Raw genomic sequence first — 56273 nt, 5'->3', positions numbered from 1 at the left:
CCGCCCTGCCGATAACCCAATGTGGCCAGATGCTCGTCCAGCGACAGCGACTCGTTCCGCGCGGCCTGCTGGCTGCACGCCATAAGCAGCAACACACTCGCCAGCAGCAGAATCGAGACATTCGGTTTGCCCATGATCACCCTCCTGGCCAGCAGCACAGCTGACCTACAGAGCCTGGCGCCACGCGGAAACGCGCACCCGCACGCCCCGCGCGGCCACGCTCCGGCAAGGAAACACGGCAGCATCGGAAAAGCCGTACAGCCGATGTGCCGGAGCCTTTGTTAAGGTACGCCCTCGCCACCCTTCAGAGCCCGCGTGCGCCGAGCCAATGACTCGCGATGCGGCGATCCACCGAAACACACGAGGACCGCTATGAACCAGCACGTCAGCGCAACCCTGGAATGGCTCGAGCGCTACCCTGAATTTTACACCCTGATCAGCCTGTGTCTGCTGGCGCTTGCCGCCTGGATAGCCAACTGGGTCGTCAAACGCATCCTGCTGCGCGGCCTGTACCGCGCCCTCAAGGCCACGCCTATCGGCCAGGACGGCGCGCTATCCGACTCGCACATCATTGCCCGCCTGGCCAATATCGTGCCGGCGTTGATCATCTCCGCCGGCATCGCCCTGGTCCCGCACCTCCCGGAAGCCGCCATCACGGTGACACGCAACGTCTGCGGCGCCTTCATCGTGCTGACCATCGCCCTGGCGATCAGCGGCGCGCTGACCCTGATAAACACCGTCTACCAGCGCCGCCCAGACGCCAACCTGAAGCCGATCAAGGGCTACGTCCAGGTGGTGAAGATTCTGCTCTTCGCGATTGCCGCGATCCTCATGGTCGCCACCCTGATCGACCGCTCGCCGCTGATCCTACTGTCCGGCCTCGGTGCCATGGCCGCGGTCCTGCTGCTGATTTTTCAGGACACCCTGCTGTCGCTGGTGGCCAGCGTGCAGATTTCTTCCAGCGATATCGTGCGGGTCGGCGACTGGATCGAGATGCCGCAACTGAACGCCGACGGCGATGTGATCGACATCGCCCTGCATACCGTGAAAGTGCAGAACTGGGACAAGACCATCACCAGCATCCCGACCAAGCGCTTTATCAGCGATCCGTTCAAGAACTGGCGCGGCATGCAGGAATCGGGCGGACGGCGCATCAAACGCAGCCTGTATCTGGACCAGACCAGCATCGGCTTTCTCAACGGCGAAGAAATCGCCCGGCTGCAGCGCTTCAAACTGCTCGGCCAGTATCTGACGTCCAAGCAGAGCGAGCTGCTCAGCTGGAACAGCAGCCTGGCCGAAGACGGCCAGGAGCCGGCCAACACCCGCCGCGTCACCAACATCGGCACCTTCCGCGCCTATGTGGAGCACTACCTGCGCCAACACTCGGACATCCACCAGGACATGACCCAACTGGTGCGCCAACTCAGCCCCACCGCCGACGGCTTGCCGCTGGAGCTGTACTGCTTCACCAATACCACCGCCTGGGCGCGCTACGAGAGCATTCAATCGGACATCTTCGACCACCTGCTGGCGATCCTGCCGGAGTTCGGCCTGCGCGTGTTCCAGCACCCGAGCGGTGCCGACATGCGCGAACTGAAGGTCAGCCCCGCGGCTCTACCCGCGGTATAAGCGAGGATGGCCCTGGCCTGGGTGCCTGCGCCCAGCCAGGGCCGACTCACCGCGCAATCGACACACAGCCGCACAGATTTTCACGCAATAAAATTGCTCTTATTTGCCCATAGCGCGCTTTATCACCATTTTTTTTCAGATACTTGCCAGCTTTAACCTCACTGGTTACGGTTGACGCCATGAACGCTACCCACACCCTCATTCTGCTGCGCCAACACGCCAACCTCTGCCTGGTCAGCCAGCGACTGCATGGCCAATAGTTCACGCCAACGCCCCGCCCTATTTCAGACTCAGCCCGGCCCGCCGCTTGCAGCCGCCGCTAAAAGGACATCCCGATGAGCATGCTTAAAGACCCGTCCAGCAAATACCGCGCCTTCCCGGCCATCGACCTGCCTGACCGCAGCTGGCCGTCGAAGACCATCACTGAAGTGCCGATCTGGTGCAGTTCGGATTTGCGCGACGGCAACCAATCGCTGATCGAGCCGATGGATGCCGAGAAGAAGATGCGCTTCTTCAAGACCCTGGTGCAGGTCGGCATCAAGCAGATCGAAGTGGGCTTCCCCTCCGCCTCGCAGACCGATTTCGACTTCGTTCGCGAGCTGATCGAAGGCGGCCATATCCCGGACGACACCACCATTCAGGTGCTCACCCAGGCCCGCGAGGATTTGATCACCCGCACCTTCGAGTCGCTGGTCGGCGCGAAGAAGGCCATCGTCCACGTCTACAACGCCACCGCGCCGAGCTTCCGCCGGATCGTCTTCAATCAGGACAAGGCCGGCGTGGTGAACATCGCGGTCAATGCCGCGCGCATCATCAAGAACCTCGCCGAGCAGCAACCGGCCACCCAGTGGACCTTCCAGTATTCACCGGAGATCTTCACCTCCACCGAGCTGGCGTTCGCCGTGGAAGTCTGCGACGCGGTGCTCGACGTCTGGCAACCGACGCCGACCAACAAGGTCATCCTCAACCTGCCGGCCACCGTTGAAGTGGCGACGCCGAATATCTACGCCGACCAGATCGAATGGTTCGGCCGCCATATCAGCCGCCGCGACAGCGTGCTGATCAGCCTGCACACCCACAACGACCGCGGCACCGGCGTGGCCGCCAGCGAATTGGGCCTGATGGCTGGCGCCGACCGCGTCGAAGGCTGCCTGTTCGGCAACGGCGAGCGCACCGGCAACGTCGACCTGGTCAACCTGGCGCTGAACCTCTACACCCAGGGCATCCACCCGGGCCTGGACTTCTCCGACATCGACAACGTGCGCAAGGTGGTCGAGGAGTGCAACCAGATTCCCGTGCACCCACGCCATCCCTATGTCGGCGACCTGGTGCACACCGCGTTCTCCGGCTCGCACCAGGATGCGATCCGCAAAGGCTTCAGCCAGCAGGACCCGAACGGCATCTGGGAAGTACCCTACCTGCCGATCGACCCGGCCGATATCGGCCGCAGCTACGAGGCAGTGATCCGCGTCAACAGCCAGTCCGGCAAGGGCGGCATCACCTATTTGCTGGAGCAGGAATATGGCATCTGCTTGCCGCGACGCATGCAGATCGAGTTCAGCCAGGTGGTGCAAAAGGAAACCGACCGCCTCGGCCTGGAGATGAGTGCCGGGCAGATCTACCAACTGCTCGACCGTGAATACCTGCAAGCCACGGCGCCCTACGCCCTGAAAGGCCATCGCCTGCAGGAAGAAAACGGCACCAGCGCGGTCGACGTGGAAATTCTCAGCAACGGCGACAGCCAACACTGGCGCGGCATCGGCAAAGGCCCGCTGGAAGCCCTGGTCGCCGGCCTGCCGGTGGCCGTGGAGATCATGGACTACAGCGAGCACGCCATCGGCGCTGGCACCAACGCCAAGGCGGCTGCCTATATCGAACTGCGGGTCAACGGCGGACGGGCGCTGCACGGCGTCGGCATCGACGAAAACCTCACCACTGCGAGCTTCCGCGCGCTGTTCAGCGCGCTGAACCGCGCCCTCAGCCAGGCCGACGCGCAAGCAGCCTGACGGCTCACGCAACCGGAGCGCCAAAAAAACCCGCCGTGATGGCGGGTTTTTGTTGGCTATGTCCACGTTATGTGTTGAAACGTGCAGCCGGCTAGGCAATGCCTGGAGCGCAGTAATTCGTAGGGTGGGTTAGGCGCATGACCGTGGGCGTCTAGCCCTGCTGCTGCCAGTGGCTGCGACCCCAGGCACACATGGCTTCCAGCACCGGTTTGAGGGTCGCGCCGTGTTCGGTCACGCGGTACTCGACCCGTGGCGGTACTTCGGCGAATACCTTGCGGCTGACCACACCGGCACGCTCCAGCTCGCGCAGTTGCTGGGTCAACATCTTTTCGGTGATGTTCGGCACCAGACGCTTGAGCGCGGAGAAGCGCTGCGGGCCGCTCATCAAGTGGTAGGCCAGCAGGGATTTCCACTTGCCGCCGATCACCTCCAGAGTGACCTCGACCGGGGTGTTGTAGACCTTGTCGCCGGCAACCAAACGCTTGTCTTCGCTCGCCAGCAGGGTTGTTTCGCTCATTTAAGTTACCCAAAGGTAAGTGACTGCGCTTATCGTACGTACTTGCCGATTTGATTGCCACACTCATAATGTCGGTCATGACCTATTCCGGTCCCCCTCCTGGAGGTTTCATGCCCGCCCAACACCTGCTCTCCCCGTTCCAGCTTGGCAGCCTCAGCCTGCCGAATCGCCTGGTGATGGCGCCGCTGACTCGTCAGCGCAGCCTGCAACCGGGCAACATTCCCAGCGAACTGAACGCCACCTACTACGCCCAGCGCGCCAGTGCCGGCCTGCTGATCAGCGAAGCCACGCAGGTGTGCGCCGAGGGCCAGGGTTACGCCTGGACCCCAGGCATCCACAGCGCCGAACAGGTCGCCGGCTGGAAGCAAGTCACCCAAGCCGTGCATGCGCGGAACGGACGAATTTTCCTGCAACTCTGGCATGTCGGGCGGATTTCCCACCCGCTGCTGCAACCGAACGGTGCCGACCCGGTCGCGCCGTCGGCGATTCAGGCCAACGCCGAGTGCTACGTGCAGGAAGCCGACGGCAGCCACCACAAGGCCGCCACCGCCATGCCGCGCGCGCTGGCCCTGAATGAATTGCCCGGGGTGGTCGCCGCCTACGCCCACGGCACGGCCAATGCCCTGCTCGCTGGTTTCGATGGCGTGGAAGTACATGCCGCCAACGGTTACCTGCTCGACCAGTTCCTCTGCTCAAACAGCAACCAGCGCAGCGATGCCTACGGCGGCTCGGCGGAAAACCGCGCACGCCTGGTGTTGCAGGTGGTCGACGCGGTGGTCGCCACGCTCGGCGACAGCAGCCGTGTGGGCATTCGCATCTCGCCGATGGGCACCTTCGGCGATGTGCACGACGCCAACCCGCAGGAAACCTTCAGCTATCTGGTCGAGCAACTGAACAGCCGCAAGCTCGCCTACCTGCACGTCAATCGCCCGGACTGGCTGGGTGGCAGCTTCGACGGCTTCGACCAGCTGCTGCGCGCCCTGCGCGACCGCTACCAGGGCACCCTGATCCTGGCCGGCGGACAAACCGTCGAGAGCGGCGAGCAGGCACTTAGCGAAGGCCTGGCCGATCTGCTCGCCTATGGCCGGCCGTATATCGCCAACCCCGATCTGGTCGAGCGCTTCGCCGCGGGCGCCGCTCTCAACCAGGCGGACGCCAGCACCTTCTACGGCGGTGGCAAACAGGGTTATACCGATTACCCGACACTGGGCTGAACATGAAAACGCCGGGATCAACCCGGCGTTTTTCAGTGCGCTCCGTCATTACGCCAAGGTGAAGGGATCGGCATCCCGATACGCCGGAAAGCGTTCACGGTAAGCCGCCAGTTCGGTGGCACTCAGCGTGGCGCGGAACACACCATCCGCCGCGCCGGCACCCAGCAGCGGCTCACCCTGGAAATCCAGCACCTGGCTGTCGCCGCTGTAGGCATGGCCCTTGCCGTCCTCGCCGATGCGATTGACCGCCGCGACATAACAGAGGTTTTCAATCGCCCGTGCCGGCAGCAGCCGGTTCCAGTGATTGCGCCGCGCCGCCGGCCAGTTGGCGGTGTAGAGCAGCAAGTCGGTGTGCTGCGCATCGCGGCTCCAGACCGGGAAGCGCAGGTCGTAGCAGATCAGCGGCCGCACCTGCCAGCCCTTCACTTCCAGCAGCACCTGCTGCTCACCCGCCGCGTAGTACTTGTGCTCACCGGCCATGCGAAACAGATGGCGCTTGTCGTAATGCGCCAGGCTGCCGTCCGGGCGCGCCCAGAGCAGGCGATTACGGTAAGAGCCATCAGCGGCCCGGATAATCAGACTGCCGGTTATCACCGCTTGCAACGCCTGCGCCTGCTCGCGCAGCCACTGGCTGGTCGGGCCATCCTCGGGCTCGGCCAGGGCAGCGGAGTCCATGGAGAAGCCGGTGCTGAACATCTCCGGCAGCACGATCAGGTCGGCACCCTGAGCCTGCTGCAGCAGCGCCTGAAAATGCGCGCAATTGGCGGCCGGGTCATGCCAGGTCAGCTCGGTCTGGATCAGCGCCACATCGAGATTGGGCAACCGGCTCAGATCGCGCATAGTTTCTCCGCTGCTTGGCGCAGGGTGTCCTCGCGCTTGGCGAAGCAGAAACGCACCAGACGCAAATCCTTGGGTGGCTGCTGGTAGAACACCGATACCGGAATAGCGGCCACGCCATGTTCGCGGGTTAGCCACTCGGCCATTGCCACGTCGTCGAGGTCAGCGCGGATCGCCGAGTAATCGGCTAGCTGGAAATAGGTGCCGGCCGCACGGCTGAACTGAAAGCGCGACTCGCCGAGCAGATCGCAGAACAGGTCACGCTTGGCTTGATAGAACGCCGGCAGCTCTTCGACATGCTCGGGATGCTCGGTCATGTAGTCGGCCAGCGCCCATTGCAACGGCGTGACGCCGCAGAAACTGACGTACTGATGCACCTTGCGCAGCTCGGCGGACAGCGCCGGCGGTGCCACCACGTAGCCGGTTTTCCAGCCCGTGACGTGGTAGGTCTTGCCGAACGAGCTGACCACAAAGGCGCGCTGATACAGCTCTTCATGGGCCAGCACGCTGGCGTGTTTGAACCCATCGAACACCAGATGCTCGTACACCTCGTCACTGATCAGGTAAATGTCGCGCTCGCGGATCAGCGCCGCCAGCTGGTCCAGTTCGGCCCGCGAGATCAACGCACCACTGGGGTTATGCGGGCTATTGAGGATGATCAGGCGGGTTTTCGCCGTCAGCGCATCGGCCAGGCGCTGCCAGTCGATGGCGAAGTTCGGCAATGCCAGCGGCACATGCACACAACGCCCGCCAGCCAGCTCGACCGATGGCTCATAGCTGTCGTAGCACGGGTCGAAGACGATCACCTCGTCGCCCGGCTGGATTAACGCCTGGATCGCACAGAAGATCGCCTGGGTGGCACCTGGGGTGATGGTCACTTCACTGTCGGCGCTGACCACACGGCCATAGCTGCGGGCGATCTTCACCGCGACCTGCTCGCGCAGTGCCGGCAGGCCAGTCATCGGCGCGTACTGATTATGCCCGGCGGCAATATGCCGGCCGACCGCCTCACGCAAGGCTTGCGGGCCATCGAAATCGGGGAAACCCTGGGACAGGTTGAGCGCGCCGGTTTCCACGGCGAGCTGCGACATACGGGTGAAGATGGTGGTGCCGACATTCGGCAGTTTACTGACAATCATCGCTCTATTCCGTAGGGCGGGTGCAACCCGCCAAAAACCCCAAGCAGGCGGGTTTCCCCCGCCCTACACCCTGTTGATGGCGCAGGATAGCCCAACGCCCAGAAAGGCAAAAGGCACCCGCAGGTGCCTTTATAGAACGCGACTAGAGACTCAACGCTTGTCTTTGCGCTTCTTCTCGGCCTTCTTGTGGTGGCTCATCAGGCGGCGCTTCTTGTTCACCTGGCGGTCAGTCAGGGTGTTCTTGTTGCCCTCATAGGGGTTCTCGCCGCCTTTGAACTCGATGCGAATCGGCGTACCGACCAGCTTGAGCACCCGGCGGTAGGTGTTTTCCAAGTAACGCACATACGACTTGGGCACCGCGTCGACCTGATTGCCGTGGATCACGATCAGCGGCGGGTTGGCCCCACCCAGGTGGGCGTAGCGCAGCTTGATGCGGCGGTTGTTGACCATCGGCGGCGCATGATCGCCGACCGCGTCTTCGAGAATCTGGGTCAGACGGTTGGTCGGCCAGCGGGTGATCGCCGACTGGAACGAAGCCTGTACCGACTTGTACAGATTGCCCACGCCCGTGCCGTGCAGCGCGGAGATAAAGTGGATATCGGCAAAGTCGACGAAGAACAACCGGCGTTGCAGCTCGACCTTCACATAGTCGCGCTCGCTCGGCTCCATGCCGTCCCATTTGTTCAGGGCAATTACCAGCGCGCGGCCGCTTTCCAGGACGAAGCCGAGCAGGTTGAGGTCATGGTCGACCACGCCTTCGCGGGCGTCCATGACAAACACCACGACGTTGGAGTCCTGGATCGCTTGCAGGGTTTTCACCACCGAGAACTTTTCCACCGCCTCGAAGATCTTGCCGCGGCGACGCACGCCGGCGGTGTCGATCAGGGTGTACTTCTCGTCATCGCGTTCGAACGGGATATAGATGCTGTCGCGAGTGGTGCCGGGCTGGTCATAGACGATCACCCGGTCTTCACCGAGCATGCGGTTGACCAGGGTCGACTTGCCGACGTTGGGCCGGCCGATGATCGCCAGCTTGATGCCGTCTTTTTCGCTCGGGCCGGGAATCCGCTTGGCTTCCTGACCTTCGAGGACGACTTCCTCTTCCTCGCCCTCTTCCGGCTCGCTGGCATCCTTGGGGAAGGAACCGAGCACGGCTTCGAGCATCTGGGTAATGCCACGACCATGGGCACCGGCAATCGGCAGGGACTCGCCCATGCCCATGCTGGAAAACTCGGCGCGGGCCAGGTCGGTGTCGATGTTGTCGACCTTGTTGATCACCAGGAAGCTGCGCTTGTTACGCCGACGCAGGTGCTCGCCGATCATCTGATCGGAAGCGGACAAGCCGGCGCGTGCATCCACCAGAAACAATACGGCATCGGCTTCTTCGATGGCCTGCAGCGACTGCTCGGCCATCTTCGCGTCGATGCCTTCTTCGTCACCGGAAATACCACCGGTGTCGATGACGATATAGGTTCGCCCCTGCCACTTGGCCTCACCGTATTGGCGATCTCGGGTCAGACCGGACAGGTCGCCGACAATCGCGTCGCGGCTTTTGGTCAAGCGGTTAAACAGGGTGGACTTGCCGACGTTCGGGCGGCCCACCAGGGCAATTACGGGAACCATTAGGCTCTCCACTTCGTTATTTCAGAAAATACAAAAGCCGCTGCGGGGGCAGCGGCCGGAATCTTTTTTACTACTGCATTCGGGTTCAAGGCCTGATGCAGCATAGCCATTGAAGCGGTTCAGTATCTCGCGAGCTAGAGCGAGCCTGTTTTTAACGCAGTATCGCCGACGCGCAGCAGATACTGGGCCGCTTCTCAGCGCAGGGTTACTTGATGGTCAGCGCCACCAGCTTGCCACCATTGCCGAACGCATACAGCCAGTCGCCAACGACCAACGGACGAGCGCGCAGGCCATCGCTGTCGATACGCTCGCGACCGACGAAACGTCCATCCACCTGACTGATCAGGTGCAGGTAACCTTCCAAGTCACCGAACGCCACATAGCTGGAAAACACTTGCGGCGCCGACAGCTGGCGGCGGGCCAGGGCATCGTTGCTCCAGAGTGCCGATGCGGAACGCTCGTCGATACCTTCCACAGTGCCACTGGCCAGGCTCACGTAGACGCTACCAAAGCCTTGCGCGACGCCGACCGAACTGGAGGCTTCACGCTGCCAGAGTATCCGCCCGCTTTCCAGATCCAGCCCAGCAACGCGGCCTTGATAGCTGACCACGTAGAGGGTGCCGCCCGACAACAGCAGACCGCCGTCGATATCGACCACCCGGTCCAGCTCGGAGCGACCTTGTGGAATCGCCACACGTTGCTCCCACACGGGAATACCGCGCTGCGCATCGAGGGCGATGACCTTGCCGCTGGACAGACCGGCGACGGCCAAGCGGTTAGTCAGAATCGGGCTACCGGTGCCGCGCAGAGTCAGTACCGCCGGAGTGTTTTCAAAAATCCAGCGCTGGCTACCGGTTTCGGCATCCAGGGCAATCAAACGATCGTCCTGCGTCTGTACTAGCACGATGTCGCCGTTGATCGCCGGCGCAGCCAACACTTCACTGGTCACCCGCGAACGCCACTTTTCCTCACCGCTGCTGGCATCCAGGGCGATCACTTCGCCCTTCAGGGTACCCAGCAGGACCAGGCCATAACCGGCACCGACCGCACCGGAAACCGGCGCTTCGAGGTCTTCTTTCCAGATCACATCGCCGCTCATGCGGTCCAGCGCCATGACCAGGCCCTCGACGTCGGCGGCATAAATGCGCTCGCCATCGACCGCCGGCACCAGCATGTTGAAGGTCTCGCCCTGGCCTTCGCCAATCGAGCGGCTCCACTCCTTCTGCAACACGACTTCTTCTTCGAAGTCAGGCAGCTCGGCTGGCGGAAGTTCTTTCTTGCTATTGCTGCTGCAACCGACGACCAGAACGGCCAGGGCCAGCAGTGCGGCATTTTTCCAACGCATCACGTCACGCATCCCCTTTCGCCAGGTCGTCGAGCTTCATTTGCAAACCACCTACGGCAGCTTCTTCGGAAAGTGCTGCCTTGGCTTTTACATAGGCGGCATGCGCATCATCACTACGACCCAGTTGCACCAGCAGATCGCCTTTAAGCTCTTCACGGCTGGCCAGATACGCCTGATCGGCGTCACCTTCGAGCAGTTTCAGCGCTTCTTCGGCTTTGTCCTGCGCAGCCAGCACGCGAGCCAGACGCTGACGCGCCAACTCCGCCAGGGTGTCATCCGCCGGCTTGTCGACAATCGCCCGCAGCTCGCTGGCGGCATCGTCCAATTTGCCCGCTTCGACCGCTACTTTGGCCACGAACAAGCTGCCGTACTGGGCATAGTGCGTACCGCCAAAATCACTTTTCAGCGTATTGGCCAGTTCGGCAACCTTGGCCGCATCGGGCTGACCACTCGGGTTCAGCGCCGTTTCCAGCAATTGCTGATACACCATCGAGGCGCCCTGCGATTGGTTGGTCTGGTACTTCTGCCAGCCCTGCCAGCCGAATACCGCTACCAGCGCCAGTACGCTGCCGGTCAACAACGGCTTGCCGTTGCGCTGCCACCAGTCCTTGATTACCGCCAGCTCTTCATCATCGGTACGCGAAACCACCCCAATACTCCTATTCGCTAAATCGCTTAACAGCCTGTTAGGCCTGCGCGGTGCAGGTCTTCAAATACTCGGCTAGAGCAGCCCAGGCGATACTTTGTTGTTCACCCTGATCCCGCAGCGGCTTGCAACCTACCACTTGCTGGGCCAGTTCGTCTTCACCCAGCACCAGGGCATAGAGCGCGCCGCTCTTGTCGGCTTTCTTCAATTGGCTCTTGAAACTGCCGGCACCGGCATTCACTTGCAAACGCAAAGCCGGCAATTGATCACGCAAGCGCTCGGCCAGGGTCAGGGCCGCCAACTCTGCCGGCTCGCCGAAGGCGCACAGGTAGAGATCGACCTGACGGGCAATTTCCGCCGGCACTTTACCCAAGGTTTCGATCAGCAGCACCAGGCGTTCGATGCCCATGGCGAAACCTACGCCGGTGGTCGGCTTGCCGCCCATCTGCTCGACCAGGCCATCGTAGCGGCCACCCGCGCAGACCGTGCCTTGCGCGCCGAGCTGGTCGGTGACCCACTCGAATACGGTCTTGCTGTAGTAGTCCAGACCTCGCACCAGCTTGGGATTGATCACGTAAGGCACGCCGGCGGCATCCAGACGGGCTTTCAGACCGTCAAAGTGCGCACGCGACTCGTCGTCCAGGTAATCCGCCAGCTTCGGCGCATCGACCAGCAAGGCCTGGGTTTCCGGGGACTTGCTGTCGAGCACACGCAACGGGTTGCTGGTCATGCGGCGGCGGCTGTCTTCATCCAGCTGGTCGGCATGCGCGGTCAGGAACTCGACCAGCGCATCACGGTACACCGCGCGCGCGGCGCTAGTGCCAAGGCTGTTCAGCTCAAGCTTCACCGCATCGCGGATACCCAGCAGGCCCCACAGGCGCCAGGTCAGCACGATCAGCTCGGCGTCGATGTCCGGGCCGTCGATATTGAAGACTTCCACACCGATCTGGTGGAACTGGCGATAACGGCCTTTCTGCGGGCGCTCGTGGCGGAACATCGGGCCGATATACCAGAGCTTCTGGGTTTGCCCGCCGCCGGACAGACCATGCTCGAGCACCGCGCGCACGCAGGCTGCGGTGCCCTCGGGGCGCAGGGTCAAGGAGTCGCCGTTGCGATCCTCAAAGGTGTACATCTCTTTTTCGACGATATCGGTGACTTCACCGATGGAGCGCTTGAACAGCTCGGTGAACTCGACGATCGGCATGCGAATCTGCCGATAACCGTAGCCATCCAGCAGGCCAGCCACACGGCCTTCAAAGTAACGCCAAAGCGGGGTTTGCTCGGGCAGGATATCGTTCATGCCACGGATGGCTTGCAGGGACTTGCTCAATTCGGTTCCTTAGCTGTTCTTGGTTCGCAGAGGCTCAGCCACGTACGATGACGGCGGCATCTGCGGCGACTTTTTCGGCCGCTTTCTGGCGAATCAGCTTTTCCAGCTGATCCACCAGATTGTCGTTGTTCAGTTTGTGTGCCGGTTTGCCGTCGATATAGATCAGGTTGTTCGGCGAGCCACCGGTGAGGCCGATATGCGCCTCCTTGGCTTCGCCCGGGCCATTGACCACACAACCGATCACCGCCACGTCCAGCGGCACCAACAGGTCTTCGACGCGTTGCTCCAGCTCATTCATGGTTTTCACCACATCGAAGTTCTGCCGCGAGCAACTCGGGCAGGCAATGAAGTTGATGCCACGCGAACGCAGGCGTAACGACTTGAGAATATCGAAGCCAACCTTGACCTCTTCAACCGGGTCGGCAGCCAGGGAAATACGGATGGTATCGCCAATCCCGTCGGCCAGCAGCATGCCCAGCCCCACCGCTGATTTCACCGTACCGGAGCGCAGGCCGCCGGCTTCGGTAATGCCCAAGTGCAGGGGTTGTTCGATCTGTTTAGCCAACAAGCGGTAGGCCTCAACGGCCATGAACACATCGGAAGCCTTCACGCTGACCTTGAAATCCGGGAAGTTCAAACGGTCCAGGTGCTCGACATGCCGCAGAGCCGACTCGACCAGGGCTTCTGGGGTCGGCTCACCGTATTTTTTCTGCAGGTCTTTTTCCAACGAGCCCGCGTTAACGCCGATACGGATGGAAATGCCACGATCACGAGCCGCTTCTACCACAGCCTTGACCCGATCTTCGCGGCCGATATTGCCCGGATTGATGCGCAAGCAATCGACGCCCAACTCAGCCACGCGCAAGGCAATCTGATAGTCGAAATGAATATCGGCAACCAGAGGCAGGCTGACCTGCTGCTTGATCCGGCCAAACGCCTCGGCGGCGTCCATATCCGGCACCGAGATGCGCACGATATCGGCACCGGCATCTTGCAGGCGGCGAACCTGAGCGACGGTGGCAGCCACATCGTTGGTGTCGGTATTGGTCATGCTCTGCACGGCAATCGGTGCATCGCCGCCGACCGGCACCGAGCCAACCCAGATTTTACGCGACAGACGACGCTTGATCGGCGATTCGCAATGCATGACTTACAACCCCAACTTCAGACGTGCAGTTTCACCGGAGATAAACGGCGCAACATCCACCGTTTCGCCGTTGTAACTCACCTGTGCTCCGCGAGCGAAGCCCAAGCGCAACTCCAATGGCGCCTTACCAGCCAGCTCCAGATTATCCCCTTTGCGCTTCAGCGCGCTGAACAGGACTTTGCCGTTGGCATCCGTGAGCTGGGTCCAGCAATCGGCGATGAAGGTCACTCGCACCACTCCCTCACCAGCAGCGGCCGTCGGCACTGGTGTATCGGTTGCCGCTATGACGGGAGCCGGGCTGGCTGCTGGCGCGGGCTCGACAGCAGCATTCGCGACCAACGCAGGAGGCTCGCTGGGTGCCGTGATGGGTTGCTCAGCGGCAACCGGCGCTTGCTCGGGGTCAACGGCCACCTCTGGCTGCGCCGCCACTTCGGCCGAAACGCTTGGCAAGCTCAGCGCCGTGCCGTCCTGGGCCGCCAGAACGGCTTGATCCTCAGGCTCTTCCAGCGGATGAATCTGCGTGGTGCCATCGGCGCCATCCACTTCGACATGCTCAATGCTGGTGGCCGCCAATTCATCGGCGCGCCGTTCCGCTTGATCCTGCCACCAGTAGAAACCCGCCACCGCCAGCGCCACCAGCAGAATGAAGCTGACAAAACGCAGAACACTCTGCGAATAACGCACCGGTTCTTCGATACGCCCCAGGCTATGCACGCTGCTTCCTGCGGCATCGCTACCGGTGAACTGATCGAACTCCAGCACCAAACGGTCCTGGTCCATGTCGAGCAGTTTGGCGTAAGCACGAATGTAGCCCCGCGCAAACGTATGACCCGGTAACTTATCGAAAGCCCCGGCCTCAATCTGAGTCAGCCGCTGCGGCGTCAGATTGAGCTGGGTCGCGACCTCGGCGATCGTCCAGCTTTTACTCTCGCGGGCCTTGCGCAAGGACTCGCCGGGGTTGACACGGTGAGCTGCTACAACTTCAGGATGCGCCGCTTTCATCATTGCTCCGACAGGTATTGCTGATATTCCGGCGTACCGGGATAAAGACGTTTCAATTGCAGGCCAAGGCTGGCGGCTTTATCACGATCCTCGAAGATCGCTGCTAGGCGCGTGCCCAAGAGCAAGCTGCGGGCATTCTGCGTAGACAGCGCGCTATAGCTGTCGTAATAGTTGCGCGCCGGTACATATTGCTTGTCCTCGTAGGACATCACTGCCATTTCCAGCAACGCACGCGGCTGCCGACTGTTCAGGCGCAATGAGCGTTCAAAGTAACTTTGCGCCTGCTCACGCTGCTTGAGCATCATCGCAGTCATCCCCAGGTTCTCGAATACCCGCGAGCGTTCAGGATAGAGATTGTCTTGAGCAGCTTGCTGATAACGCTCAAAGGCGTCTTCGTAGCGCTTTTGCTCGAACAGAAAACTGCCGTAGTTATTCAGCAAGCGAGCATCGCTGGGGCGTTGCGAGAGGGCCTTGCGAAAATGCTCGTCGGCCAGCTTCGCCTCCATCTCGATCTGGAACACCAGCGCCAAGGCGGCATGCGCGTCGGCACTCGAGGGATCCAGTTCCAGGGCTTTCTTCAGCGGCACCTTGGCGCGCTCGCTGGCGCCTTGTTGCAAGTAACCGATGCCAAGCTGGACGTAGGCATCGCGTGCCTCGTTACGTCCTTTACCTGTTCTCATTGGGTCGACATCGCCGGTCGAAACACAACCGGCCAACAGGCTGGCGATTAACAAGAACAGCGCTGGGCGCAAGGTCATGGGTATCCTCCCTTCAAGTTCGATTGGCGGCGGAACGCGGCGTGTCTGCCTCGCTACTCAATTCACGCACGGCAATGTAGCGCTCGCTACGACGGGTACGATCCATCACCTGGCCGACCAACTGCCCACAGGCAGCGTCAATATCCTCACCGCGAGTAGTACGCACGGTGACATTGTGCCCGGCTTTGTGCAGCAGGTCCTGAAAACGGCGAATGGCATTGTTACTTGGCCGTTCGTAACCCGAGTGGGGGAAGGGATTAAACGGAATCAGATTGATCTTGCAAGGCACATCTTTGAGAAGTGCGATCATCTCCTCAGCGTGCTCGGTCTTATCGTTGACATCCTTGAGCAGGGTGTACTCGATGGTCAGCACACGCTTCTCGCCGAGGCGCGCGACATAACGCTTACAAGCCGCCAGAAGCATTTCCAGCGGATACTTCTTGTTGATTGGCACCAACTGATTGCGTAGCGCATCGTTCGGCGCATGCAGCGACAGCGCCAGCGATACGTCGATGACCTCGCCGAGCTTGTCGATCATTGGCACCACGCCGGAGGTGGACAGGGTCACCTTACGCTTGGAGATGCCATAGCCGAGGTCGTCCATCATGATTTTCATGGCGGCGACGACGTTGTCGAAATTCAGCAGCGGCTCGCCCATGCCCATCATCACCACATTGGTGATGGCACGGTCGATCTTCGCCGGCACGCTGCCGAACGACTTGTTGGCGATCCACACCTGGCCGATCACTTCGGCGGCGCTGAGATCGCTATTGAAACCTTGCTTGCCGGTCGAGCAGAAACTGCAATCCAGCGCACAGCCAGCCTGCGAGGACACACACAAAGTGCCACGCGAGCCCTGGGGGATATACACGGTTTCTACGCAACTGCCTGACGCCACCCGCACTACCCACTTGCGCGTGCCATCAGTAGAAATATCTTCGCTGACCACTTCCGGGCCGCGGATTTCAGCAGAGGCCTTGAGCTTTTCGCGCAAGACCTTGCTGACATTGCTCATGGCATCGAAATCATCGACGCCAAAGTGGTGAATCCATTTCATCATCTGACCGGCACGGAAACGCTTTTCCCCGATACTTTCGAAGAATTGTTCCATCTCTGCCTGGGTCAGACCCAGCAGATTGATTTTCCCGGTAGCGTCAGTCATGGCTTCACCCTCACTCAAATTCGCTTAGCGAATGCGAGCGCAAACTTCGGTCGAAGCGAAGAAGTAAGCGATTTCACGCGCAGCGGAGGCTTCGGAATCGGAACCGTGTACGGCGTTTTCGTCGATGGAAACCGCGAAATCAGCACGGATGGTGCCGGCAGCCGCTTCTTTCGGGTTGGTAGCGCCCATCAGATCACGGTTAGCCAGAACAGCGTTTTCGCCTTCCAGAACCTGGACGATAACCGGGCCGGAAGTCATGAAAGCAACCAGATCCTTGAAGAAGCCACGCTCGCTGTGCTCGGCGTAGAAGCCAGCAGCTTCGCGCTCGGACAGCTGAAGCATTTTCGAAGCAACGACGCGCAGGCCGGCTTTTTCGAAACGCGAGGTGATTTCGCCGATAACGTTTTTAGCGACGGCATCCGGCTTGATGATGGAGAAAGTGCGTTGAACAGCCATGTGAAACTCCAGAAACAGGGATTAAAGCGAAAAATTAAACCCGCGAATTATACGCGGGTTTAGGTTAAATGCGTAGGGTGCGCCAATTGGCGCGCCGATCAGTCGACCTCTTCGATCCAAGCCGCCTGAATGGCTTCGAGCACCTTCTCACCGCCGCGCTGCGGGTCGTCGGAGAATTCCGGCAAGGCCAAGACCCAGCGATGCAGATCGACGAAGTTGACGAAACGCGGATCGACATCCGGCTTGCTTTCGGCAAGTTCAATAGCGATTTCCAGTACATCAACCCATTTCAGGCTCATGATGGCTCCTTGAGTCAATGCGGCGCTTCGGCGGCATGGTTGAGCGAATATTTCGGTATTTCGACAGTCAGGTCTTCATCGCCCACAATCGCCTGGCAGGACAGCCGCGATTGCGCCTCGAGCCCCCAGGCCTTGTCCAGCATGTCCTCTTCCAATTCGTCGGCTTCGGCCAGCGAGTCGAAGCCCTCGCGCACGATGCAGTGGCACGTGGTGCAAGCGCAGACACCGCCGCAGGCGCTTTCCATTTCGATATGGTGGTCATGCGCCACCTCGAGGATAGAGACGCCGGGCTCGACCTCTACGACCAACCCATCCGGGCAGAACGCGGCGTGGGGCAGAAAAATAATCTGCGGCATGCTTATTCCTCAATCTCATTAAGACTACGACCAGCCAAAGCGGCTTTGACCGTGGCATCCAGGCGACGAGCAGCGAAGGCATCGGTCACCTGGGTCAACCGTTTGGTCTGCTGCTCAATGGCCGGCCCGTCGCTACCGGCCATCAAGTCGCGCAACTGCTGCATTTGCGCATCGATCGCCAGACGCTCTTCGGCGTCCAGCAAACGCTCGCCATCGGCATCCAGCGCCGCCTGCACCGCCTCCAGCAAACGCTGAGCATCGACCTGCTGCTCGCGCAGCACGCGGGCCACCTTGTCGTCGCCGGCATTCTTGAAGGAATCCTGCAGCATCCGCGCGATCTCGCCATCGGTTAGCCCGTAGGATGGCTTGACCTGAATGCTCGCCTCGACGCCAGACGCCAACTCACGCGCCGCGACACTGAGCAAGCCATCGGCATCGACCTGGAAGGTCACGCGAATTTTCGCGGCACCGGCGACCATCGGCGGAATACCACGCAGCTCGAAGCGCGCCAGGGAGCGACAATCGCTGATCAGCTCGCGCTCGCCCTGCAATACGTGAATCATCATGGCCGTCTGGCCATCTTTATAGGTGGTGAAATCCTGGGCGCGCGCCACCGGAATCGTGGTGTTACGCGGAATCACCTTCTCCATCAGCCCGCCCATGGTTTCCAGACCGAGCGACAGCGGAATCACATCCAGCAGCAGCAACTCTTCGCCGTCGCCACGCTTGTTACCTGCCAACGCATCGGCCTGAATGGCCGCACCGATGGCCACCACTTGATCCGGATCAATATCGGTCAGCGGCTCACGCCCAAACAGCTCAGCGACGGCCTGGCGCACACGTGGCACACGGGTCGAACCACCGACCATGACCACGGCCTCGACGGCATCCAACTCGATGCCAGCATCGCGCACGGCACGCCGACACGCCTTGAGGCTGCGCGCCAGCATCGGCTCGATCAGCGCCTCGAACTGCTCGCGCGTCAATTGCCCCTGCCAACCGGCATAGCCGAGCATCGCACTGGCGTTATCGGTCAGGGCCTCTTTGGCCGCGCAGGCGGCCTCAAGCAACAGACGCTGCGCACCCGGATCGAGATCGGCGGACAGACCAGCCTGCTCGACCATCCAGCCGGCAATTGCATGATCGAAGTCATCACCACCCAGGGCGCTGTCGCCCCCCGTGGCCAACACCTCGAACACGCCACCGGTCAGGCGCAGAATCGAAATATCGAAGGTGCCGCCGCCCAAGTCATAGATCGCCACCACACCTTCGGCATGCTGATCCAACCCATAGGCAACAGCGGCGGCGGTCGGCTCATTGAGCAGACGCAGTACATTCAGCCCGGCCAATCGCGCGGCATCTTTAGTTGCCTGGCGCTGCGCATCGTCGAAGTAGGCCGGCACGGTAATCACCGCCCCCACCAACTCACCACCCAAGGTGGTTTCGGCGCGCTGACGCAGCACCTTGAGAATATCGGCAGACACCTCAACCGGGCTTTTCGGCCCCTGCACAGTGTCGATAAATGGCATATGCGACTCGCCATCGACAAAGTGATACGGCAACTGCTCGCCGAGCTGCTTGACGTCGGCTAGACCACGACCCATCAGGCGCTTGACCGACAACACGGTATTCAACGGATCGCTGGACGCGGCCGCTTTTGCCGCCTCGCCCACTTCGACATGATCAGCGTAATAACGCACCGCCGACGGCAGGATCACCTGCCCCTGGGCATCCGCCAGCGGCTCGGAAAGACCACTGCGCACCGCAGCGACCAGCGAATTGGTGGTACCCAGATCAATACCCACAGCCAAACGACGCTGGTGTGGCTGGGGGCTCTGTCCGGGCTCAGCGATCTGCAGTAAGGCCATGATTAATAATGCTTATCTGAATATCAGGCGCGCCCTCTAGTAGCCTAGCAGCCGCGCGAGTGTTAATCGTCGAGGCGCTCTTCCAATTGGCGGACCTCGTGGGAAAGCTTGTCGAGAAACTGCATGCGGCGCATTAGGCGCTCGGCCTCTTCACGGCGCAGCGGATCGTCCCAACAAACGGCAAAGCTTTCGTTCAGCTCATCCTGAGCGATCTTCAAACGGCGCTTGAACGCGGCCACGCCGGGTAAATCGGCGCTGTCCTGCAGATCCTCGAGCTCTTCGCGCCACTGCATCTGCTGCATTAGGAAGCCCGGGTCTTGTACCGTGACTTCCAAAGGCAATTCAGGCCCACGCAATGCAAGTAGGTAGCGAGCCCGCTGCGGTGCATTCTTTAACGTCCGGTAGGCCTCATTGAGGCTCGCCGACTGTTCAAGCGCCAAGCGCTGTTCGCGCTCGGAAGCATCGGCAAAACGATCCGGATGGACATTGCGCGCCAGCTCGCGATAACGCACAGCCAACTGCTCAAGGTCCAAGCGAAAACCTGGCTGCAGATCAAACAGGGCAAAATGACAAGGAATACCCACACGCGCCTCAGATATTGAAGCTCTCGCCGCAGCCACATTCGCCGCGCACGTTCGGGTTGTTGAACTTGAACCCCTCGTTCAACCCCTCTTTGACGAAGTCCAGCTCGGTGCCATCGAGATACACCAGGCTTTTGGGATCGATGATCACCTTGACCCCGTGACTCTCGAACACCTGATCTTCGCCAGCGGCCTCGTCAACGAACTCCAGCACATAAGCCAGGCCAGAGCAGCCGGTGGTGCGAACACCCAGGCGGATACCCTCGCCCTTGCCACGCCCATCAAGGGAGCGACGCACGTGCTGAGCGGCAGCTTCGGTCATGCTGATAGCCATCGACAGATCTCCTTAGAGCAAGCCTTTCTTCTGCTTGTAGTCGCGCACGGCCGCCTTGATGGCGTCCTCGGCGAGAACCGAGCAGTGGATTTTCACGGGCGGCAGAGCGAGCTCTTCGGCCAACTGGGTATTCTTGATGGTTTCCGCTTCGGCCAGGGTCTTGCCCTTCATCCACTCGGTAGCAAGGGAGCTGGAGGCGATTGCCGAACCGCAACCATAGGTCTTGAACTTGGCGTCTTCGATGACCCCCTGCTCGTTGACCTTGATCTGCAGACGCATCACATCGCCACACGCCGGCGCGCCGACCATGCCGGTGCCCACGTCCGGGTCTTCCGCGTCCATCTTGCCGACGTTGCGCGGGTTTTCGTAATGGTCAATGACCTTTTCACTGTAAGCCATGCTGGTATTCCTTCCTCATCAGAGAGCCGCTCTTGCCCGGCGACTACTTAGTGCGCTGCCCACTCGATCTTGGAGATGTCGACGCCGTCTTTGTACATATCCCACAGCGGCGACAATTCGCGCAGCTTGGTGACCGCCTCGCGAACCTTCTGCGCGGCATAGTCGACTTCTTCTTCGGTGGTGAAGCGACCGAAGGTGAAACGAATGGAGCTGTGCGCCAACTCATCGTTGCGGCCCAGGGCACGCAGGACGTAAGACGGCTCAAGCGACGCCGAGGTACAAGCCGAGCCGGACGATACCGCCAGGTCCTTGAGCGCCATGATCAGCGACTCACCCTCAACGTAGTTGAAGCTGAGGTTGAGATTGTGCGGTACACGGGCAGTCATGCTGCCGTTGATGTACAGCTCTTCCAAACCATCGACCTGCTGGAAGAAGCGATCACGCAGGGCCAGGATGCGCTGGTTTTCCTGGACCATTTCTTCCTTGGCAATGCGAAAGGCTTCACCCATGCCGACGATCTGGTGGGTCGCCAGGGTACCGGAACGCATGCCGCGCTCATGACCGCCACCGTGGGTCTGGGCTTCCAGGCGCACACGCGGCTTACGCTGAACATAAAGCGCGCCAACCCCCTTGGGGCCATAGGTTTTATGCGCCGAAAACGACATCAGGTCGACCTTGAGGGCGTCCAGATCGATCGCCACCTTGCCGGTGGACTGTGCCGCATCGACATGCAAGAACACGCCGCGCGAACGGGTCAGCTCACCGATCGCCGCGATGTCGTTGATCGTGCCGATTTCATTATTGACGTGCATGATCGACACCAGAATGGTGTCCTCACGCATCGCCGCCTCGACCATCGCCGGAGTAATCAAGCCATCTTCGCCCGGCTCGATGTAGGTGACTTCGAAGCCCTCACGCTCAAGCTGACGCATGGTATCGAGCACCGCTTTGTGCTCGATCTTCGAGGTGATCAGGTGCTTACCTTTACTCTTGTAAAAGTCGGCAACGCCCTTAATGGCCAGGTTGTTCGACTCGGTAGCGCCAGACGTCCAGACGATTTCACGCGGGTCGGCATTGACCAGCTCGGCGACCTGACGACGGCCATTCTCGACAGCTTCTTCAGCCTTCCAGCCGAACACATGGGAGCGCGACGCCGGATTACCGAAGTTACCGTCGACCAGCAGGCATTCGCTCATCTTCTGTGCAACACGCGGATCGACCGGCGTAGTGGCGGAATAATCGAGATAAATCGGCAATTTCATTAATTTTCTCCTATCAGGTCTCAGGCCAGCAGGCCGGCGCCTTTCGTTCAATCGACGGTGGACGCTTCAATCTTATCCAGATACGGCATCCTGCCATTGCAGCGGCGCTGATCCTGGCGCTGAGCGACTTCCTGCACCTCGCGGCGCATAACCAGATCGGCCAAGCTGATGCCACTGAGGAATTCGTGAATCTGCTGACTGAGGTCGCACCATAAATGGTGGGTCAGACAGGTATCGCCCGCATGGCAATCGCCCTGCCCCTGGCAGCGCGTGGCATCGACGGATTCGTTGACCGCATCGATCACTTCCGCCACCTGAATGCCCTGCATGTCGCGCGACAGCTGATAACCGCCGCCGGGACCACGCACACTGGAAACCAGATTGCCGCGCCGCAGCTTGGCAAACAGTTGCTCCAGGTAAGACAGAGAAATGCCCTGACGCTCGGAAATATCGGCGAGGGACACCGGCCCATGCTGCGCATGCAGCGCCAAATCGAGCATGGCGGTGACGGCATAACGGCCTTTGGTGGTCAGTCGCATGGAGGGTTACCACGGAATCACAATGTGACGCGAGTATGCAATTCCCGAGTATTTAAGTCAACTATAAGACCTATTGATTCACTCGGGATTAGCTTGATCAGGAGGGCGCGCAGCATAGCAAAATACGCCGCGCCGCACATCATGCTGCCGGCTTGTCGCCCTGCTCCTTGCACACCCCGACGAAGTCTTCATCGCGCAATGCCGGCAGGTCTTTCGCGCAGTAATCGCTACCCAACTCTTTCAGCGCCGCGCACATCCCCTCCAAGCGCCCATCAACAGCCTGAAGGTGATCGAGCAGTTGGCCGATGGCCCGCGCGATCGGATCCGGCATGTCCTGACTAACGCCATAAGCATCGAAACCGAGCTTCTCGGCGATCGCCTGGCGCTTGGCCTCCTGCTCGTCATCCGACTTGACGATGATACGCCCCGGAATACCGACCGCCGTGGCACCCGCCGGCACGGCCTTGGTCACCACCGCATTGGAGCCAATCTTGGCACCCGCACCGACGGTAAACGGCCCCAACACCTTGGCGCCAGCACCGACCACCACACCGTCCTCGAGAGTCGGGTGGCGCTTGCCCTTGTTCCAGCTGGTACCACCTAGCGTCACGCCCTGATACAGGGTGACATCATTGCCAATCTCAGCCGTCTCGCCGATGACGATGCCCATACCGTGATCGATAAAGAAACGCCGGCCAATCTTCGCGCCTGGATGAATCTCGATCCCGGTCATCCAGCGCCCGAAATTCGACACCACCCGCGCCAACCACTTCCAACCGGACACCCACAACGCATGCGCCAGACGGTGCAGCCACACCGCATGTAAACCGGGATAGCAGGTAACCACCTCAAGCGTATTGCGCGCCGCCGGATCGCGATGAAATACGCTCTGGATATCTTCTCGCACGCGCTCAAACATCAGATTTCCCCTGCTTATGGTGCTCACCACGCGCAGCCTTGACGGTCTCCGTCAGAATGCCACGCAAGATATTCATTTCCAGCTTACTGATACCACTACGCCCGTAAAGACGCCGCAAGCGACTCATCAAATGTCGAGGCTTGGCCGGATCGAGAAAACCAATCTCGACCAAAGCGCCCTGCAAGTGCGTGTAGAAAGACTCCATCTCATCCGCAGTCACCGGCTGCGCATTGAGCATGGCCGTGGTTTCCAGCTTGGCCGTCTTGGTTGGCTGATTCTGCGCCATCAGCCATGCCATACGCACCTCATACGCCAACACTTGCACTGCAGCAGCCAGATTCAGCGAACTGAACTCAGGATCTGACGGAATATGCACATGAAACTGGCAGCGCTGCAGCTCCTCATTGGTCAAACCAGCGTATTCCCGCCCAAACACCAAGGCCACCTCGCCACCTTGTAGCGCCTGCTCGCAGGCCGTCACACCGCATTCGCGCGGGTCAAGCAAGGGCCAGGGAATCCGCCGATCTCGGGCGCTGGTGCCAAGCACTAGACTGCACCCCACCAACGCTTCCTCAAGCGTGCCAACCACCTGCGCCGCCTCGAGAATGTCGGTAGCCCCAGACGCTCGCGCCACGGCATCGCCACTGGGGAAATCCATTGGATCGACCAGCACCAAACGCGACAACCCCATGTTCTTCATGGCCCGCGCAGCGCCCCCGATATTGCCGGGATGACTGGTATTGACCAGAACCACTCGAATATTTTGCAGCAACGCAGACGCTCACACAGCCAGCCAGGGGGAACAAATCTTACAGAAGCCCCCTCACTTATGCCACGCAAGACACTGGCGACTCTTCATCCTTTGGGCTTTTCTGCTAGAATGGCCGGCTTTCTTTAACGACCCAGGTGAAACGTCCATGCAGCCCATGCTGAATATCGCTCTGCGCGCAGCCCGTAGCGCCGGTGAAATGATCTTCCGCTCTATCGAACGCTTGGACGTCATCTCGGTCGACGAGAAAGATGCCAAAGACTACGTGACCGAGATTGATCGCTCCGCCGAGCAACTGATCATCCAGGCACTGCGTAAGGCCTACCCGAATCACGGTTTCCTCGGTGAAGAAGGCGGTCTGATTCCAGGCACCGGCGAGGGCGCCGATTACCTGTGGATCATCGACCCGCTGGACGGTACCACCAACTTTGTCCGTGGCGTTCCGCACTTTGCCGTCAGCCTGGCATGCAAATACCGCGGCCGCCTCGAGCACGCCGTGATCATCGACCCGGTTCGCCAAGAAGAATTCACCGCCAGCCGTGGCCGTGGCGCCGCCTTGAACGGCCGCCGCCTGCGCGTCAGCGCACGTAAAAGCCTGGAAGGCGCCCTGCTCGGCACCGGTTTCCCGTTCCGCGACAGCCAACTCGACAACCTGGAAAACTACCTGGGCATGTTCCGCAGCCTGGTTGGCCAGACTGCTGGCGTCCGCCGGGCCGGCGCTGCCAGCCTGGACTTGGCCTATGTCGCCGCCGGTCGCTTCGACGCCTTCTGGGAGTTTGGCCTGTCCGAGTGGGACATGGCCGCTGGCGCCCTGCTGATCCAAGAAGCAGGCGGCCTGGTCAGCGATTTCAGCGGCGGTCACGACTTCCTCGAGAAGGGCCAGATCGTCGCCGGCAACACCAAATGCTTCAAAGCCGTTTTGACTGCGATCCAGCCACACCTGTCCGCCTCGCTAAAACGCTGATCACCCGCAGCAGACAAAAACCGGCCAAGCGCCGGTTTTTTATTGCCCATGAAAAAGCGCCCCGCAGGGCGCTTTTTTGACTTCAGCGAATTACTGGGCAGATTCTGCCAGCACCAACTGACCGTCTTTGACCGGAATCTTACTGCCCGGGTCACGCTCCATGCGCACCCGACCTTCCTTACCATCCAACTGATACTGCACATCGTAACCGACCACATTTTCACTGGTATCGGTCACGGTGCTGCAACGAGTCTCAGTGGTGGTATAGGTGTCACCGGCCTGCATGTTTTCCTGCACCTTATTGCCGGCATAACCACCGCCCACAGCACCGGCAACCGTGGCTATCTTCTTACCTGTGCCGCCGCCCACCTGATTGCCGAGCAAGCCACCGACCACTGCACCAATTGCGGTACCGGCAATCTGATGCTGATCCTTGACTGGCTTCTGACGCGTCACGGTGACGTCTTTGCAGACCTCACGCGGGGTTTTGATGGTTTCTTTTACCGGCGTTACGGCGAGAACTTCCGCGTACTCGGGCGCACTTACCAAATTGTAAGTTGCGACAGCACCGCCAGCAGTTACACCCACAGCACCCAGCACCGCACCAACGAGCATTGATTTGTTCATAACAACCTCCTGACCTTACGCTATCCGGCGCATTACGCCTCACTCCCAGCCTTGGAGTGAGGCGATGCGATGCAAGTTCCCCAGCCACTCATGTCGCGCCGGCATAACTGCGATAGAGCGCACAGAGTCAAGGACGCTCATCAACCTCTTCAGCCACCACCGGCGGGATCAGATCTTCGACACTCAGGTTGAGCCAGATCAGCACAACGTTGGCGATATAGATCGACGAATACGTACCGGCGAATACACCGATGAACAAGGCAATGGAAAAGCCGTGAAGGTTATCGCCCGCGAAAATCAACAAAGCCCCAATCGCCAGCAAGGTCGAAACCGAAGTAGCCATGGTCCGCAGCAGGGTTTGCGTGGTGGAGATGTTGATGTTTTCGATCAGACTGGCTTTGCGCAGTACGCGGAAGTTCTCGCGTACCCGGTCGAAGACCACAATGGTGTCGTTCAACGAATAACCGATGATCGCCAGCAATGCCGCCAGCACCGTCAGGTCGAAGGTGATCTGGAAGAACGACAGAATCCCCAGCGTCACCACCACGTCATGCACCAACGAAACGATGGCACCCAAGGCGAACTTCCACTGAAAGCGGAAGGCCAGGTAGAGCATGATGCCGCCCAACGCCAGAAGCATGCCCAGCCCGCCTTGATCGCGCAGCTCTTCACCCACCTGCGGACCGACAAACTCGACTTTCTTCACCTGCACCGCAGCGCCGGATTGCTGCAGTGCCGTGGCAACCTTACTCCCCAGATTCGGATCATCGCCCTGCATGCGCACCACCACATCGGTGGTCGCACCAAAGCTCTGTACCACGGCATCTTCAAAGCCGGCGGCAGCCAACTGCTCACGCACCTGGCCGAGATCGGCCGACTGCTCGTAACTCAACTCGATCTGCGTACCGCCGGTAAAATCCAGACCGAAATTCAAACCTTTGAAAAACCAGCTCCCCAACGCCAACAGGGTCAGGAGCAGCGTGAGGGCGAACGCAATATTGCGCACACCCATGAAGTCGATTGTACGAATCATCACAGCCCCTTAAATCCACAACTTCTTGAAGTCACGCCCGCCATAAATCAGGTTGACCATGGCACGCGTCACCAGAATGGCGGTAAACATCGAAGTCAGAATACCCAGCGACATGGTGACCGCGAAGCCTTTGACCGGCCCGGTGCCCATGGCGAAGAGAATACCGCCGACCAGCAAGGTGGTCAGGTTGGCATCGAGAATCGCCGTAAATGCACGATCGAACCCTTCATGGATGGCACGCTGCACCGACATACCATTGGCGATTTCCTCGCGAATCCGCGAGAAGATCAGCACGTTGGCATCCACCGCCATACCCATGGTCAGCACGATACCGGCGATACCCGGCAGGGTCAGCGTGGCACTTAGCAACGACATCAGCGCCAGCAACAGCACCATGTTGAAGCCCAGGGCAATGGTCGCCAACACGCCAAAGAAACGGTAGATGGCCATGATGAACAGCGAAACGAACAGCATCCCCCAGAGGGAGGCATCAATCCCCTTGGCGATGTTGTCGGCACCCAGGCTCGGGCCGATGGTGCGCTCTTCCGCGAAGTACATCGGTGCCGCCAGACCGCCGGCACGCAGCAACAGCGCCAACTCAGACGACTCGCCCTGACCGTCCAGGCCGGTGATGCGGAACTGACTACCGAGCGGCGACTGAATGGTCGCCAGGCTGATGATCTTTTTCTCTTCGACGAAGCTTGGGATCGCGACTTCTTTTTCAACGCCATCGACCATCTGACGCACATAACGCGTCGTCGGCTTCTGCTCGATAAAGATCACCGCCATGCTGCGCCCGACATTGCTGCGGGTCGCCCGGTTCATCAATTCGCCACCATGACCATCCAGGCGGATGTTGACCTGCGGACGGCCATTTTCATCGAAGCTGGCCTGAGCATCAGTGACCTGATCGCCCGTGATGATCAGTTCCCGCTCCAACTGCACCGGCGGGCGACCTTCTTCGCGGAAACCGAACGTCTCCGTGGAAGCCCTCGCTGCATCCAGATTCGCCGCCAGGCGGAACTCCAGGTTAGCGGTCTTGCCGAGAATACGTTTGGCTTCGGCAGTGTCCTGCACGCCCGGCAACTCGACCACGATGCGGTTGGCACCCTGGCGCTGTACCAGTGGCTCCGCCACACCCAACTCGTTGACGCGATTACGCACGGTGGTCAGGTTTTGCTTGATCGAGTATTCGCGAATTTCCGCGAGCTTGGCCGGAGTCAGCGCCAAACGCAGCACCTGTATGCCGTTGCGCTCGGAGGCGCTCAGCTCGAAATCGGTAAAGTCCTTACGGATCAGGCGCTGTGCCTTTTCCAGCGTTGCTTCATCGGTAAAGCCCAACTGAATAGCGCCGTCGAGCACCGGCAAGCTGCGGTAGCGCACGCGCTCCTTGCGCAGCACGCTCTTCACTTCCCCTTCATACACCTTGCGGCGCGCATCGAGAGCCTTCTCCATGTCCACTTCCAGCAGGAAGTGCACACCACCGGACAAGTCCAGACCCAGCTTCATCGGCCCCGCACCCAGGCTACGCAGCCAATCGGGCGTGGTTTGCGCCAGGTTCAGGGCGACCACGAAGTCTTCGCCCAGCGCTTTGCGCACAACATCCTTGGCTGGCAGCTGGTCTTCTTTCTTCATCAGGCGCAGCAAACCGCCCCTGCCCTGCTCAGCCAGACTCACCGCCTTGACCGCGATACCTGCCTCGCTCAGCGCCCGACTGGCACGCTCCAGGTCAGCCTGCTCGACCTGCATGGCCGTGCTGTTGCCGCTGATCTGAATGGCCGGATCGTCCGGATAGAGATTCGGCGCGGAATAGAGAAAGCCGATCGCCAATACAGCCACGATCAGCAGGTACTTCCAAAGGGGGAATTTATTGAGCATGACGCCGCCCGTTATGACGCGGGGCGCATTAAGCGCCCCGTCGAATGGTAAAAGTGTGGAGCTTAGATAGCTTTCAGCGTGCCCTTGGGCAGGGTGGCGGCGATGGCCACTTTCTGAATTTTCAGTTCAACGGTATCGGACACTTCGATCACTACGAAGTCATCGGTAACCTTGGAAACCTTGCCGGCGATACCGCCAGAGGTCACTACTTCATCGCCTTTCTGCAGGTTGCCGATCAGGCTTTTGTGCTCTTTCGCACGCTTGGCCTGCGGGCGCCAGATCATCAGATAGAAGATAACCAGAAAACCAACCAGAAATACCCACTCAAAACCGCTACCGGCAGGACCAGCAGCAGGTGCAGCGGCATCGGCGTATGCAGCAGGGATCAAAAAGCTCATGTAACACTCCTGTTGAAAAGGTCTTTGAAACGTTATTAATCAGTCCAGCGGCGGGGTTTGCAGACCGCGCCGGGCATAGAAGGCATCGACAAAGGCGGCCAATGTACCCTGTTGAATAGCCTCGCGCAAACCAGCCATCAGCCGCTGATAGTGACGTAAGTTGTGGATTGTATTGAGCATGCTACCCAGCATTTCGCCGCACTTATCCAAATGATGCAGATACGCGCGGGAGAACTGTTTACAGGTGTAACAGTCGCACGTCGGATCGAGCGGCGAGTCGTCATGCTTGTGCACCGCGTTACGGATCTTCAACACACCGCTTTCGACAAACAGGTGACCATTGCGCGCGTTACGCGTCGGCATCACACAATCGAACATATCCACACCGCGGCGCACGCCCTCGACCAGGTCTTCCGGCTTACCAACGCCCATCAGGTAACGCGGCTTGTCGGCAGGCATCTGGCCGGGCAGATAATCCAGCACGCGGATCATTTCATCTTTCGGCTCACCGACTGACAGTCCACCGATCGCCAAGCCGTCGAATCCGATATCACTCAAACCCTCCAGCGAACGCATGCGCAACTCTTCATGCATGCCCCCTTGGACGATGCCAAACAGTGCCGCAGTGTTTTCGCCGTGGGCATCTTTCGAACGTCTGGCCCAGCGCAGCGACAGCTCCATCGAGCGCTTGGCCACATCGAACTCCGCCGGGTACGGCGTGCATTCGTCGAAAATCATCACCACATCCGAGCCCAGGTCGCGCTGCACCTGCATCGACTCTTCCGGGCCCATGAATACCTTGGCGCCATCCACCGGCGAAGCGAAGGTCACCCCTTCCTCCTTGATCTTGCGCATGGCCCCCAGACTGAACACCTGGAAACCACCGGAGTCGGTGAGAATCGGCCCCTGCCATTGCATGAAATCATGCAGATCGCCGTGACGCTTGATCACCTCAGTACCCGGACGCAACCACAGATGGAAGGTATTGCCGAGAATCATCTGCGCGCCAATCGCTTCGATGTCGCGCGGCAACATACCCTTTACCGTACCGTAGGTGCCGACCGGCATGAACGCCGGGGTTTCGACCACGCCACGCGGAAAGGTCAGACGGCCACGGCGCGCTTTGCCATCGGTCGCCAACAGTTCGAAAGACATGCGACAAGTGCGCGTCATACTTGATCCTCGGGCCCGCGCGGCGCGGGGTTGCGGGTAATGAACATGGCATCGCCGTAGCTGAAGAAGCGATAACCTTCTGCGACTGCGCTTTTATAAGCGGCCATGGTTTCCGGGTAACCGGCAAATGCCGAAACCAACATCAACAACGTCGATTCCGGCAAATGGAAATTGGTCACCAAGGCATCAACCACATGCAGCGGCCGGCCAGGGTAAATGAAAATATCTGTCTCACCGCTGAACGGCTTGAGCACGCCATCGCGCGCAGCGCTCTCTAGCGAACGCACACTGGTGGTGCCGACGGCGATCACCCGCCCGCCACGCGCACGACACGCCGCCACGGCCGCCACCACATCGTCGCCGACCTCCAGCCACTCGCTGTGCATGTGGTGATCTTCGATGCGCTCGACCCGCACTGGCTGGAATGTACCCGCGCCGACATGCAAGGTCACAAAAGCCGTTTCCACGCCCATCTCGGCAATCGCCGCCAGCAAGGGCTGATCGAAATGCAACCCCGCCGTCGGCGCCGCCACCGCGCCGGAGCGCTTGGCATACACCGTTTGATAGCGCTCACGGTCGGCAGCGTCGTCCGCACGGTCGATATAAGGCGGCAACGGCATGTGACCGACCCGCTCAAGCAGCGGCAGGACTTCCTCGGCAAAACGCAACTCGAACAAGGCATCGTGGCGCGCCAGCATCTGCGCCTCGCCACCGCCGTCGATCAGAATCGTCGAGCCCGGCTTGGGCGACTTGCTCGAACGCACATGCGCCAGCACCCGATGGCTGTCCAGCACGCGCTCGACCAACACTTCAAGCTTGCCGCCCGACGCCTTCTGCCCAAACAGGCGCGCCGGAATCACCCGAGTATTATTGAACACCATCAAATCGCCGGCACGCAGGTACTCGAGCAGATCACTGAATTGACGGTGGGCGAGCTTACCGCTGGGCCCATCCAGCGTCAGCAAGCGACTGGCGCAGCGCTCGGCCAAGGGATGGCGGGCAATCAGAGAATCGGGAAGCTCGAAATGAAAGTCGGCAACGCGCATGGCGGGAAGAGGTCGTCTTGCAGGGCGGCAAAGCTTACCGGAAAACATGCATTTTGACCACGCAAGTGGATTGACCGGGCGCAAAGTGCTCCCTATACTGCGCCGCCATTGTGCCCCGGTGGCGGAACCGGTAGACGCGGCGGATTCAAAATCCGTTTTCGAAAGAAGTGGGAGTTCGAGTCTCCCCCGGGGCACCATTTAATTCTTGCTGTTGTTTCCATCTGCCGTGGATGCAACGCACTACACCCGCTTTAAGCTTGCACATATCCGCACGACTAAAGCAGCGCTTCAGCACCCTCTTGCACCCCCTTAAAATAGCCATTAATTCGGCCTAGGCTTCTGCTGAGCAGGGGTTGGCATTTGCCCAGAAGTTAGCTAGAGTCGGCCCACTGTGTTTGCATGGGTCGCCGCGAATCGTGACCTGGTGCAGTAGATCCTTAAGATCCGCTACATCCCGCTCGACTTCTATTACTCCTTGCAACCAGTCTCAGCCCTCTACTATTCAGAGGCTGTCATTAACTATAGTTTCAAGGAAATAGCACATGTCGAATCGTCAGAGCGGTACCGTCAAGTGGTTTAACGATGAGAAAGGTTTTGGTTTTATCACGCCAGAAAGCGGTCCGGATCTGTTCGTACATTTCCGCGCAATCGAAGGTAACGGCTTCAAGAGCCTGAAAGAAGGCCAGAAAGTTACTTTCGTGGCGGTACAAGGTCAAAAAGGCATGCAGGCCGACCAGGTTCAAGTCCTGGGCTGATTGCCACTGCCTTGAAAAACCCCTGATGGCGACATCAGGGGTTTTTTTATGCCACTGAACACAGCGACACGGACCATTCAGACTAAACACCCCACTGCATAACGAGCCCATCATGTCGAAACACCTACTGCGCCCGCAGGGTGACTTCCCCGCCGCGGGCTTGAGCCGCCGCCTTGCCGCCATGCTCTACGACATCCTACTGTGCATAGCCCTGCTGATTGTCGTGACCTTTATCTATAAGTTGATCCTTATGGGCTTTTACGGCGAGGCGCAACTTAAACAACTCTCCGACGCCGGTGCGCTGGATGGCGACCCGCTGCTATCGACGCTATTGGTACTAAGCCTGTTCGGCTTCTTCGGCAAGTTCTGGACGCACACCGGGCAAACACTGGGCATGCAGGTCTGGGGAGTGCGCATTCAAAACAGCGATGGAACTGCCATCACGTTGTGGCAGGCATTGTTGCGGTTTATCGTCGCTATCGGTTCTTGGTTATGCCTGGGCCTTGGCTTTCTGTGGATACTCTGGAACAAGGACAAGCGCAGCTGGCATGACATCTACTCGGACAGCTGCACAGTGCAACTACCCAAGAACATCCATAAAGATAAACAGTAACCAAGCCACATAAAAAAGCCGGCAGTTAGCCGGCTTTTTATTAGCGCGCAGCTAGCCCGCGCGGCGTAACAACCAGACACCGGCAAGAGCACAAATCGCCGCAGGGATCAGTACGGCGAACAGCGGCGAGAAACCGAACACCAGACTGGATGGCCCCAACAGATCCTGGGCGATACGGAACACGAAGCCCACCAACACACCGGTGAACACCCGCTGCCCCAGCGTGACCGAGCGCAGCGGCCCGAAGATGAAGGAAATCGCCATCAATACCAGCGCCGCGGTCACTATCGGCTGCAGCACCTTGGTCCAGAACGCCAACCAATACTGGCCATTATTCAGCCCCTGCTCCGCCAGGTACTGGATGTAGCGCCACAGCCCGGTGACCGACAACGCCTCGGGTTCCAACACCACGGTGCCCAGCAACTGCGGATTCAACTCGACATCCCAACGCTCGGTAGCGGTCTTGACGACTTCGGTGCTGCGCTCACGAAAATGCGTGGTCGCCACACTTTCCAACTGCCAATAGTCGCCCTGGTATTGCGCGCGCCGGGCAAAGCTGGAGGACAGCAAATGACGCTGATCGTCGAAGCGATAGCGCGTCACACCGAACAACACGCCATTAGGCTGCACCGCGTTGATATGCACGAACTCCTCGCCCTGGCGATGCCACAGGCCGCGCTTGGCGCTTTGCGCCTCACCGCCGCCCTGCGCCATGGCGCGATTGGCCTGGGCCTGGTTCTCGCTCCAGGGCGCCAGGTACTCACCAATCAGCACACCGACCAGCATCAGCACCAGCATCGGCTTCATCACCGCCCAAACGATGCGCCCGATCGACACACCGGCGGCGCGCATGATGGTTAACTCGCTGTTGCTGGCCAGGCTGCCCAAACCAATCAGGCAACCGATCAGCGCCGCCATCGGCAGCATCTCGTAGACCCGACGCGGCAGGGTCAAGAAAACGTACCAGGCCGCCTCCGGCAAACCGTAACCACCTTCGACATCGCCCAACTCGTCGATAAAGGCGAACAGCAACGCCAAGCCAACGATAATCCCCAGCACGGTGAGAATCGCAAAGAACACCTGGATGCCGATGTAACGATCCAACTTAACCACGAGCCACCCCCTGCGCAGCGCGACGACCTGCCCACTTCAAGCGCAGCGGCTCCCAATAGAGCAACGCAAAACCAATCAAGACGAATATCCCATGCACCCACCACAACCCCAGTGCCTGGGGAATTTGTCCCTTGTCCAGGGCGCCGCGCGCCGCGATCAGCAAGGCCAGGTAGGTCATGTACAAGAGAATTGCCGGCAACAGTTTGAGGAAGCGCCCCTGACGCGGATTGACGCGTGACAGCGGCACCGCCAGCAAGGTAACGACGAACACCAATACCGGGATCGACAGACGCCACTGCAACTCGGACTGAAAGCGTGGATTGTCGCTGCCTAGCAAGTCTCGGGTCGGCACGGCTTCGCGTTCGCTGATCTCGCCACTGACCGATGGCTTAGGCAGCAACACCCCATAGGTGTCGTATTGGATGGCCCGGTAGTCCGCCTGCCCGGGATTGCCGTCGTAGCGGTAGCCATTTTCCAGAATCAGGTAGCGACTGCCATCGGCCTGGATTTCCTGACGCCCGCTTTCGGCGACCAGCACGGTAATCCCGCGCTCCTTGTCACCCTCGCGGGACAAGCGTTTCTCGGAGATAAAAATACCGCCCAGCTCGGCGCGATCCGCTGACAGCTCTTTGGTGTAGGTGACCCGCGAACCGTCTTTCATCGCCTGAAAGCGTCCCGGCACCAGCGTGTCGAACTCGGTCAGGGCGTCCTGCTCGTTGAGAATCTGCGCCACCTGCGCCACACCCTGCGGCGCCAACCCCATGCTCAACCAGGCCACCAGCAGTGCCACCAGCAGCGCTGGCGCCAGGCTGTAGGTCAGCAAACGCTGCTGACTCATGCCGGTAGCCGAAAGCACAGTCATTTCACTGTCGAGATAAAGCCGTCCGTAAGCCAACAAAATGCCGAGGAACAAACCCAACGGCAGAATCAGTTGCAGGAAGCCGGGCAGACGAAAGCCCATGATCATGAACAGCACGCCCGGATCGAGCACTCCCTGCGCCGCCTGCGCCAGGTACTTGATGAAACGGCCACTCATAATGATCACCAGCAGCACGGCACTCACCGCACTCAAGGTCACCAGCACTTCACGAGACAAATAACGGAAGACGATCAAACCAGACACTCCAGGGTTGTCAGGCTCAGGCGGCTACGATCAAACTAGCCACACTGCTTGCCGGTTCGCACGATAGACGAACCACTGAAAAAATAGCCGGCATTATCCTGCAATACCGACTCGTTGTCTTGGGGACACCACGCCATGGAATTTATTGTCAAAAGCGCTCGTCCGGAAACACTGAAAACCGCCACCCTGGTTGTCCCCATCGGCGAAGGCCGCAAGCTCGGTGAAACGGCAAAAGCCATCGATCTTGCTAGCGCCGGAGCCGTCAGCGCATTGCTCAAGCGCGGCGACCTGGCCGGCAAACTCGGCCAGACCCTGCTGGTTCACAACTTGCCGAATCTGAAAGCCGAACGCGTATTACTGGTGGGTACTGGCAAGGACGGCGAACTGTCTGACCGCCAATTGCGCAAATTGATCGCTGCGGTTTACGCCACACTGAAATCGCTCGGCGGCAGCGATGCGGTATTGGCCCTCGACGAATTGCAAGTCAAAGGCCGTAACAGCTACGGCAAGACCCGCCTGATGGTGGAAAGCCTGGCCGATGCCGGCTACTGCTTCGACCGCTTCAAGAGTCAGAAGGCCGAAGCCGGCGCGCTGAAGAAACTCACCCTGCTCAGCGATAAAGCCAGCCAAGCCGATGCCCAGCGCGCCAGCACGCATGCTCAGGCGATCGCCATCGGCATGGCTTTCACCAAAGACCTCGGCAACCTGCCGCCAAACCTCTGCCACCCCAGTTTCCTCGCTGACGAAGCCAAGACGCTGGGCAAGGCCTACAAAAACCTCAAGGTCGAGATTCTCGATGAGAAGAAGCTCAAGGAACTGGGCATGGGCGCTTTCCTGGCCGTGGCCCAAGGCAGCGACCAGCCGCCGCGGCTGATTGTGCTCACCTACCAAGGCGGCAAGAAAACCGAGAAACCCTATGCCCTGGTCGGCAAGGGCATTACCTTCGACACCGGCGGCATCAGCATCAAGCCCGCCGCCGGCATGGACGAGATGAAGTACGACATGTGCGGTGCCGCCAGCGTGTTCGGCACCCTCAAGGCCGTGCTCGAACTGCAACTGCCGATCAACCTGGTGTGCCTGCTGGCCTGCGCCGAGAACATGCCCAGCGGCCGCGCCACCCGTCCCGGCGACATCGTCAGCACCATGAGCGGGCAGACCGTGGAAATCCTCAACACCGACGCTGAAGGCCGCCTGGTGCTGTGCGACACCCTGACCTATGCCGAGCGCTTCAAGCCGCAGGCGGTGATCGATATCGCCACCCTCACCGGCGCCTGCATCGTTGCCCTGGGCAGCAATGCGTCTGGCCTGATGGGCAACAACGACGAGCTGGTGCAGCAGATTCTCTCGGCCGGCCAAGTCGCCGACGACCGCGCCTGGCAACTGCCGCTGTTCGACGAGTACCAAGAGCAGCTTGATAGTCCATTTGCCGACATCGCCAATATCGGCGGGCCGAAAGCCGGCACCATCACCGCCGGCTGCTTCCTCTCGCGCTTCGCCAAGAACTACCACTGGGCGCACCTGGATATCGCCGGTACGGCCTGGATCAGCGGCGGCAAGGACAAAGGCGCCACTGGCCGTCCCGTGCCCCTACTGACTCAGTATCTGCTGGATCGCAGCAACGCCTGAGCCCCAGGCGCCTGTGCAGGAGCGGTCTTCACCGCGATTGACTGGTAAGCTGCACGCCGATCCAGCAAGCCGCTCCTGCAAATAACGCCAAAACCGTGCCGCCATGCCCCGAATAGAATTCTACGTACTCTCCTCCGCCGTCCCGGCTGATCGCCTGCGCGCGGCTTGCCAATTGGCGGCGAAAGCCTGGCGCGCCGGCCTGCCGGTGTTCCTGCGTGGCAGCGATGCGGCGCAGTGCGTTCAACTGGACGACCGGCTGTGGCGTTTCAAGGCGGAAAGCTTCGTACCGCACAACCTGTATCAGGATGACGCCCAGGCACCCGTGGTGATTGGCCTGGACGACGAGCCAGCCAGCGCGCAAGGCGTGCTGATCAACCTCAGCAGCACGCTTTCGCCGCACATCGAACACTTCAGCCGAGTGATCGAAATCGTCAATCAAGAACCCGACCTATTGACCGCCTGCCGGGAGAATTTCCGTAGCTATCGCCAGCGCGGCTATGATCCAAAACGAGTTGAACTCTAGTTGCACACCATGGACAGCCCAAAACCGCCGCAAAAACCCGCCCACCTGCTGAACGACCTGGAGTCGATCCGCCAACTGCTGGGTGACGAAAAGCTCGAACCGCCGCTGCTGCTCGACTCGCTCGACCCGGACAGCATCCCCCTGCTGTCGGATATCGTCACCCCCGCCTCGCACTACACCGCGCCCGCTGCGCCGCCGCTCACCCCGCAGGCTGCGGCCACGGCGGCGTTGCGCAACACGGTGCAGCAAAGCGTCAGCCGCGACAGTGAAATGAACCGCCTGGACAGCGAACTGCGCGCCGCCGCCCAGCTGATCCTGCAAGATGTGATCGACGACTTCGTACCGCAGATCGAGGCCGAACTGAAACGCCGCCTTGACGCGCGCCTGACCCGCCTGCTGCCACCGCGCCGCTTGTAACGTAGGGGGGGACATGCCGCCAGGCTTGTCCACCAAACCAACGCAGCGGCGGACAAGGCTTTGCTATGTCCGCCCCATCAGCTCCACCAGTCAGCCGCACCACGCTCAGCCTTACGCCCCGCGCACCTTCCCCGCTATACTTGCCGGCTTTTCCGCCTAGCCGTCATAAGGGTCCCGCCGCGCATGGACAAGACCTACCAGCCGAACGCCATTGAAACCGCCCTGTACCAGAACTGGGAGGCGAACAACTATTTCGCCCCGCAAGGTTCCGGCGAGCCCTACACCATCATGATCCCGCCGCCGAACGTCACCGGCAGCCTGCACATGGGCCACGGTTTCAACAACTCGATCATGGATTGCCTGATCCGCTTCCGCCGCATGCAGGGCCGCAACACCCTGTGGCAGCCGGGTACCGACCACGCGGGCATCGCCACGCAGATGGTGGTCGAGCGTCAGCTGGCCGCCGACGGCATTGGCCGTCACGACCTGGGCCGCGAGAAGTTCCTGGAGAAGGTTTGGGAGTGGAAGGAACAGTCCGGCGGCACCATCACCCGGCAGATTCGTCGCCTGGGCTCCTCGGTGGACTGGTCGCGCGAGCGCTTCACCATGGACGAAGGCCTCTCGGAAGCTGTTAAAGAAGCCTTCGTGCGCCTGCACAACGACGGTCTGATCTACCGCGGCAAGCGTCTGGTCAACTGGGACACCAAGTTCCACACCGCCATCTCCGACCTCGAAGTGGAAAACCACGACGAGAAAGGCCACCTGTGGAACCTGCGCTACCCGCTGGCCGACGGCAATAAAACCGCCGACGGCAAGGACCATCTGATCGTCGCCACCACCCGCCCGGAAACCATGCTCGGCGACAGCGCCGTGGCCGTGCACCCGGAAGACGAGCGCTATAAAGCCCTGATCGGCACCTTTATCGACCTGCCGCTGCTCGGCCGGCGTATCCCGATCATTGCCGACGACTACTGCGACCCCGAATTCGGCACCGGCTGCGTGAAGATCACCCCGGCCCACGATTTCAACGACTATGAAGTTGGCAAGCGCCACAACCTGCCGCTGATCAACATCTTCGACAAGAACGCCGCCGTACTGGCCACCGCTCAGGTGTTCAATATCGACGGCAGCGTCAACGCCACCTTCGACGGCAGCCTGCCGGCCGAATACGCCGGCCTCGACCGCTTCGTCGCGCGCAAGCAGATCGTCGCGGCCTTCGACGCCGCCGGCCTGTTGGTCAGTGTCGACGACCACGCGTTGAAAGTGCCGAAGGGCGACCGTTCCGGCACGGTGATCGAGCCGTGGCTGACCGACCAGTGGTACGTCTCCACCAAGCCGCTGGCCGAAAAAGCCATCGCCGTGGTCGAGAGCGGCGAGATCCAGTTCGTGCCCAAGCAGTACGAGAACATGTACTTCAGCTGGATGCGCGACATCCAGGACTGGTGCATCAGCCGTCAGCTCTGGTGGGGCCACCGCATCCCGGCCTGGTACGACGATGCCGGCAACGTCTTTGTGGGCCGTGACGAGGCGGAAGTACGCGCCACGCACAACCTCGGCGATGCCAACCTGCGCCAGGACGAAGACGTGCTCGACACCTGGTTCAGCTCCGGCCTGTGGACCTTCTCCACCCTCGGCTGGCCGCAGCAGACCGATTTCCTCAAGACCTTCCACCCCACGGATGTTCTTGTAACGGGCTTCGATATCATCTTCTTCTGGGTCGCCCGGATGATCATGCTGTCGACCCACCTGACCGGGCAGATTCCGTTCAAGACCGTGTACGTGCACGGCCTGGTGCGCGACGGCCAGGGCCAGAAGATGTCCAAGTCCAAGGGCAACGTGCTCGACCCGCTGGACATCGTTGACGGCATCACCCTCAATGAGCTGCTGGAGAAACGCACCAGCGGCATGATGCAACCCAAGCTGGCCGAGAAGATCGCCAAGCAGACCCGCGCCGAGTTCCCCGAGGGGATCGCCGCCTACGGCACCGACGCCCTGCGCTTCACCAACCTGGCGCTGGCTTCCACCGGTCGCGACATCAAGTTCGACATGGGCCGCGTCGAGGGTTACCGCAACTTCTGCAACAAGCTGTGGAACGCTGCCAATTTCGTGCTGGAAAACACCGATGGCCAGGACACCGGTGTGAATGGCGAGCCGGTCGAACTGTCCTCGGTGGACCGCTGGATCATCTCCGCCCTGCAGCGCACCGAAGCCGAAGTAACCCGCCAGCTCGACGCCTTCCGCTTCGACCTGGCGGCGCAGGCGCTCTACGAATTTATCTGGGACGAGTACTGCGCCTGGTATCTGGAACTGGTCAAGCCCGTGCTGTGGGACGAAAACGCCCCGGCCGAGCGCCAGCGCGGCACCCGCCGTACGCTGATTCGCGTACTGGAAGTGATCCTGCGTCTGGCCCATCCGTTTATGCCGTTTATCACCGAAGAAATCTGGCAGCGGATCAACACTCAAGCTGGCGTCAGTGGCGACACCATCATGCTGCAGGCCTGGCCGGTGGCGAACGAGAGCCGCATCGACGCCGCCGCCGAAGGCGATATCGAGTGGGTCAAGCAGCTGATGCTCGGCGTACGCCAGATCCGTGGCGAGATGAAAATCTCCATGGCCAAGCGCATCGACATCATCGTGCAGAACGCGGGTACCGAAGACCTGCGCCGCCTGGCCGACTTCGAGCCGCTGCTCAGCAAGCTGGCCAAGCTGGAATCGGTCCGTGTGCTGGCTAGCAGTGAAGAAGCGCCGATGTCCGCCACCGCCCTGGTCGGCGACATGCAGGTACTGGTGCCGATGGCCGGGCTGATCGACAAGGACGCCGAACTGGCGCGCCTGGACAAGGAAATCCAGCGCCTCTCCGGTGAAGTGCAGCGCGTCGGCGGCAAGCTCGCCAACGAAGGCTTCGTCGCCAAGGCCCCAGCCGAGGTGCTCGATAAAGAGCGCGCCAAGCTGGCTGAAGCCGAACAGGCGCTGGCCAAAATGATCGAGCAGCGCGGCAAGATCGCCGCACTCTGATCCCCTCGCGGCATGCAAAGGCCCGCAACCCTCACCGGTGCGGGCCTTTTCTTTGGCGCTGTATCCGTTATGCATGGCACGCAAACCCTGGCCCGAATTGTAGATTGGGCTGAGCGGTGCGAGGCCCAACAAGGCACACATCGGGGCGTCCGAGCCATCGCCGCGGGGCTTCGTCGCGTTGCGCCTCAGGCTACACGCCCCGCCCCAATCTACGGCTTATCGCCTTCGCAGCACACAGCGGGGACATGAGCAGCGCGCCGCCACAAAAAACCTTCACATCACCGCCCTAGCGCTTGCCCCGCTCAAGGCGCTGGCACGTTTTACCTACAGCAAACGCTGCACAGCAAACCTAACCGTTTGCTCAGAAAGCGCCGATTCACTGCGCCGCAAAGCCTATCCGCGCACAAATACCCTCCCAATTACGCCGCAATTCAGGCATCTTCTCCGGCGCATCAAGAGCCTCCGGCACTTTTTTACCAATAAAAAGTACACCCCTAAAAAAGCCCTGAAATCGGAATTCTGATCATGTATGCGTTGATGGCGTTGATTTTCGTCCTTGGTTACCTGTGCATCGCCTTAGAGCATCCGCTGAAGATCGACAAAGCCGCATCGGCGCTGCTGACCGCAGTATTCGCCTGGACGGCCCTGGTGCTGGGCGCTGACAGCATCTTCCCGTTGATCGGAGCGGCCGTGCCCGACGGCAGCGACAACACGCATTTCGTGGTCGAAGAGCTGCGCCATCACCTGGGCGAAATCTCGGAAATCCTGTTCTTCCTGATGGGCGCCATGACCATCGTCGAACTAATCGACGCCCACGAGGGCTTCAAGGTCATCACCGACCGAATTCGCACCAGCAAGCGCGTGTACCTACTCTGGCTGGTGGGGTTTATCACCTTTTTCCTTTCTGCGGCGCTGGATAACCTGACCACCACCATCGTCATGGTTTCGCTGCTGCGCAAGCTGATCGGCGACCAGCACGAACGCTGGTTCTTCGCCGGCATCGTGGTTATCGCCGCCAACGCCGGCGGCGCCTGGTCGCCGATCGGCGACGTGACCACCACCATGTTGTGGATCGGCAACCAGATCAGCGCCAGCGGTATTGTCGCCAGTCTGTTCCTGCCCAGTCTGGTCTGCCTGCTGGTGCCGCTGCTGGCGCTCAGCGTTACCCTCAAGGGCGAAGTGACCCGCCCGCACGACAGCGAACCGGCCGAAAGTCATCGCGACCCGACCACCCCGTTCGAACGCAACCTGGTGTTTGGTCTAGGGATTGGCTCACTGCTGTTCGTGCCAATATTCAAGACCGTTACCCACTTGCCTCCTTACATGGGCATCCTTTTCGGCCTCGGCCTGCTTTGGGTGGTGACCGAGGTGATCCACCGCGGCAAAAACGACGAGGACAAGCATCCACTGTCGGTCATCGGTGTATTGCGCCGGATCGACACCACCAGCGTGCTGTTCTTCCTCGGCATTCTGCTCGCCGTTTCCAGCCTGGCCACCGCCGGCCACCTGACCCAGGTGGCGAACTACCTGAAGGAAAGCCTGGGCAACGTCTACGCCATCAATATCGCGATCGGGTTGCTGTCGTCAGTGGTGGATAACGTGCCACTGGTGGCCGGCGCCATGAAGATGTACCCGCTGCTCACCCCCGATGCAGTGGCCGCCGCGGGCAGCGAAAGCGCCTGGCTGGGCAATTTCCTGGTCGACGGCACCTTCTGGGAAATGCTCGCCTACTGCGCCGGCACCGGCGGCAGTTGCCTGATCATTGGCTCGGCTGCCGGCGTAGCGGCGATGGGTATGGAGAAGATCAACTTCATCTGGTACCTGAAAAAGATCAGCCTGCTGGCGTTCCTGGGTTATATCTCCGGTGCGGCAACCTATATTGCGATGGCCACACTGAGCTGACCCTCAATCAGATCGTGCGCCAGTGGCGCACGGCATCAAGCCAGGAGCATGGCCCCATGGACGTGAGTAAAACCCGCACCAGCTTCTACCGTCGCCTGTACGTGGCCTGGCTGATCGACAGCGGCGCCGCCGCCAGCGTGCCGGCGCTGATGGCGGCCACCGGCATGCCACGGCGCACCGCCCAGGACACCCTGAGCGCCTTGGCCGACCTGGATATCGACTGCGTATTCGTGCAACAAACCGGCGAACGCAACAACGCCGGGCACTATGCCATCCGCGACTGGGGCGCCATCGACAAACGCTGGATCGCCGCTAACCTGCAGCAGATCAAAGCCACCCTGGGCTATCCCTGAGCGAGAAGTCGGCCATGCGCAGCTCACACCGCCTGTTACTGGTGATCCTGTTCCTGCTCGGCCTGTTCCTGGTATTCGAGGCACTGGGCATCCGTGCGCAGTTCAATCTCGACGCCCTGCAAACGCTGATCCTCATGCACCCGGTGGCCGGCCTGCTGCTGTTCATCCTGCTGTTCGCCCTGGGCAACCTGATCCAGATCCCCGGTTGGGTATTTCTCGCCGCCGCCGTGCTGGCACTGGGGCGGGTGTACGGCGGCCTCGCCACTTACCTGGCGGCGTGCATCTCCTGCGCCTTCACCTTTGTCGCCATCCGCGCCCTCGGCGGCAATGCCTTGCGCGAGCTGGACAACCGCCTGGCCCAGCGCCTGCTGGCCGGGCTCGATCGCCGCCCGCTGGCCAGCATCATCGCCCTGCGCATGCTGTTCCAAACTGTGCCGGCGCTGAACTACGCCCTGGCCCTGTCCGGCGTGCGCTTGCGCACCTACCTGCTCGGCACCCTGCTCGGCCTGCCGCTGCCCATCGCGCTGTACTGCCTGTTTTTCGATTACCTGGCCATGCTGTTGAATATCAACTAGCCAGAAACGTCCGGGTGTGAATAATGCCCCGGCCCCTTGCCGCCCGAACGGATTGCCATGCCTCGCCCACCGTCACGCCCCGCTGCGCCCAAGCCCGATGCCGCCAAAGGCCAGTTGCACCCGCGCAACCGTCACCAGGGCCGTTATGACTTTCCCGCGCTGATCAGCAGCAGCCCGGAGCTGGCGGCGTTCGTGATCATCAATCCGTATGGCAAGGAAAGCATCGACTTCGCCAACCCGGCGGCGGTCAAAGTGTTCAACCGTGCGCTGCTCAAACAGCACTATGGCATCGCCCAGTGGGACATTCCGGCCGATTACCTGTGCCCGCCGATTCCCGGCCGCGCCGACTACCTGCATTACCTGGCCGACCTGTTGGCCAGCAGCAATGGCGGCAAAATTCCGCGGGGCGCCCAGGTCCGCGCCCTGGATATCGGCGTCGGCGCCAACTGCATCTACCCGCTGCTGGGCCACTGTGAATATGCCTGGCGCTTTCTCGGCTCGGACATCGCCGCCAGCGCCATCGCGTCGGCCAACGCCATCGTGCAGGCCAACCCGGGCCTCGCTACGGCCATCGAGTTGCGCCAGCAAGCGGATGCCAAGCACATTCTTCATGGCCTGCTGGGCGCCGACGAACGCTTCGACCTGAGCCTGTGCAACCCGCCCTTCCATGCCAGCGCCGAGGAAGCCAGCAGCGGCAGCAAACGCAAATGGCGCAACCTCGGCAAGCTCGACCCGAAACGCAAATTACCGGTGCTGAACTTTGGCGGCCAGGCGGCCGAATTGTGGTGCCAGGGCGGCGAAGCGGCATTCGTCGGCCGCCTGATCAAAGAGAGCGTGCAGCACGCGCAGCAGGTGCTCTGGTTCAGCACGCTGATCTCCAAGGCGAGCAACCTGCCTGGCGTGTACAGCGCCTTGAAACAGGCCGGCGCGGTCGAGGTCCGCACCGTGGACATGGCCCAGGGCCAGAAGCAGAGCCGTTTCGTCGCCTGGACCTTCCTCACGCCCGAGCAGCAGCAAAACTGGCGCAAAGAACGCTGGAAATAGGCCGTAGGATGGGTTGAGCGCAGCGATACCCATATGACTCCGCCGCCATCATGGGTTACGCCGCGCCCAATAAGAGCACGACTCAGGCGCTATTCGCGGCTAACCCATCCTACGATCAGCCGCGCGTTACCAGGGCAACCAGCCACCCAGGCCCAGCCACAACCCGGCGGCGCTCATGCTCAGCAGGGTCACCGGGAAGCCGCTACGGGCGAAGTCGACGAAGCTCAGCGCGACGCCCTGGCGCCGCGCGCTTTCCGCCACGATCAGGTTGACCACGCTGCCGATCAGCAGCAGGTTGCCGGCCAGCGTCGACATCACCGCCAGACCGACCAGCACCGCCTCCGAGGCGTTTGGCATAAAGCCCAGCAGCAACACCACGAACGGCACATTACCGATCAGGTTGCTGGCCAGTAACGACGCTGCCGCCAGCGACCACACGCCCTGCGGCAACAGCCCCTGTTCGGTCAGGTACGCCGCCACGCCAGCCACTTCCGGCAACGCCAGCGCCGCGCCGGTGACCACGAACAACCCGGCGAACAGCAACAACAGGTTCCAGTCGACCTTGTGCACGTAGTCGCGGCTGTCCACTCGCCGCGAGATCATCACCAGAGCGGCGATCAGCAACGCCGACAGCTCACGCGGCAGGCTGGTGGAAAACAGCCCGAGCAGCACCAGGCTGGCGAGTAACGGTTTGAGGTAGCTGCGTGCGCCATAGATCCGCTCGACCGGCGTCTGCACCTCGACCAGCACCTTGGGCACGCCCCAACGCGCGCGCCATTGCCACCAGATGCAGGCGTAGGTAATCGCCAGGGCAGCCAGCGCCGGTGGCCCGGCGATAAAGGTAAACGCCCAGAAATCCAGGCCGCCGGCCTGGCCGATCAGGATGTTCTGCGGGTTGCCGATCAGGCTGGCCGCCGAGCCGGCGTTGCACGACAAGGCCAAGGCAATCAGAAACGGCCGTGGATCGAGGCCACGCGCCAGCAGACTATGGCAGAGCAAGGGCGTCAGGGCGAAAGCCACGATATCGTTGACCAGCACCGCCGAGAGCACGCCGCCGAGCAGCACCACGCCGGCCAGCAGCAACGCCGGACGCTGGGCATAGTGGCTGAGTTGGGCGTTGAGCCAGGCATACACGCCGGAAAAGTCGAACTGTGCGGAAATCAGCATCAACGCCAACAGCAGCAGCAACGCGCCGGCATCCAGGTGGCTGGCCGCCTCGCTCGGCGCCAGCGCCCCGCTGACCAGCAGCAACACCGCTGCCGTCGCCGCAATCCAACTGCGGTCGACGCGCAGCCCTTTGATGCCTCCGGCGGCCATCCCCAGGTAGGTCAATACAAACAGCCCCAGCACCAGCCAAGAGGTAATGGCCATTCAGTCCTCGATAATTCGCACGATTCAATAAGTGCGCCCGCCGACAGCGGCCAGCCATGGCGCCGCTGCACTCTAGCGGCGCGCGCAGTGGAGAGAAAGCCGACAGGCGCGTAACCCGGCAACTCGGCGCGTGGCTGCACCGCCGCAGGCAGCCATCAGCCCAATGCAACGGCCGCCGGACCAGGCAGCCGGTTCTGCACGCGTTCGAACAGGCTGTCGACCGTCAGCGCCAACAAGCCGATCAACAGCGCGCCCTGCACCACATAGGCGCTATTGCCGTTGACCAGCCCGGAAATGATCGGGTCGCCCAGGGTGCTGGCGCCAATCGTCGAACCAATCGCGGCCGTGGCGATATTGATGGTCACCGAGGTGCGACTACCCGCGACGATCACCGCCGAGGCCAAGGGCAACTCCACCTGCCAAAGCACCTGCCACGGCGACATGCCCATGCCGCGCGCCGCCTCCAGCACCGCCGGGGCGATGCCATGCAGGCCCGCCAGGCTGTTGCGCAGGATCGGCAGCACGCCATACAGCACCAGGGCGAACAACGTCGGCAGCACGCCGAAACCCAGTGCCGGCACCGCCAGCGCCAGCACCGCCACCGGCGGAAAGGTCTGACCGATGGACGCAACCTGGCTGGCCAGCGGCAGGAAGTCCCGCCCCCACGGCCGCGACACCATGATCGCCGTGCCCACGCCGAGCGCCACAGCGGCGCAGGCGGCCGCTGCGACCAACAGCAGATGCTTGACCAGCAAACCGCTAAACGAGGCCTGGCTGTAGATCACCGCGCGGGCGCCGGGCTCGATCGCCCGAAAACCCGCTTCCAACTGTGGTAAGCCAAAGGTTGCGGCCAACAGCAAGCCCAACCACAGCAACGGCCAGCGCCAGCCTTGCCAGTGGCTGGCGGTCATTGCGGCGCGCCACGCAGCAGGCTGTCGACATGCAGCACGCCGACCTGCACGCCTTGCTCATCCACCACCGGCAGGCTCGTGCAACGCTGCCAGAGCATCAGCGACAGCGCCTGACGCAGGCTGTCGGCAGTTTTCAGCGCCGGGCCGACAACCCGCAGGCCCGGCGCGTTTAGGGGCTGCATCAACGCGGCAACACGCTGCAAACCGGCCTGTTTCAAGCCCCGCTCCTGGCCGCCAAGCAGGTTCTCGACAAACGCCGTGGCCGGCCTGGCCAGCAGTGCCTGCGGCGTGTCCTGCTGGACGATGCGGCCTTTCTCCATCACCACGATGCGGTTGGCCAGCTTCAGGGCTTCGTCCATGTCATGGGTGACGAAGACGATGGTCTTGCGCAACTGCGCCTGAATACGCAACAGCTCGTTTTGCAGGCTATCGCGGGTGATCGGGTCGAGCGCGCCGAACGGCTCGTCCATCAACAGAATCTCCGGGTCGCCCGCCAGGGCGCGCGCCACGCCGACGCGCTGGGCCTGCCCGCCCGACAACTGGTTGGGGTACTTGCCGGCGAACTCGGCGGCCGGCAGGTCGAGCAAGTGCAACAGCTCGTCTACCCGCTGGGCAATGCGCGGTGCCGGCCAACCCAGCAAACGCGGCACCACGGCGATGTTGCGCGCCACCGTCCAGTGCGGAAACAGGCCAATGCTCTGGATCGCATAACCGATGCGCCGGCGTAGGGTGTGCGGATCGAGCTGGTCGATGGCCTGGCCGTCGATGCGGATCTGCCCGGCGGTGTGTGCGATCAAGCGGTTGATCATGCGCAAGGTGGTGGATTTACCGCAGCCCGAGGTGCCCACCAGCACGCACAACTCAGCGGCCTTGACCGTCAGGCTGATGTCATCGACCGCCACGCTCGGACCAAAGGATTTACTGACGTTGAGCAACTCGATCATGGCGCGGGAACACCCCGATAATGTGCGGCCAGCAGGCTGAACAGGCTGTCCGCCAGCAGGGCCATGAGCAGGATCGGCAAGGCGCCGAGAACGATCAGGTCCATCGCCGCCTGGCCCAACCCCTGAAAGATGAAGGTGCCAAAACCGCCCGCGCCGATCAACGCCGCCACCGCGGTCAAGCCAATCGCCTGGAGCGTGGTGACTCTCACCCCTTCGATGATCACCGGCAGGGCCAGGGGCAGGCGCACCTGGAAAAACACCTGGCGCGGGCTCATGCCCATGCCGTGCGCCGCGTCGATCACGCTGGGCTCGACCGCCTGCAAGGCCACACCGATATTGCGCACGATCGGCAGCAGGCTGTAGGCGATCAACGCCAGCAGCGCCGGCGCCCAGCCAATCCCGCGTACGCCGAACTGCTGCAACAGCGGAAACTGCGCGGAGAGGTAACTCAAGGGGGCGATCAGCAGGCCGAACAGCGCCAGGCTGGGAATCGTCTGGATAACGCTCAACAACCCCATGCAGCTGCGTTGTATCGCGGGGAAACGGTTGATCAGCAGCGCCAGCCCTGCGCCCAGCAGCAGGCTGACGCCCACCGCCGCGGCCACCAGGCCCAGGTGGCTGTACAACGCGCTGCTGAACTGCTGACGGCGCGACTGGTATTCGCGCATCAGCGCCAGCGGCTCCAACCCACCCAGGTGAGCGACACCCAGCGTCAGCAGGAGCAGCCCCAGACCAATGCCCAGCAAGCCTGCGCGGTGCAGGCGCACGCGCTGCTGCAATTCGATCGACAGCAGGCCCAGGAGAAACAGCAGGCCCCAGAAGCCCGCCCCGATGCCGACGCGAGCATGCGCCAGCTCGGCGGTTATATGCTGCTCACCAACCCAGGCCAGGCTCAGCGGCAACTGCGCCAGCAGCAGGCACAACAGCGCCAGCAGCACGCCGTATGGCGGACGCCGCACGTAAGCGGCGAGTAGGCCACACAGCGCCAACACCCCGCTCAACCCCAGCGCCCAACGCATCCCCACTGCCGCCACCAGCCCGAGACTGCTGCCCGGGACGATGCGATTGGCTTGAATGCTGACGAAATCCAGGCTCCAGAGCAGCGCCAGCGCCATCAGGACCAGCACGGGAATCACTCTATTGACGGGCCGCAAACGCATCACTCAGCACCACCCAGGGCGCACATCAATCGCCCAGGCTGTCGAGAAAGTCGGCGGCGACCTGCGCCGCATCGGCGCCCTCGACCGCCACTTGTGCATTCAGGTGTTGCAGGGTTTGCAGGTCCAGTTCGGCGAAGATCGGCTCCAGCAACTCGCCGATCTGCGGGTAGGCCTGCAAGGTCTCGGCCCGCACCACAGGCGCCGGCTGGTAAACCGGCTGCACGCCACGGGTGTCCTCCAGCACCTGCAAATCCAGGGCACTCAGGCCACCATCGGTGCCGTAGCTCATCGCCGCGTTGACCCCGCTGGTTTGCAAGGCCGCCGCGCGTAGCGTCGCCGCGGTATTGCCGCCGCTCAGAATCAGCAACTGCTCGGCCGTCAAGGTGAAGCCATAAGCCTGTTGAAAGGCCGGCAACGCGCTTGGCGATTCGACGAACTCGGCACTGGCGGCAAATTTGAACGCACCGCCGGCCTTCAGGTATTGCGCCAGGTCATCCAGGGTTTTCAGGCCCTGCGCACGTGCCAGGTCGCCGCGCACACTCATCGCCCAGGTGTTGTTGGCATTCGCCGGTTGCAGCCACACCAGTTGATTGGCCTCAAGGTCGCGGCGCTTGACCTCGGCATACCCCGCCTCGGCGTCTTTCCACAGGGCGCTGTCGGCCTGCTCGAAAAAGAACGCGCCGTTGCCGGTGTATTCCGGGTAGATGTCCACCTCCCCGGCGAGTAACGCCTTGCGCACAATGCTGGTGCCGCCGAGCTGAATACGATCCTCGACCGGTACGCCGCCGCGCTGCAAGGCCTGGTAGATCAATTGCCCCAGCACCGCGCCCTCGGTATCGATCTTCGACGCCACCACCACGCGGTCCTCGGCCTGAGCCGGCAGGCTGACGGCCACACAGAACGCCAACAGCGACAGCAGTCGAACGATGGTGTTGTTCACTAAAGACATGCTTCTCACCTTGTTTGGTTTGCCACAGACAAGGGGGGCAGCCGCGCCCGATGCGCGCACCGCATGGTCACAACGCCCAAGCCCTGGGTTGAACCATAGCAGCGCAGCGCCGTCCCGGCCCTTCACGGCAGTCGATGAGCATCCCCGCCAGGCGGCGTGGGCGATGGCGCGGACGCGCCGTAGGCCGGCAGTGCACGCGTTGGCTCATGCAACGCGTCATTGGCATAGAGCCAATAACCCAGGCGCACCATAGGACGCACCTGGGCTGCGGCTTACTTGAGCAGTTCGAACAGCGCGACGTTGCCGCTCTTCTCCAAGCCGGTGACCAGGAAGTGCCGGCCCTCATGCTCGACATGCGCCAGGCCTTCCGGCGCCAGCTTGCCGGAGCCTGCGCCTTCGCCAGCACCGATCACCTGGAGCACTTTGGGTTGCGCCGGTTGCTGCAGATCGATCAAGGCCAACGCATCGGCGCGCTCCAGGGTAGCCACCGCCAGGCGCTTGCCGAAGGCATCGAAGCTCAGCACGCCTTCCGGCTCGCTGCCCTTGTTCGGGCTGCGCGCATCCGGGTAAACGCCGGCCTGGGCGGCCATGTCGTCGAGCTGGCTGCCGGTATCGCCGAGCAGCTCGCCGCTGAGCGCATCGAACACGCTGACCGTGCGCCCACCACCGCTGGGCAGGCCGGCCTTGGTCTTGGCGATTTTCGGCTCGGTATCGCCCTCATCGGCGCTGATCAGGTAGCGACCATCGGCACTCACCGCCAGGGCATCCGGCTCGCGCAGGGCGAACAGCTCGGCATTCGGCTGATACTTGCCGTCCTCCACGATATCCGCGGCATGACGCACCGTGCCGGCGCCAAACACCTTGTCCAGCTTGCCTTGCCGCACATCGACCACGGCAATCGCGTTGTTCTCCTGCAGGCTGACGTAAGCACGCGCGCCGTCCGGGCTGAAGGTCACGTATTCCGGTTCGATATGCTCGGGGCTGGTGCCGAACGGGATCTTCAACTCTTCACCGTCGATCACCCGCTCCAGCAGACGTTGATGCTCGGCCTGGGTCGCGCCTTCGACGCCAGCCAGGTCCGGCAGTTTGATCAGGCTGTGCTTGGCCGCTGCCACGCCGCCGCGCAGGTCGATCAGGCTGATCGAGCCTTCGCCGCTGCGAAAGCCCGCGCCGTCGCGCACATAACCTTCGCCTTCATTGGCCACCACGACAAAATCGCCGCTCGGCGAAAACGCCAGGCTGTCCGGCCACACGCCGATTTCCACGGAGCCCAGCAGCTTGCCGTCGGCCGCCGCACGAAACTCCACGCGGCCGTTTTTCAGGCCATCGCTGTTACGGATGCACACGGCAAACATATCTTCGCTGGGGTGGAAGATTGCCGAGGTGATCTCGCCAGCACCCTCGGCCACCAGCTCATGCCGCGCAATACGGCTTAGGCCTTGGCGCGGGTCGAGCTTGAGGATATCCACCAGACCCTCAGCGCTGTTGGAAACGCTTACCCGCAGGCTCGATGCCTGGATACTGACGATCTCGGTGCCGGCCGCAAAGCCGCTCTGATACACATCCAGCGCTTTCAACTCAAGCGCACACGCCAACGGGGCCAAAGCAAACAACGCGCACAGGGCTGGAATACGCAGCATGGCAAACATCCTTATGCAAAGACTGGGGGAATGAACAAAACCGCAGCAGCTTGCATAAAGCGGGTGACGGGTTGATGACGGTTCAATGGCAACAAAACGAATCGCAACACACTTGCCACTCTGCTTACCACACGGCCATTTTCATCACGCCGGCTCGGTGTTACTACTGAAAGGCCATGACCGGTGCGCGCACGCCAAGCCGCAGGCCCCCGAAGATCACTCAAGGAATGCGGATGAACTGGAAAAGACTGTTCGCAGTCAGCCTTCTGTTGCTGTGTTCGACAACCCAGGCCGTGGAGCCGCGCGAATTGAAAATCAGCGTTGGCGACTGGCCGCCGTACTTGTCCGCCGAGCTCAAGCACAACGGGGTGGTCGCCCACCTGATCAGCGACCTGTTCGCCGACGAAGGCTATCGCGTTACGTTCCAGTTCCTGCCTTGGCCGCGCGCCTATGCCTCGGCTGCCGACGGCAAGTTCGCCGCCAGCGCCATCTGGATGCACAAAAGCGAACGCGAGAGCGACTTCCACTACAGCGCGCCGATACTCGACGAGCAGTTCGTGTTCTTCCACCTGAAAAGCTTTCCGTTCGACTGGAACAGCCTCTACGACCTCACCGGCATGACCCTCGGTGGCGGCCTGGAATACAGCTACGGCCCCAAGTTCGATGCCTTTCTCGGCACAGGCAAGGTGCAGATGGAGCGCGTTTCCAACGACATGCAGAACTTCGAGAAACTGCTCAAGGAGCGCGTGGTGCTCTACCCGCAGGAGATCAACGTCGGCTACGCCGCCCTGCGCAATAACTTCAGCGCCGCCGACATCGCGAAAATCACCCATCACCCCAAGCCGCTGCTCAATAACCTCAGCTACGTGCTGTTCCCCAAACAGTTCGCCGATAGCGAGGAACTGCTCGAACGCTTCAACCGGCGCTTGCAGCACTACCGCGACAGTGGCCGTTACGCGCGCTATTTCCGCGATTTGCAGATGGGCAAGTACGAGATTGCGGCGGGGGCCGCGGCGAATACGCCATGACCGTTGCACGATCGCCTCAAGCGTCGCCCATCTGCGTGTGCAGCACATCGGCTATCGGCAGCGCCACAGCCAGGCGGCTGAGGTTCCAGTAGTGCCCTTCCAGCGTACGGTTGACCAGCAAGGTCGCCGCGGCGGGCTGCAAGCTGCCAAGCGCACCAAACACATCCGGCAGCAGCGCCTGTAACTGTTCATGCAGCGGTGTCGCCGAGAAATCCCAGTGCGCGCCCGGTTGCAGCAAGGGTCCGAGCAACCCGTGCAATTGCCGGTACAAGCCATAAGGTGTGGCGGATTGCGGCTGGCGCGTGCCCAGCGCCTGGAAAGCCTGCTCCAGCTGCTCGCCATTGCGCGCCTGCAAGGCGCGAAAGGTTTGCACGTAAGCGGCAAGCAGCGCCGGCGACAGCGGCTGCACGCAACCGAAGTCATACACCAGCAACTCACCGTCGGCGGTATACGCGAAGTTGCCTGGGTGCGGGTCGGCATGCAGCAAACCTAATTCAAAGGCTTGCGCACTCAGCCAACGCACCAGGGTCAGCGCCACGCGCTCACGTACCTCGGGGCTGGCCTGACCAACCTCGGCAAACGGCAAGCCCGCCTCCTCGCTCAGCACCAGCACGCCTGGCCGACACAAATCCTCCTGCGGTTGCGGCAGACGCAGCCCCGGCCAGCCGGCAAAGTGTTCGCGAAAGCGCTGTAGACGGCGCATCTCCGCCGGGTAATCCAACTCCGCCTCGATCACCATGGCCAGCTCGCGATACACCGCCTCCAGTTGTGCGGCAGGCGCGCGGAACAATCGCCCGAGCGGTAACAAGCGACGCACTTGGCGTAAGTCTGCCGCGCAGATCTGCGCGATACCGGGGTACTGCACCTTGAGCACCAGCGCCCGGCCGTCCAACGCCTGCGCACGGTGCACCTGACCAAGCGAAGCGGCGGCGAACGGTTGCTCCTCGATATGCCGAAAGTAACGCCCCAGGTCGGCGCCGTAGACTTGCTGCAAATGCCCCTGCAATGCGCTGAACGGCAACGCCGGCACGCGGTTTTGCAGTTTCGTCAGCGCCTCCGCCAGTGGCGCTGGTAGCACTCCTTGCCACTGCGACGCCATCTGCCCGAGTTTCAGCACCGGGCCTTTCATCTCACCCAATACGCTGCCGAGCAAATCGCCGACCGGCTGCCAGTCAATGCCCGAGCGCCCCGGCCGCAGGCTTTGTCCCAGCACGCTGCCGGTGATCCGCGTAGCGGTGCCGGCCAGCTTGAGAAAACGCCCGAGTGCAGAAGCGGAGGGTGGGGGAACCGGAGGAATAGCCATGACTGCCCTGCTCGCCAAATCGAACCCCGATCATGCGCCCGCACGGGGCACCGACCAAGAAATACACGCCACATGGCGACGACCCAGTAGCGCCAGGCGGATTAGCGCGGGTTCCAGTAGCGCTGCATCTCGACGAATAGAAAAGACGCGGTCCAGGTGATCAGCACCAGGCCGGTCAATGCCTCGATTCCGGTCAGGTAGCGCAAATCGCCGACCGGCTCGATGTCCCCAAAGCCGATGGTGGTGAAGGTGGTAAACGAAAAGTACACGCAGTCCATCAGGCTGCCGTCGGCACTCCCGGCCAAGTGCCCCCAGCCGGGGGTGCGGAGCATAAAGAAATAGGCAAAGGCGAAGATCCACACTTCAACCGCATGCGCGACCAACGCCCCACCGACCCCGAGCACAATCCTGAAGCGGTGTTTGACCTTCATCTTTGGCAAAAGCAGGGTCAGCCGGAAGAGGAATTCGTAGTGGATGATCACCGCAACGATCACCACCAGGCTGTTGAGCATAACTACGCTTAACACATTCGCACCCGCCAGCAGTTGATTGATCGTCAGGGTTGCACGGCAAACCGCCTGTCCAAGCCGCTATAGCCCATGCCCACGCTCTTGTGCACTTTCAGCTGCACCGGGATGCGTTCTTTCAGCGCCTCGACGTGGCTGATCACGCCGATCATCTTGCCACTGGCGTTGAGGTTGTCGAGGGCATCCAGGGCGACTTCCAGGGTTTCGCCATCGAGGGTGCCGAAGCCTTCGTCGAGGAACAGCGAGTCGATGCTGGTCTTGTGACTGACCAGATCGGACAGCGCCAAGGCCAGGGCCAGGCTGACCAGAAAGCTTTCGCCGCCGGACAGGGTCTTGGTGTCACGCGCCGCATCGGCCTGCCAGGTGTCGATCACTTCCAGTTCCAGCTCGCCACTGCTCTTGCGCGCCAACTGGTAGCGGCCGTGCAAACGTTCCAACTGCTGGTTGGCCAGGTAGACCAAGTGATCGAGGGTCAAACCCTGGGCGAATTTGCGATATTTGGCGCCGTCCGCCGAGCCGATCAGGCTGTTGAGTTGTTGCCAGAGGTCGTATTCGCCCTGCTTGGCTTGGATCCCGGCGAACAGGCTTTGCTGACCGAGCCTGCGCGCATCGTCGCCTTGCAGTTGCGCACGGATTTCGCCCTGGCGTTCGCTTAGGGTTTTTAGCTGGGCGCTGAGCCCAATTAACTGTTCATCCAGTTGCGCCAGGCTAAGCATGGTGGCCGGGCTGGCCTGCAAAGCAGCCAACTGCTGCGCGGCGGCACTGGCCAGGGCCTGGGCATCGCTTAGGGCCTTGTCCAGACGCTGACGCAATTGCTGCAACGCGGCGCGCTGCGCCTCGTCCAGCAGAGCGCCCAGATAATCGGCCTCGGAATTCAATGGGCTGGCGGCCAGAGCCGCCACCCACTGCTGCTCGGCCTGTTGCAGCCGCGCCTGATCATCCTGCAAGCGGCTGGCCAGGGCCTGACGGCTACCGGCCAGTTGCTGCTGACGGCGCTGCGCCTCTTCCAGTTGAACCTGCGCCTGTTGCAAGGCCGCCTGAGCATCGGCGGGCCTGGCCAAGGCTGGCTGTTCGGCCAGGTCCAGGCCACCCCAGCGCTGTTGCCAGAGGTCAGCCTGCTGAACGGCGCTTTGTAGCGCATGCTCCAGCTCGCTTAGCTGGCGCTGTAAATCCAGGTTCTGCTGCTGATTGTGCTGCCAGCGCTGCCACTCGGCCTGACGTTCGGCCAGCCAGGCGCTGGTGTCGGCCGGCAGCTGATAGCCGAACTCGGCCAGGGCTTGGCTCAGGCTAGCAGTGCGCTTATCGGCAACACCCTGCAGCTGCTGCAGACGCACTTGGCCTTGCTCAACCTGCTCTTGGCGTTGCTGCAGTTGCAGGTGATTGAGCGCCTGCTGCTGTTCCAGCTCGCTGCACAGCTGCTGCAGACTTAGCCGTGCCTGCTGACGCTGCTCAAGAGCGGTATTGAGCTGTTGCAACTGCTCAAGTTGCTGCTGTAGCTGTTGCAGCTCGCTGCTCTGTTGCGCCTGCTGTTCAGCCAAAGCAGCAGCATCGGCTAGCGGGTGCTCCAGCTGCACACAGAGGGCTTGCCAGCGTTGGCCCTGCTCGGCCTGGATCTGCTGACCACGCGCAAACTGCTGCTGTTGCTGCTCCAGGCGCGCGGCGAGTTTTTCCAACTCGCCGGCCAGTTGCCGACCTTGTTCGGTCAGGGCCTCCAGCTCGTTGCGTTTGCTGTGGAGCAGCGCCCTGGTCGCCGACACATCCAGGGCCTGGTAGGCGCTGATCGCCGGGTGCGACTCGGAGCCGCACAACGGGCAGGCTTCACCGGGTTGCAGCTGGGCGCGATGGGCTTCGAGAGCCTGGATGCGTTGCTCCTGCTCCAGCAGTTTTTCCTGGGCCTGCACCTGTTGTTGCAGGTCCTTGTAGCTCAGACGCAGCTGCGCCACCTCGGCAGCTTTGGCCTGATGCTGCTCGCGCTGCACCACCAAGGCACTGGCCAACTGGGTTTGCTCGGCCGTCAGGCGCTGCCCGGCCGTGGCCAATTCGCCCAGCTGGGTCAGTACACCGCCCTGGATATGCAGCTGCTGCCAACGCTCACGCAAGTCCGCTTCACTGCGCCCGGCCAGCA

Annotated in this window: 55 protein-coding genes and 1 tRNA gene (1 of these 56 cut by a window edge); 16 read left to right on the top strand and 40 right to left on the bottom strand. The window is 61.4% G+C overall.

Translation table 11 applies throughout. From position 1 onward, the window contains the following. On the bottom strand, positions 1-134 hold a 134-nt coding region (locus tag B3M58_RS22620), incomplete at its 3' end, for a hypothetical protein (protein WP_414704082.1). A 238-nt stretch (positions 135-372) separates the two neighbouring features. Between B3M58_RS22620 and B3M58_RS12355 the strand changes: the two genes are divergently transcribed. Together B3M58_RS12355 and leuA are read left to right on the top strand one after the other, a co-directional pair. Continuing rightward, the gene (locus B3M58_RS12355) at positions 373-1629 is read left to right on the top strand and encodes a mechanosensitive ion channel family protein (RefSeq protein WP_296219495.1); all 1257 of its coding nucleotides are present in this window, start codon (positions 373-375) and stop codon (positions 1627-1629) included. A gap of 335 nt (positions 1630-1964) precedes the next feature. Beyond that, on the top strand, positions 1965-3635 hold the full coding sequence (leuA, locus tag B3M58_RS12350; RefSeq protein WP_296219493.1) for a 2-isopropylmalate synthase: 1671 nt from the start codon (positions 1965-1967) through the stop codon (positions 3633-3635). 151 nt (positions 3636-3786) lie between these two features. Here leuA and B3M58_RS12345 read toward each other — a convergent pair whose 3' ends face one another. Then, positions 3787-4152 carry a winged helix-turn-helix transcriptional regulator gene (locus B3M58_RS12345; protein ID WP_296219491.1) on the bottom strand — a complete coding sequence of 122 codons (366 nt, stop codon included), beginning with the start codon at positions 4150-4152 and terminating at the stop codon, positions 3787-3789. 110 nt (positions 4153-4262) lie between these two features. Here B3M58_RS12345 and B3M58_RS12340 point away from each other — a divergent pair, with 110 nt between their 5' ends. Continuing rightward, the gene (locus B3M58_RS12340; protein ID WP_296219489.1) at positions 4263-5366 is read left to right on the top strand and encodes an alkene reductase; all 1104 of its coding nucleotides are present in this window, start codon (positions 4263-4265) and stop codon (positions 5364-5366) included. A gap of 48 nt (positions 5367-5414) precedes the next feature. Here the strand turns inward: B3M58_RS12340 and B3M58_RS12335 are convergent, their stop codons facing one another. From B3M58_RS12335 to trmJ, 21 genes are all read right to left on the bottom strand, one after another. Further along, positions 5415-6206 carry an amidohydrolase gene (locus tag B3M58_RS12335; protein WP_296219487.1) on the bottom strand — a complete coding sequence of 264 codons (792 nt, stop codon included), beginning with the start codon at positions 6204-6206 and terminating at the stop codon, positions 5415-5417. Then, positions 6194-7342, bottom strand: coding sequence for a pyridoxal phosphate-dependent aminotransferase (locus tag B3M58_RS12330; protein ID WP_296219485.1), 1149 nt, complete (start codon positions 7340-7342; stop codon positions 6194-6196). Before B3M58_RS12330 ends, B3M58_RS12335 begins: the two co-directional genes overlap by 13 nt. 150 nt (positions 7343-7492) lie before the next feature. Then, positions 7493-8965 carry a ribosome biogenesis GTPase Der gene (der, locus tag B3M58_RS12325; protein ID WP_296219483.1) on the bottom strand — a complete coding sequence of 491 codons (1473 nt, stop codon included), beginning with the start codon at positions 8963-8965 and terminating at the stop codon, positions 7493-7495. A 205-nt stretch (positions 8966-9170) separates the two neighbouring features. Further along, positions 9171-10322: an outer membrane protein assembly factor BamB gene (gene bamB / locus B3M58_RS12320; RefSeq protein WP_296219482.1), complete on the bottom strand. Its 1152-nt coding sequence runs from the start codon at positions 10320-10322 to the stop codon at positions 9171-9173. After that, positions 10315-10959 (bottom strand): tetratricopeptide repeat protein, encoded by a 645-nt coding sequence (locus B3M58_RS12315; protein ID WP_296219481.1) that lies wholly within the window; start codon positions 10957-10959, stop codon positions 10315-10317. The genes bamB and B3M58_RS12315 overlap by 8 nt, the downstream gene beginning before the upstream one ends. A 37-nt stretch (positions 10960-10996) precedes the next feature. Further along, the gene (gene hisS / locus B3M58_RS12310; RefSeq protein WP_296219479.1) at positions 10997-12286 is read right to left on the bottom strand and encodes a histidine--tRNA ligase; all 1290 of its coding nucleotides are present in this window, start codon (positions 12284-12286) and stop codon (positions 10997-10999) included. Positions 12287-12320: 34 nt separating this feature from the next. After that, on the bottom strand, positions 12321-13433 hold the full coding sequence (ispG, locus tag B3M58_RS12305; protein WP_296219477.1) for a flavodoxin-dependent (E)-4-hydroxy-3-methylbut-2-enyl-diphosphate synthase: 1113 nt from the start codon (positions 13431-13433) through the stop codon (positions 12321-12323). Between the two features lie 3 nt (positions 13434-13436). Continuing rightward, positions 13437-14435 (bottom strand): RodZ domain-containing protein, encoded by a 999-nt coding sequence (locus B3M58_RS12300; protein ID WP_296219475.1) that lies wholly within the window; start codon positions 14433-14435, stop codon positions 13437-13439. Continuing rightward, the gene (pilW, locus tag B3M58_RS12295) at positions 14435-15193 is read right to left on the bottom strand and encodes a type IV pilus biogenesis/stability protein PilW (RefSeq protein ID WP_296219473.1); all 759 of its coding nucleotides are present in this window, start codon (positions 15191-15193) and stop codon (positions 14435-14437) included. Before pilW ends, B3M58_RS12300 begins: the two co-directional genes overlap by 1 nt. 13 nt (positions 15194-15206) lie before the next feature. Beyond that, positions 15207-16355: a 23S rRNA (adenine(2503)-C(2))-methyltransferase RlmN gene (gene rlmN, locus B3M58_RS12290; RefSeq protein WP_296219471.1), complete on the bottom strand. Its 1149-nt coding sequence runs from the start codon at positions 16353-16355 to the stop codon at positions 15207-15209. 24 nt (positions 16356-16379) lie between these two features. Further along, the gene (ndk, locus tag B3M58_RS12285) at positions 16380-16811 is read right to left on the bottom strand and encodes a nucleoside-diphosphate kinase (RefSeq protein WP_274086964.1); all 432 of its coding nucleotides are present in this window, start codon (positions 16809-16811) and stop codon (positions 16380-16382) included. 98 nt (positions 16812-16909) lie between these two features. Further along, positions 16910-17110 (bottom strand): Fe-S cluster assembly protein IscX, encoded by a 201-nt coding sequence (iscX, locus tag B3M58_RS12280; protein WP_296219465.1) that lies wholly within the window; start codon positions 17108-17110, stop codon positions 16910-16912. Between the two features lie 14 nt (positions 17111-17124). After that, positions 17125-17466 carry an ISC system 2Fe-2S type ferredoxin gene (gene fdx / locus B3M58_RS12275; RefSeq protein ID WP_296219463.1) on the bottom strand — a complete coding sequence of 114 codons (342 nt, stop codon included), beginning with the start codon at positions 17464-17466 and terminating at the stop codon, positions 17125-17127. Between the two features lie 2 nt (positions 17467-17468). Further along, positions 17469-19334, bottom strand: a complete 1866-nt coding sequence (gene hscA / locus B3M58_RS12270) for a Fe-S protein assembly chaperone HscA (RefSeq protein ID WP_296219461.1) — start codon at positions 19332-19334, stop codon at positions 17469-17471. Positions 19335-19396: 62 nt separating this feature from the next. After that, positions 19397-19918, bottom strand: coding sequence for a co-chaperone HscB (hscB, locus tag B3M58_RS12265; RefSeq protein ID WP_296219459.1), 522 nt, complete (start codon positions 19916-19918; stop codon positions 19397-19399). 7 nt (positions 19919-19925) lie between these two features. After that, on the bottom strand, positions 19926-20249 hold the full coding sequence (iscA, locus tag B3M58_RS12260; RefSeq protein WP_296219457.1) for an iron-sulfur cluster assembly protein IscA: 324 nt from the start codon (positions 20247-20249) through the stop codon (positions 19926-19928). Between the two features lie 12 nt (positions 20250-20261). Further along, positions 20262-20648 carry a Fe-S cluster assembly scaffold IscU gene (gene iscU, locus B3M58_RS12255; RefSeq protein ID WP_296219455.1) on the bottom strand — a complete coding sequence of 129 codons (387 nt, stop codon included), beginning with the start codon at positions 20646-20648 and terminating at the stop codon, positions 20262-20264. A 47-nt stretch (positions 20649-20695) separates the two neighbouring features. Further along, positions 20696-21910: an IscS subfamily cysteine desulfurase gene (locus B3M58_RS12250; RefSeq protein WP_296219453.1), complete on the bottom strand. Its 1215-nt coding sequence runs from the start codon at positions 21908-21910 to the stop codon at positions 20696-20698. 47 nt (positions 21911-21957) lie between these two features. Then, positions 21958-22449 (bottom strand): Fe-S cluster assembly transcriptional regulator IscR, encoded by a 492-nt coding sequence (iscR, locus tag B3M58_RS12245; RefSeq protein WP_296219451.1) that lies wholly within the window; start codon positions 22447-22449, stop codon positions 21958-21960. A gap of 139 nt (positions 22450-22588) precedes the next feature. Continuing rightward, the gene (cysE, locus tag B3M58_RS12240; protein ID WP_296219449.1) at positions 22589-23368 is read right to left on the bottom strand and encodes a serine O-acetyltransferase; all 780 of its coding nucleotides are present in this window, start codon (positions 23366-23368) and stop codon (positions 22589-22591) included. Beyond that, a complete protein-coding gene (trmJ, locus tag B3M58_RS12235; RefSeq protein ID WP_296219447.1) occupies positions 23361-24140 on the bottom strand; it encodes a tRNA (cytosine(32)/uridine(32)-2'-O)-methyltransferase TrmJ in 780 nt (259 codons plus the stop codon). The genes cysE and trmJ overlap by 8 nt, the downstream gene beginning before the upstream one ends. A 145-nt stretch (positions 24141-24285) precedes the next feature. Here trmJ and suhB point away from each other — a divergent pair, with 145 nt between their 5' ends. Next, positions 24286-25101, top strand: a complete 816-nt coding sequence (suhB, locus tag B3M58_RS12230) for an inositol-phosphate phosphatase (RefSeq protein WP_296219445.1) — start codon at positions 24286-24288, stop codon at positions 25099-25101. A 90-nt stretch (positions 25102-25191) separates the two neighbouring features. On the opposite strand, the gene B3M58_RS12225 is transcribed toward suhB, so the two are convergent. The 6 genes from B3M58_RS12225 to queA form a co-directional block, all read right to left on the bottom strand. After that, complete coding sequence (locus B3M58_RS12225; RefSeq protein ID WP_296219444.1) at positions 25192-25728, bottom strand: glycine zipper 2TM domain-containing protein; 537 nt, start codon at positions 25726-25728, stop codon at positions 25192-25194. A 127-nt stretch (positions 25729-25855) separates the two neighbouring features. Next, complete coding sequence (gene secF / locus B3M58_RS12220; RefSeq protein ID WP_296219443.1) at positions 25856-26761, bottom strand: protein translocase subunit SecF; 906 nt, start codon at positions 26759-26761, stop codon at positions 25856-25858. Between the two features lie 9 nt (positions 26762-26770). Beyond that, positions 26771-28639 (bottom strand): protein translocase subunit SecD, encoded by a 1869-nt coding sequence (gene secD / locus B3M58_RS12215; protein ID WP_296219442.1) that lies wholly within the window; start codon positions 28637-28639, stop codon positions 26771-26773. A gap of 62 nt (positions 28640-28701) precedes the next feature. Further along, the gene (gene yajC, locus B3M58_RS12210) at positions 28702-29037 is read right to left on the bottom strand and encodes a preprotein translocase subunit YajC (RefSeq protein ID WP_296219441.1); all 336 of its coding nucleotides are present in this window, start codon (positions 29035-29037) and stop codon (positions 28702-28704) included. 39 nt (positions 29038-29076) lie between these two features. After that, complete coding sequence (tgt, locus tag B3M58_RS12205; RefSeq protein ID WP_296219574.1) at positions 29077-30192, bottom strand: tRNA guanosine(34) transglycosylase Tgt; 1116 nt, start codon at positions 30190-30192, stop codon at positions 29077-29079. A 14-nt stretch (positions 30193-30206) separates the two neighbouring features. Continuing rightward, positions 30207-31256 (bottom strand): tRNA preQ1(34) S-adenosylmethionine ribosyltransferase-isomerase QueA, encoded by a 1050-nt coding sequence (gene queA / locus B3M58_RS12200; protein WP_296219439.1) that lies wholly within the window; start codon positions 31254-31256, stop codon positions 30207-30209. A 112-nt stretch (positions 31257-31368) separates the two neighbouring features. On the opposite strand from queA, the gene B3M58_RS12195 reads away from it, so the two are divergent. From B3M58_RS12195 to B3M58_RS12185, 3 genes are all read left to right on the top strand, one after another. Continuing rightward, positions 31369-31453 (top strand) — tRNA-Leu (locus B3M58_RS12195). 345 nt (positions 31454-31798) lie between these two features. Continuing rightward, positions 31799-32011 carry a cold-shock protein gene (locus B3M58_RS12190; RefSeq protein ID WP_296219437.1) on the top strand — a complete coding sequence of 71 codons (213 nt, stop codon included), beginning with the start codon at positions 31799-31801 and terminating at the stop codon, positions 32009-32011. 112 nt (positions 32012-32123) lie between these two features. After that, positions 32124-32624, top strand: coding sequence for an RDD family protein (locus B3M58_RS12185; RefSeq protein WP_296219436.1), 501 nt, complete (start codon positions 32124-32126; stop codon positions 32622-32624). Between the two features lie 51 nt (positions 32625-32675). On the opposite strand, the gene lptG is transcribed toward B3M58_RS12185, so the two are convergent. After that, a complete protein-coding gene (lptG, locus tag B3M58_RS12180) occupies positions 32676-33737 on the bottom strand; it encodes an LPS export ABC transporter permease LptG (RefSeq protein WP_296219435.1) in 1062 nt (353 codons plus the stop codon). Next, positions 33730-34851: an LPS export ABC transporter permease LptF gene (lptF, locus tag B3M58_RS12175; protein ID WP_296219434.1), complete on the bottom strand. Its 1122-nt coding sequence runs from the start codon at positions 34849-34851 to the stop codon at positions 33730-33732. Before lptF ends, lptG begins: the two co-directional genes overlap by 8 nt. A 144-nt stretch (positions 34852-34995) precedes the next feature. On the opposite strand from lptF, the gene B3M58_RS12170 reads away from it, so the two are divergent. From B3M58_RS12170 to rlmF, 8 genes are all read left to right on the top strand, one after another. After that, positions 34996-36486, top strand: a complete 1491-nt coding sequence (locus B3M58_RS12170; protein ID WP_296219432.1) for a leucyl aminopeptidase — start codon at positions 34996-34998, stop codon at positions 36484-36486. Between the two features lie 103 nt (positions 36487-36589). Next, positions 36590-37009, top strand: a complete 420-nt coding sequence (locus B3M58_RS12165; RefSeq protein WP_296219431.1) for a DNA polymerase III subunit chi — start codon at positions 36590-36592, stop codon at positions 37007-37009. Between the two features lie 9 nt (positions 37010-37018). Continuing rightward, on the top strand, positions 37019-37426 hold the full coding sequence (locus B3M58_RS12160; RefSeq protein WP_296219430.1) for a DNA polymerase III subunit chi: 408 nt from the start codon (positions 37019-37021) through the stop codon (positions 37424-37426). A 183-nt stretch (positions 37427-37609) separates the two neighbouring features. Further along, on the top strand, positions 37610-40441 hold the full coding sequence (locus B3M58_RS12155) for a valine--tRNA ligase (RefSeq protein WP_296219429.1): 2832 nt from the start codon (positions 37610-37612) through the stop codon (positions 40439-40441). Positions 40442-40966: 525 nt separating this feature from the next. Continuing rightward, positions 40967-42343, top strand: coding sequence for a sodium:proton antiporter NhaD (nhaD, locus tag B3M58_RS12150; RefSeq protein WP_296219428.1), 1377 nt, complete (start codon positions 40967-40969; stop codon positions 42341-42343). A 56-nt stretch (positions 42344-42399) separates the two neighbouring features. Then, positions 42400-42696, top strand: a complete 297-nt coding sequence (locus B3M58_RS12145) for a winged helix-turn-helix domain-containing protein (RefSeq protein WP_296219427.1) — start codon at positions 42400-42402, stop codon at positions 42694-42696. 14 nt (positions 42697-42710) lie between these two features. Next, positions 42711-43271, top strand: a complete 561-nt coding sequence (locus B3M58_RS12140) for a VTT domain-containing protein (protein WP_296219426.1) — start codon at positions 42711-42713, stop codon at positions 43269-43271. Positions 43272-43328: 57 nt separating this feature from the next. Continuing rightward, the gene (gene rlmF, locus B3M58_RS12135; RefSeq protein WP_296219425.1) at positions 43329-44315 is read left to right on the top strand and encodes a 23S rRNA (adenine(1618)-N(6))-methyltransferase RlmF; all 987 of its coding nucleotides are present in this window, start codon (positions 43329-43331) and stop codon (positions 44313-44315) included. Between the two features lie 126 nt (positions 44316-44441). On the opposite strand, the gene B3M58_RS12130 is transcribed toward rlmF, so the two are convergent. The 6 genes from B3M58_RS12130 to B3M58_RS12105 form a co-directional block, all read right to left on the bottom strand. Then, positions 44442-45686, bottom strand: coding sequence for an SLC13 family permease (locus B3M58_RS12130; RefSeq protein ID WP_296219424.1), 1245 nt, complete (start codon positions 45684-45686; stop codon positions 44442-44444). 155 nt (positions 45687-45841) lie between these two features. Further along, a complete protein-coding gene (locus tag B3M58_RS12125; RefSeq protein WP_296219423.1) occupies positions 45842-46597 on the bottom strand; it encodes an ABC transporter permease in 756 nt (251 codons plus the stop codon). Continuing rightward, positions 46594-47541 carry an ABC transporter ATP-binding protein gene (locus B3M58_RS12120; RefSeq protein WP_296219422.1) on the bottom strand — a complete coding sequence of 316 codons (948 nt, stop codon included), beginning with the start codon at positions 47539-47541 and terminating at the stop codon, positions 46594-46596. The genes B3M58_RS12125 and B3M58_RS12120 overlap by 4 nt, the downstream gene beginning before the upstream one ends. After that, on the bottom strand, positions 47538-48701 hold the full coding sequence (locus B3M58_RS12115) for an ABC transporter permease (protein ID WP_296219421.1): 1164 nt from the start codon (positions 48699-48701) through the stop codon (positions 47538-47540). The genes B3M58_RS12120 and B3M58_RS12115 overlap by 4 nt, the downstream gene beginning before the upstream one ends. Before the next feature lie 25 nt (positions 48702-48726). Further along, the gene (gene osmF / locus B3M58_RS12110; RefSeq protein WP_296219420.1) at positions 48727-49650 is read right to left on the bottom strand and encodes a glycine betaine ABC transporter substrate-binding protein OsmF; all 924 of its coding nucleotides are present in this window, start codon (positions 49648-49650) and stop codon (positions 48727-48729) included. Between the two features lie 272 nt (positions 49651-49922). Next, positions 49923-51290 carry a choice-of-anchor I domain-containing protein gene (locus tag B3M58_RS12105; RefSeq protein ID WP_296219419.1) on the bottom strand — a complete coding sequence of 456 codons (1368 nt, stop codon included), beginning with the start codon at positions 51288-51290 and terminating at the stop codon, positions 49923-49925. A gap of 233 nt (positions 51291-51523) precedes the next feature. Here B3M58_RS12105 and B3M58_RS12100 point away from each other — a divergent pair, with 233 nt between their 5' ends. Beyond that, a complete protein-coding gene (locus tag B3M58_RS12100) occupies positions 51524-52318 on the top strand; it encodes a substrate-binding periplasmic protein (protein WP_296219418.1) in 795 nt (264 codons plus the stop codon). A 16-nt stretch (positions 52319-52334) separates the two neighbouring features. Here B3M58_RS12100 and B3M58_RS12095 read toward each other — a convergent pair whose 3' ends face one another. The 3 genes from B3M58_RS12095 to B3M58_RS12085 form a co-directional block, all read right to left on the bottom strand. Further along, positions 52335-53621, bottom strand: coding sequence for an ABC1 kinase family protein (locus B3M58_RS12095; protein ID WP_296219417.1), 1287 nt, complete (start codon positions 53619-53621; stop codon positions 52335-52337). 101 nt (positions 53622-53722) lie between these two features. Beyond that, on the bottom strand, positions 53723-54148 hold the full coding sequence (locus B3M58_RS12090; protein ID WP_296219416.1) for a potassium channel family protein: 426 nt from the start codon (positions 54146-54148) through the stop codon (positions 53723-53725). Between the two features lie 29 nt (positions 54149-54177). Beyond that, positions 54178-56273: the 3' portion of an AAA family ATPase gene (locus B3M58_RS12085; RefSeq protein ID WP_296219415.1), read on the bottom strand. It continues 1330 nt past the right edge of the window; only the last 2096 of its 3426 coding nucleotides appear in the window; the start codon falls outside the window, past its right edge; its stop codon occupies positions 54178-54180.

The sequence above is a fragment of the Pseudomonas sp. UBA2684 genome (assembly GCA_002354655.1).
In the GTDB taxonomy this organism is placed as follows: domain Bacteria; phylum Pseudomonadota; class Gammaproteobacteria; order Pseudomonadales; family Pseudomonadaceae; genus Aquipseudomonas.
This window is presented reverse-complemented; position numbering and strand designations above follow the sequence as displayed.

Coding starts and splice junctions, on each gene's coding strand:
- B3M58_RS12115 (WP_296219421.1), bottom strand. CDS start 48,701: ATGCGTTTGCGGCCCGTCAATAGAGTGATTCCCGTGCTGGTCCTGATG.
- ndk (WP_274086964.1), bottom strand. CDS start 16,811: ATGGCTGTTCAACGCACTTTCTCCATCATCAAGCCGGATGCCGTCGCT.
- B3M58_RS12165 (WP_296219431.1), top strand. CDS start 36,590: ATGCCCCGAATAGAATTCTACGTACTCTCCTCCGCCGTCCCGGCTGAT.
- nhaD (WP_296219428.1), top strand. CDS start 40,967: ATGTATGCGTTGATGGCGTTGATTTTCGTCCTTGGTTACCTGTGCATC.
- B3M58_RS12130 (WP_296219424.1), bottom strand. CDS start 45,686: ATGGCCATTACCTCTTGGCTGGTGCTGGGGCTGTTTGTATTGACCTAC.
- bamB (WP_296219482.1), bottom strand. CDS start 10,322: ATGCGTGACGTGATGCGTTGGAAAAATGCCGCACTGCTGGCCCTGGCC.
- B3M58_RS12105 (WP_296219419.1), bottom strand. CDS start 51,290: ATGCTGCGTATTCCAGCCCTGTGCGCGTTGTTTGCTTTGGCCCCGTTG.
- B3M58_RS12185 (WP_296219436.1), top strand. CDS start 32,124: ATGTCGAAACACCTACTGCGCCCGCAGGGTGACTTCCCCGCCGCGGGC.
- B3M58_RS12100 (WP_296219418.1), top strand. CDS start 51,524: ATGAACTGGAAAAGACTGTTCGCAGTCAGCCTTCTGTTGCTGTGTTCG.
- B3M58_RS12145 (WP_296219427.1), top strand. CDS start 42,400: ATGGACGTGAGTAAAACCCGCACCAGCTTCTACCGTCGCCTGTACGTG.
- B3M58_RS12170 (WP_296219432.1), top strand. CDS start 34,996: ATGGAATTTATTGTCAAAAGCGCTCGTCCGGAAACACTGAAAACCGCC.
- B3M58_RS12345 (WP_296219491.1), bottom strand. CDS start 4,152: ATGAGCGAAACAACCCTGCTGGCGAGCGAAGACAAGCGTTTGGTTGCC.
- ispG (WP_296219477.1), bottom strand. CDS start 13,433: ATGCATTGCGAATCGCCGATCAAGCGTCGTCTGTCGCGTAAAATCTGG.
- B3M58_RS12300 (WP_296219475.1), bottom strand. CDS start 14,435: ATGAAAGCGGCGCATCCTGAAGTTGTAGCAGCTCACCGTGTCAACCCC.
- pilW (WP_296219473.1), bottom strand. CDS start 15,193: ATGACCTTGCGCCCAGCGCTGTTCTTGTTAATCGCCAGCCTGTTGGCC.
- B3M58_RS12120 (WP_296219422.1), bottom strand. CDS start 47,541: ATGATCGAGTTGCTCAACGTCAGTAAATCCTTTGGTCCGAGCGTGGCG.
- der (WP_296219483.1), bottom strand. CDS start 8,965: ATGGTTCCCGTAATTGCCCTGGTGGGCCGCCCGAACGTCGGCAAGTCC.
- leuA (WP_296219493.1), top strand. CDS start 1,965: ATGAGCATGCTTAAAGACCCGTCCAGCAAATACCGCGCCTTCCCGGCC.
- B3M58_RS12335 (WP_296219487.1), bottom strand. CDS start 6,206: ATGCGCGATCTGAGCCGGTTGCCCAATCTCGATGTGGCGCTGATCCAG.
- B3M58_RS12250 (WP_296219453.1), bottom strand. CDS start 21,910: ATGAAATTGCCGATTTATCTCGATTATTCCGCCACTACGCCGGTCGAT.
- B3M58_RS12160 (WP_296219430.1), top strand. CDS start 37,019: ATGGACAGCCCAAAACCGCCGCAAAAACCCGCCCACCTGCTGAACGAC.
- iscU (WP_296219455.1), bottom strand. CDS start 20,648: ATGGCTTACAGTGAAAAGGTCATTGACCATTACGAAAACCCGCGCAAC.
- B3M58_RS12155 (WP_296219429.1), top strand. CDS start 37,610: ATGGACAAGACCTACCAGCCGAACGCCATTGAAACCGCCCTGTACCAG.
- suhB (WP_296219445.1), top strand. CDS start 24,286: ATGCAGCCCATGCTGAATATCGCTCTGCGCGCAGCCCGTAGCGCCGGT.
- B3M58_RS12125 (WP_296219423.1), bottom strand. CDS start 46,597: ATGACCGCCAGCCACTGGCAAGGCTGGCGCTGGCCGTTGCTGTGGTTG.
- B3M58_RS12340 (WP_296219489.1), top strand. CDS start 4,263: ATGCCCGCCCAACACCTGCTCTCCCCGTTCCAGCTTGGCAGCCTCAGC.
- yajC (WP_296219441.1), bottom strand. CDS start 29,037: ATGAGCTTTTTGATCCCTGCTGCATACGCCGATGCCGCTGCACCTGCT.
- B3M58_RS12355 (WP_296219495.1), top strand. CDS start 373: ATGAACCAGCACGTCAGCGCAACCCTGGAATGGCTCGAGCGCTACCCT.
- fdx (WP_296219463.1), bottom strand. CDS start 17,466: ATGCCGCAGATTATTTTTCTGCCCCACGCCGCGTTCTGCCCGGATGGG.
- iscR (WP_296219451.1), bottom strand. CDS start 22,449: ATGCGACTGACCACCAAAGGCCGTTATGCCGTCACCGCCATGCTCGAT.
- iscX (WP_296219465.1), bottom strand. CDS start 17,110: ATGAGCCTGAAATGGGTTGATGTACTGGAAATCGCTATTGAACTTGCC.
- queA (WP_296219439.1), bottom strand. CDS start 31,256: ATGCGCGTTGCCGACTTTCATTTCGAGCTTCCCGATTCTCTGATTGCC.
- tgt (WP_296219574.1), bottom strand. CDS start 30,192: ATGTCTTTCGAACTGTTGGCGACCGATGGCAAAGCGCGCCGTGGCCGT.
- B3M58_RS12330 (WP_296219485.1), bottom strand. CDS start 7,342: ATGATTGTCAGTAAACTGCCGAATGTCGGCACCACCATCTTCACCCGT.
- cysE (WP_296219449.1), bottom strand. CDS start 23,368: ATGTTTGAGCGCGTGCGAGAAGATATCCAGAGCGTATTTCATCGCGAT.
- hscA (WP_296219461.1), bottom strand. CDS start 19,334: ATGGCCTTACTGCAGATCGCTGAGCCCGGACAGAGCCCCCAGCCACAC.
- B3M58_RS12095 (WP_296219417.1), bottom strand. CDS start 53,621: ATGGCTATTCCTCCGGTTCCCCCACCCTCCGCTTCTGCACTCGGGCGT.
- rlmF (WP_296219425.1), top strand. CDS start 43,329: ATGCCTCGCCCACCGTCACGCCCCGCTGCGCCCAAGCCCGATGCCGCC.
- B3M58_RS12140 (WP_296219426.1), top strand. CDS start 42,711: ATGCGCAGCTCACACCGCCTGTTACTGGTGATCCTGTTCCTGCTCGGC.
- rlmN (WP_296219471.1), bottom strand. CDS start 16,355: ATGACTGACGCTACCGGGAAAATCAATCTGCTGGGTCTGACCCAGGCA.
- secD (WP_296219442.1), bottom strand. CDS start 28,639: ATGCTCAATAAATTCCCCCTTTGGAAGTACCTGCTGATCGTGGCTGTA.
- secF (WP_296219443.1), bottom strand. CDS start 26,761: ATGATTCGTACAATCGACTTCATGGGTGTGCGCAATATTGCGTTCGCC.
- osmF (WP_296219420.1), bottom strand. CDS start 49,650: ATGTCTTTAGTGAACAACACCATCGTTCGACTGCTGTCGCTGTTGGCG.
- B3M58_RS12225 (WP_296219444.1), bottom strand. CDS start 25,728: ATGAACAAATCAATGCTCGTTGGTGCGGTGCTGGGTGCTGTGGGTGTA.
- B3M58_RS12190 (WP_296219437.1), top strand. CDS start 31,799: ATGTCGAATCGTCAGAGCGGTACCGTCAAGTGGTTTAACGATGAGAAA.
- iscA (WP_296219457.1), bottom strand. CDS start 20,249: ATGGCTATCAGCATGACCGAAGCTGCCGCTCAGCACGTGCGTCGCTCC.